The following is a 57,671-nucleotide window of genomic DNA, read 5'->3' as shown; positions in this document are numbered from 1 at the left end:
ATTAGATCAAATAAAAATAATTTTACAAAACCATTCATTTTTGAATGGTTTTTGCATTCACATCCAAAAGATATAATTATGAAAAACACCATTGCCATTCTGGCAGTTTCTTCCCTTCTCGCTTTTTCAGCCTGTAAAAAAGGAGAAAACACAACATTACCTGATAAAACAGAAGCTTCCCAACCGGAAAAGTTCATCGTAGATTCCGTGAAAGTGAGTGACTCCTCAAAGATTGCAGATTCATTAACCATAGCCTTCGCCTCTAAACTGCTCGTTTTTCCAACGCTGAAAGACAAACAATTGCTGGACAGTATCTATTTTCAAAATAAGGGAATCAGGGATTTCTCTAAAAAAGGATTGCAGGCTTTTCTGGATAATGAGAAAAACAAATATTTCAATTCTGTAAAAAGTGACAGTAAAGACTGGCTTTCAGATATTTCCTACGCCCAGAAATGGTATACAAATACCCATATGAACTTGGTTTCAACTGATAATGATTATATGCATATTGGATATGTATGGAGTTCCTATGAAGGGGGTGCTCATGATAATTACGGATTTTCAGAAAGGATTTTCGACCTTAAAAGCAATAAAAAACTGGAACTTAAAGATATTACTTCAATGCCGAAAGCCCAGCTTGAAGCTATATTGATGAAGAATATTAATAAAGTACATAGCGGGACAACAGACAATGAAGGAGAAGTGAAGAATTCTGACATGCTGCTGGTAGAAGTTATTCCTGCAACAGATAATTTCTACTTTGATCAGAAAAACCTTTATTTCCATTACAGTCCATATGAAATTACTGCGTTTGCAGCCGGAGATATCGTCATTCCTGTGTCCTGGGAAGAGCTGAAAGGAACACTGAATGCAGAATTCAAAGAAAGAATGAAAATAAAGTAAATTAATGCTTCCGGATCTGGAAGCATTTTCTATTTTTGCGGTAATGGAAAAAGTAGCTTTTATCATTAATCCCTTTTCGGCCAAAAAAAATTATCAGCCGTTTCTTGACGAACTTGAAAAGAAGGTAGAGAACCCTTTATATTACATCTCCGAATCTATTCCGGCGACAGATGATTTTATCAGGGCAAATTTTGATCATATTGATATTTTTGTAGCCATTGGAGGAGACGGAACAATCTCCACCGTGGCAAGAAATCTTATTAATACAGATAAGATTCTTGCAATTTTTCCAGCCGGATCTGGTAACGGCTTTTCCAATGAGACTAAATTCAGCAAAAATCTTGATGAGCTTTTAGAAAAAATTAAAACCAGAGCATCCAGAAAGATCGATACCTTTACCGTTAATGACAGACTGTCTATCAATGTTTCGGGAACCGGTTTTGACGGAAAAGTGGTGAAAGAATTCGAAAAAACCAATCGCGGATTCAAAAACTATATCAAAGTATCCCTGAAGACATTTTTCAATTATAGACCTATTAAGGTTAAATTCTTTGATGAAGCCTATCAGCAGTACAATGGGAAATACCTGATGCTGAATATAGCCAATACACGACAGTTTGGAAACAATGCTTATATTGCTCCCAAAGCAAGTAAAAGTGATGGATTGGTAGATATGGTGCTGGTGAAAAAATTCCCACTGACCTATTCTGCTCTTTTTGCCTTCAGGATGTTTACCAAAAGGCTGAAAGATGATGAGTATGTAACATATCTTCCTGTTTCGGAAATTTCATTTAAAGTAACCACCAAAAACTGGCACCTTGATGGTGAGTTTAATAAGATAAAATCACCTATTCACGTGAAAGTTTTACCAGCCAGCCTGAATATTTTGATTTAATTATTCAGTTATAGAGAAGAGCAAGTCTGTGAAATAACCTTAAAAGAATAAGAAGATTAATTACTTAAAATCAGACCTCCAGTTTTTTTTCAATTTCATTCGGATGATTCAGGCAATACTGCAGCTGGGTTTTATCTAGTTGCTTCTCCCAGTTTGCCACAACTACCGTAGCTACAGAATTTCCAACCACATTCGTTAAAGCCCTGCATTCACTCATGAATTTATCGATTCCCAGAATAAGAGTCATTCCTGCAATTGGTATTTCTGGAACTACAGCCAGTGTTGCTGCCAATGTCACAAATCCTGCCCCAGTAACACCTGCGGCACCTTTTGAACTTAACATCGCTACCAAAAGCAGTATCAGCTGTTTTTCCAACGGAAGATGAATATTCAGAGCCTGGGCTATAAATAGAGAAGCCAGGGTCATATAAATGTTTGTTCCGTCCAGATTGAAAGAATATCCTGTAGGCACTACAAGTCCTACGATCGCCCTTGAACAGCCTGCTTTTTCCAGTTTTTCCATAATTCCGGGAAGTGCTGATTCAGAAGAACTGGTTCCTAAAACCAACAGTAGTTCCTCTTTAAGGTAGAACATCAGCTTGAAAATACTGAATCCATTATACCTGGCCACTGCTCCCAAAATAATGACAACGAAAAGAATAGATGTAATATAAAAGGTTCCTACTAAAAATATTAGGTTCAGGACAGAATGAAGGCCATATTTTCCAATTGTAAATGCCATAGCACCGAAAGCACCGATTGGGGCCAGCTTCATCAGCATATGAACAATTTTAAAAACTGGAGTAGAAAGATCCTGTAGGAAATCAGTTACTTTCCGACTTTTTTCTTTAGTCAGAACCAAGGCGACACCCATTAGAATAGCTACCAGAAGAACCTGAAGTATATTTTCTCCTACCAACGGACTGAAAAGCGTTTCAGGAATGATATTCATGATGAAGCCTGTCAGGGTAGTGTCGTGAGCTTTCTGCTGATATTGCGAAACATCGCCTGATAGAGTAGCAGGATCGATATTTAAGCCATGTCCGGGCTGTAAAATATTTCCTACAATCAATCCGATAATCAGGGCTAAGGTTGAAAATGTAAAGAAATAAATCATTGCCTTTACCGCAATACGTCCGACTTTTTTGAGATCAGTCATATGAGCAATCCCTAAAGTAAGGGTAATGAAGATTACCGGAGCAATGATCATTTTTACCAGTTTGATAAATCCGTCACCGAGTGGTTTCATTTTTTCACCCAGCTCAGGATAGAATCTTCCCAGAAGTATACCTGCTGCTATCGCGATAATGACCTGAAAATAAAGCTGCTGATAGAATTTTTTAGCTTTCAAAGGATTTTTTTTAGATTTTGAACGCGGAAAATTAAGAATTTTTATCTTAAAACATGACGAAAGTCAGTAAATTAATAATTTTAAGAGAAGGGTAAATGAGAAGGAAAGACAAGATTGAGATTCTAAAACTTTTAAAGTCATTTTTTATAAAAATGCTTCGACTCTGCTCAGCATGACAACATTAATGCAAACTGTGTCATGCTGAGCGGAGTCGAAACATCTATAATATTATTACAAAATTATTCTACCGCAACAGAATCATCCCCGCGACCGTCTGCCACAGCATGGATGTTTCCATTATCGTCCATCAGAATCAGTTCTGTTTTTCCGATGTATTTTATTTTTTCAATCACGTAATTTTTACTTTTAAGCGCTGCAATCGTACTTTCAGGGAAATTATTTTCTACCGTAATTTTTTCAGGAAGCCACTGATGATGGAATTTCGGCGCATTTACGGAAATATTGGCATTCAGTTTAAAATCTACCACATTAACGATAGACTGATAAACTGAAGTAGGAATTGTTGTTCCGCCTGGTGTTCCCACCACCATATATGGTTTTCCATTTTTGAGCAGGATAGTAGGAGTCATAGAGGAAAGCATTCTTTTATTGGGCTGTATAGAATTAGCCTCTCCGCCTACGGCTCCGAACATATTTGGAACCCCTGGTTTAATAGAGAAATCATCCATTTCGTTATTTAAAAAGAAACCTGCACCTGAAACCACCACCTTACTTCCGTAATATCCGTTAAGTGTGGTCGTTACAGAAGCGGCGTTTCCGTCTTTATCTATAACAGAAATATGGGTAGTCTGGGTGGATTCTTTTGGCTGACTGATGATTTTTCCAACTTCTGAGCTTGGTGTAGCTTTACTGAAGCTGAAGCTTTTCCATCTGTTTTTTAAATATGTATCAGAAGTCAGATAAGGGGTTTTGTCCTCAATGAAATCCGGATCGCCCATATATTCTGCTCTGTCTGCAAAAGCTCTTCTTTCCGCTTCTGTCATGATCTGTACAGCTTCCGTTGAATTTTGTTGGTACTTTTCCAGATTTTCGTATCCGGCCATAGTCAGCATTTGGGCAAGCAATACACCACCGCTGGAAGGAAGTGGCATGGTAACCACGCGGGTTCCTTTATAATCGAATTCCAAAGGCTTTCTTTCTGCCGTTTTATAATTTTTGAGATCTTCCAAAGTAATAATTCCGTTGCCTTTTTTCATTTCGGAAACCATAAGCTCGGCTGTTTTACCTTCATAAAATCCTTTTTCACCTTGTTTCTGAATTAATTTCAGTGTTGCAGCCAGTTCTTTCTGAACTAAAATATCACCGGCTTTCCAGGGAGTATCTTTTACAAAAGCAATAGAGGATTTGTTATGTTTCTGGAAATTTTCTTTGTGAGTATTCAGCATATTGGCCTCCATTTCTGTAATGGCAAATCCTTTTTCCGCGAGATCAATAGCAGGCTGAATGATTTTATCCATAGGAAGCTTACAGTATTTTAAGGTCGCAAAAAATCCGGAGATACTTCCCGGTACCCCTACTGCCAGTCTTCCGTATTGGGAAAGATCTGTATCCGCCTTTCCGTTTTTATCAACGTACATGTCCTTAGACGCTTTTTTCGGAGCTGTTTCTCTATAATCCAGGGTAAATTTTTCACCATTATTTTTAACACCTACTAAAAATCCGCCACCACCGATGTTTCCGGCCTGAGGATAAACTACGGCAAGAGCGTATTGAGTAGCTACAACCGCATCGTAAGCATTTCCGCCCATCTTCATCACTTCAGCTCCTGCTTCGCTGGCAAGAGGGTGTGCAGAAACCACTACACCCTTATTCTTTACTTTTACCTCCTTTATAATATTGAAATCGGTAAACTGAGCAGATGAAAAATTAAATGCCATAAATAAGGCAGCAAGAAATATTCGCTTCATAAGATTATGTTTAAGACAAAAGTAGATAATTTTAAAGAAACTGACCTTTCTTTAATGGGTGTTTATCATTAGATCAGCCCAATAGGAAGTAAACTATTTTACGAATTGTATATTTGATATGTAAAAAATCAATTGTTTTGATTTAATTTATTTAAATATTGTTATTTTTTTAATTATTTTTTAAAGAAATCTTTATTTTGTTGTTTTTAATGTATTTTTATAAGATAAATTGCCACTTAAAAAATACATATGAATAAAAATTACCAAAAAATTGCTTTGCTTGGAGTATTATTTTTTATTTCAGCAAATGCCACTGCCCAAACTGATTCCATAAAGACCAATCAGGTGGATGAAGTAAAGATCACTATTGGCTCACGAAATAAGGCAAGGGTTGCTACCGATACTCCGGTGCCGGTAGATGTTATTAATATTGGTTCTCAGTCTGTTTTAAGTCCTCAGATGGATCTTAATCAGATTTTGAATTATGCAGCCCCTTCTTTTACATCTAATTCTACAACGGTAGCAGATGGGACGGATCATGTGGATCCTGCCCAGCTAAGAGGGCTTGGCCCGGATCAGGTATTGGTTCTGCTTAATGGAAAAAGGAGACATACCTCTTCTTTGGTGAATATCAACGGTTCGCCGGGAAGAGGTTCTGTAGGCACCGATCTTAATGCTATTCCTGCATTTGCTATTGAGAGGCTGGAAGTGCTAAGAGACGGAGCTTCTGCACAATACGGCTCTGATGCCATTGCAGGGGTGATTAATGTCATTATGAAGAAAAACACCAATGCTTTTACAGCCGCCATTACAGCAGGAGCTTTTAATTCTAAAGGATCTAATGACCATCATGGAGGATGGGACGGTGGAAAATACCAGATAGATCTTAATTACGGGACTAAAATCGGGACTAATGGATTTATCAATTTCACGGCAAGTTTATTAAGCAGAGATGATACCAGAAGGGCTATGGCGGCAACCGGTGATATTTTTAATGCCTATAATGCCATTGAACAAAGAGCGCTGGAGCAAGGAGTTAATATTTCTTCTCTGTTTGGAAACATTACCAATACCCCGAATAGCCAGCAGATTATAGATTATATTCATCAGTATGCCCCTTCGGTAGGTTACTTTACAGCACAGCAGCAGGCAGACATTCAGTCTGCGAACACGATCACACAATTGCAGAATTTGTTGAAGGTTAATGTTACTGAAAATGAATTGGCTTACAGGAAATTAACCAGAGATGATTTTAATATGCGGGTAGGACAGTCAAAATTGATGTCCGGTCAGTTTTTTATGAACTCTGAATTTGATCTTTCATCATCTGTGAAGGGATATGCTTTTGGAGGAATTTCTTACAGAGATGGTAATGCAGCGGGCTTTTTCAGGAGACCCAATCAAAACAGAACGTCTACGGCCTTATACCCGAACGGTTTCTTACCGGAAATAGCCTCTGATGTTATTGACCTTTCTTTTGCAGGCGGATTTAAAGGGAAATTAGGAAATGTCAACTATGACATCAGTAATACCTTTGGACAGAATACTTTCGATTACACTATTAAGAATACGGCCAATGCGTCCATGGCTTATCCCGGTAAAACAGAATTTGATGCAGGAGGATTGAGCTTTATGCAAAATACGATCAATGCAGATTTCGATACAAAATTTGACTGGCTGAAAGGTTTTAATGTAGCCTTCGGAGGTGAAGCAAGATTTGAACGGTATAAAATAGAAAACGGAGAAGAGGCGTCATGGGCGCTTTATGATATCAATGGAAGAATTCAGACTCCATCAACAGATCCTAAGTTAAAACCTACAGATTTTTTTGGAGTCTATACTCCGCAATCGTTACCAGGTGACCCCTTTGTGCCTGCAAGCATGACCAGTACCAGACCGGGCGGATCACAAGTTTTCCCCGGTTTTAGACCTGAAAATGCTTTAAATGAAGGAAGACGTTCCGTAGCGGCTTATGTGGATACCGAACTGGATGTTACGGATAAGTGGCTTTTGAGTGCTGCTTTGCGGTATGAAAACTATTCAGATTTCGGCTCTACTTTCAATTATAAAATAGCAACACGGTATAAACTGACCAATCAGATTAATATAAGAGCAGCCCATTCCACCGGATTCAGAGCTCCTTCTTTGCAGCAGATTTATTTCAATGCTACAGCAACCCAATTTGTAGGAGGGACAGCATTTGAAGTAGGGACATTTTCAAATGATTCAGAAGCTGCCAGGCTCCTGGGGATTCCACAATTGAAACAGGAAGAATCAACAAGTTATTCTGCAGGGTTTACCGCAAAAATTCCGCAAGCCAATCTTACCTTTACCGTTGATGGGTATTATATTAAAATTAAGAACAGGGTGGTTCTTACCGATCAGTTTTCAAGACCTTCAGGAATTCATTTGCCGGGAAGTGATCTCGGAATTGTGCAGGATGCTTTTGATAGAGCTAATGCTAATGCTGCTACGTTCTTTGCCAATGCTATAGATACCCAGACTAAAGGTATTGAAGGAGTAATTTCTCATAGAGCAAAGTTTTCGGAAGGAATTTCTTTGAACTCGGATTTGGCAGTTACAGTATCCAAAACCAACAGGATAGGAAATATTCATGGTTCTGATATTTTGATTAAAGCAGGGCAGGTCAACCGTTATTACTCGGAATCGAGTAGGATTTATCTTGAAGAGGCTGTGCCAAGATTTAAAGCTTCTCTTAATAATGCTTTGGAAATTAGCAGGTTTAATGTGCTTTTGAGAAATGTGTATTTTGGAGAGGTTACAGATCCGAATACGATGGATGCTGATGGAGATGGTATTGTAAGTGGAGAAATCATCAATGGGCAGGCTGTTGCTACAGAGCATCCTGTTTGGGGTGGGAAGGTAATTACAGATTTATCGGTAGGATACAAATTCAGTGACAGTTTCAGGCTGACCATTGGAGCCAATAACTTATTTGATATTTATCCGGATAAAAATTACGGGCCAACTGCGGTGAAAGTGCCTGCTCTGGATAGTTCCGGTAATTTGACTTACGTTAATGCTGCTCCTATAGATCTTACCAATCAGAATCAGTTCATTTACTCCAGAAATACATCCCAGTTCGGGATGAATGGAAGATTTCTTTTTGCAAGGGTTAATCTGAGCTTTTAGGAATTTCTGTTCAGTTATTATGAAAAAGGTATGTTTATGCATACCTTTTTTATTTTGGTTGCTATGATTTTTTTACTTTTGTAGAATTCTAAAAAATATGTAAAATGGAATCCTATACGGAAAGAATATTAATTACGGGTGCTCTGGGACAAATTGGCACCGAACTGACGAACAGACTTGTTGAAATTCACGGAGCTGATAATGTAGTAGCATCAGGACTGGACAGATGGCAAAAGGGAATTACTGCTGCCGGACACTATGAAAGAATGGATGTTACCAATACACAACTGGTAAGACAGGTCATTAAAGACTATGAGATTACAACAGTCTATCATTTAGCATCGCTTTTGTCAGGAACTTCAGAAAAGCAGCCAATTTTTGCATGGAAACTGAATCTTGAACCTCTTCTTCATTTTTGCGAAATGGCGAAAGAGGGCCTTCTTAAAAAGATCTTCTGGCCAAGCTCAATTGCTGTATTCGGAAAAGGAATCCCAAAACAAAATGTAGGGCAGGATGTGGTTTTGAACCCTACAACGGTTTATGGAATCTCTAAAATGGCAGGAGAAAAATGGTGCGAATACTATTTCGACAAGTATGGAGTAGATGTAAGAAGTATAAGGTATCCGGGGCTTATTTCGTGGAAGACTCCTGCAGGAGGCGGTACAACAGACTATGCCGTTGAGATCTTTTACGAAGCAATAGAAGAGGGGAAATATACAAGTTTCATTTCCGAAAATACAGGAATGCCAATGTTATATATGGATGATGCGATTAACGCAACATTGAAATTAATGGAAGCTCCGAAGGAAAGTCTTACCGTTCATTCGTCTTATAATTTAGGAGGAATGTCATTTACACCGAAAGAACTGTCGGAAGAAATCAAGAAAGAAATTCCTGGTTTTTCTATCGATTATCAACCGGATTTCAGACAGGCAATTGCAGATTCATGGCCGGCTTCAATTGATGATTCCATAGCAAAAAAAGACTGGGGATTAACCTATGATTTCGGAATTTCTGAAATGACGAAGGATATGATCAAGAATCTTAAAGTGAAATTGAATAAAAATTAATCACTTAAAGTTTATGTTTAAATAAATGTTATTTTAACATCTGATTATTAATTAATTATATATATTATCTAAAATTTAATTTAAATGGTTTTATTGACTTTCAACATCCTAAATATTGAAGCTGAGGCGAAAAACAGTTCAGAAATTTCTGATGTGGAAAGGCTGAAAATTACAGAAGACAATACAAAAGCTATTCTTCGGATTTTAGATATTCATGACATTAAAGCAAGTTTTTTTGTGGAGATTTCTATCGCTGAAAAACTTCAGAACTTAATAAAAGCAATTTCATCGAAAGGGCATGAAATTGCTTTTTATAATTTGAATTCCAATCTTCAGGAAATTGAGAATATTAAAAAAAGTATTCAGGATTTTCTTGAGAAGCAGGTTCGAGGAATCAGGCAGAAAGACTTCAAGCTTCCCCAGCATGATCTGAAATCTCTGGAGTTTAATTATGTTTCCAATATTGATAATGCAGATATCCTTTTTCCATTCAAAAGGCTGAAAAGAGATACGGAGATTACTGAAGAAGACGGACTGAGTATTGTTCCTGAAAGCATCTCGCCATACAGCCAGCTGCCCTATAATGATTTTGTGTTTCAAATTCTGCCGATGAGTTATTACCAGAGCATGGTTTTTGAAACCCTTAAGAATGATGATTTTGTACTGATCTATCTTAATTCCTGGCAGTTCACCGATTTTAAAAAGTACAGATTTGATATTCCGTTTTACAGAAGCCTGTTTTCGGGCAAAAAAATGGAGGACAAACTGGATGCCCTCCTTACCTGGATTAACGAAAAAGAACTTGCTACTTCCCGTATGAAAGATTATATTTTTTAGGTGGCAGGGGACAGGTAGCAGGTTGTAGAGATTGTGCTGAAGATTGAAAATTTGGTCTTTTGATTCGTAAGAGCCAAGAGCCAGACAATAACTCATTTACTCTAAAACCCTCAAACTCTCCGACTCCGCAACTCGGATCCCGCATCGCGTAACTAACTCAGTTCAAAAAGCGTAATCTCTGGTAAGACGCCAACTCTTCCTGGATAACCCAATACTCCAAAACCTCTGTTTACATACAGCATCTTGCCTTCACTTTCATACAGATCAGCCCATTTCGGGTAGCGGTACTGTACCGGAGACCATTTTACGTTTTTAAGATCCAAACCAAACTGCATCCCGTGGGTATGCCCTGAAAGGGTCAGATGGATGTTTCCAGGATGTTTTTTTACCACATAATCGAAATGCGTGGGGTCATGGCTCATCAGGATTTTTGGAGCGAATTCCGGGACTCCTTTTAAGGCGTCGTCAATTTTTCCGAATTGAGGAAATGGCTTCAGTCCCCAATTTTCAACACCGAGAATATATAATTTTTCTCCGTTTCTGTCAATTACCCTGTTTTCATTTCTCAGCATATCAAACCCGGCTTGCTTTTCATACTCAATAAGAGCGTCAAGATTCTTTTTTTTAGCATCCAGCGAGGCCCATGTCACATAGTCACCATAATCGTGGTTTCCCAGCACGGCAAGCTTGCCGTCTTTGGCTTTGATTTTGGAAAATAAAGGAATGAAAGGTTTAAATTCATCCGAAATATTATTCACCATATCGCCTGTAAAAAGAACAAGATCCGGATCCTGCTCATTGATCAGATCGATAGCATGCTGTAGCTTGGATGGATCGGAAAAACTACCGCTGTGAACATCAGAGATCTGAATCACTTTATAGCCTTTGAAGTTTTTTGAAAGGCCTGGAATCTTTACTTTTATTTTTCTTACCGTATGCCTGTACTTTCCGAACGTAATCCCGTCAATGAAAAGGGCGGAAAGAACACCTCCCATGCCTAATCCTACCATACTGAGGAATTTTCTTCTTTCAGGAAAAAAGTGTTCTTTCGGTTGCGTTAGCCCTATCAGGTAGCCTCCTGTTCTGAAGATATCATCAATCAATAAAAACAGGACCACAAAGATTTTAGGGAGTATAAAGATCAGGAATAATGAAATTGTGATCTGGACTCTCATCGAGCTTCTGTCTGATCTTTGGAAATGGGTAATTTCATAGGCGAAAATCCCATAAACGGCCAAGGATAAAACCCAGTACCCGAGCCTAACCCAGAAATTATCTGTTAATGTTCTTATAGCCTGATAGATATAGACTTCTAGAACCAGGAAGATAGCGGCGATGATCAAAAAATTTCTCTGCATGATAAATCTAAAAAAAGCACAAAGAAGATATTTCCCTGTGCTTTATATTTTTGTTAATTAAATATTTTTAAGGAAATCTGTAAACGATAGCATTGATGTTCATTCCGGCACCTACCGAAGTCATTACAATGTTACCTTTATCTTTAAACGTTTGACCCTCCATTTTTCCTTTAATTATTAAATCATACATGGTAGGAATGGTTGCTACAGACGTATTTCCAAGGTCCTGAATTGTCATAGGGGAGATCGAATGATCATAATCTTTCACGTTATAAAGCTTGTGAAGTCTTTCAATCATGGCATAATCCATTTTGGCATTAGCCTGGTGAATCAGGATCTTATCAATATCTTCAATGGAAAGGCCGGCATCTCCGATGGTTTCTTTTATAGCTGAAGGCACATTTTTAAGAGCATACTCATAAATTTTTCTTCCCTGCATTCTTACATAAAGACGTCTTTGGTCTACATTCTGGTTAATGGAGGGGGCATTTTCAAGATAGCACAGTTCCGGACCATTGTCGCAGATTGTGTTATGAGAAATAATCCCTACATTTTCCTGATCTGTAGCCTGTACCACCACTGCACCAGCTCCGTCGGCAAAGATCATTCTGTTTCTGTCATGAGGATCAGTAACACGGCTCAGCGTTTCTGCACCTACCACAAGAATGGTTCTGGCTGCCTTTGCCTTGATAAGATTGTCTGCAAGGATCATGGCTTCCACCCATCCCGGACATCCGAAGATCATATCATAAGTAATGCATTTTCTGTTCTTGATGCCCAGTTTGTTTTTTACTCTTGCTGCCATATTAGGCATAAAATTCACATATCCGTCTACAGTAACTTCTCCAAAGTTGCTCGCGTAAATGATGTAATCCAGTTCTTCTCCATCTACTTTGGCATCTTCAAGGGCAATTTTGGCAGCTTCAGAGCCGATCAGCGAGTTGGAAAGATCGTCTTCAATAAATCTTCTGTTTTCTATTTCTGTGATTTCTACAAACTTTGCGATGGTTTCTTCTGCAGGTTTCTCAATCTTAACTCCGTCTTCAGTGTAGAACTCAGAATCCATGAAATAATCTCTACCAATAACTCTGTTAGGAATATAGGATCCGGAACCAATAATGATCGTATTCGGCATTCGTTTATATGATTTTTTAAAGATGCAAAGTTAATAATTAATATTAATAACGGAGAATTAAAAATATTATTAAATTTGCAAAAATTGTACTTTACAATCGTATGAAAAACAACTCGTCCTTAAAAGGCTTACTTATTGCAGCTGTGGTGTTTATCGTTGCCTTTGGGGTCTACTTCTTTTTTTTAGCCAAGAAAAATTATTTTGTAGTAGACAATCCTACTCCTAATACGTATTATTTTAAGATCAATAACGGTTCCGAAGGAATTATTTCTGCGGGCCAGTACGTTCATGTGGATATTAAAAAGGGGAAAAATTCTATCAAGGTTTTCGACCAGAATAAGAAAATGCTGTATGATTCTGCATTTGAAGTAAATAAAATCCGGGGGCTGATTAATATCGCCCATCAGGATTATTATATTAATGATCAATATTATGGGTACAATCTTAAAAAAGATTCATTACTTTTGGCCCTGGACAAAATCACAATTGACGGAAAAGATTATTTCGGAGGAGCAAGACGCTTCAATAAGCTTTATACTGAAGATTTTTACTACAATGTAGATGAAGATTACGATAAGGTGATCAAAAACATCCAAAAGGTGGAATCAAGATCAAAGATCTTCAGAAAGCAGGATTTCCTAAATTATTACAAAGAATATTACAAGTTTTAAAGTTTTGACAAAAGATATTACCAAAGTTACTCCCTACAATTCCGAGGCTACCAAGAAAAGCCAGGTAGAGGATATGTTCGACAATATTGCACCGAAGTATGACCTTCTGAATCATGTTTTATCTATGAAAATTGATGTTTTGTGGAGAAATACATTGGTGAAAATGATGAAAAAAGACAATCCGCAGGAAGTATTGGATGTGGCTACAGGAACGGGAGATTTAGCAATAACGATTGAAAAAGGGACCCATGCGAAAGTAATTGGTTTGGATTTATCACAACAAATGCTGAATGTTGGCGTTATTAAAATAAAAAAACTTAAATTAGACGGCAAAATTTCCATGCAAAAAGGGGATGCGGAAAATTTACCTTTCGAGGACAATAGATTTGATGCTGTTTCCGTTGCATTTGGAGTGAGGAATTTTGAAAACCTTACCAAAGGTTTGGCAGAATTAAGAAGAGTAGTTAAAGATAACAAGAGTGTTTATATACTGGAGTTTTCAAAGGTTGAGGGGTTCTTAGGGCCATTTTATATGTTTTATTTCAAAAATATATTACCTGCCATCGGCAGACTGGTTTCCAAAGATAATAGGGCATATACATACCTTCCGGATTCTGTAAATGCTTTTCCTTTTGGGGAAAAGATGAAGCAAATTCTTTTAGATACAGGATTTAAGAAAGTAGAATATAAAAAGTTAAGTTTAGGTATAGCCACAATTTATAAAGCAACAAAGTAACCTATGAATAAATTTCTATTAAGAGCACTGGTTTTAGCCTCAGTCAATATTGCAGTTTTTGCAGATGCACAATTCAGAACCCGAAACAGAATGGATAAGTTGGAAGACTTTGACGAGCAGAAATTCAGTTGGGGTTTTTATTTGAATGGCAACAGGCTGGACTACCGTATCGTCCTACATCCAAGATATGGTTCGGAAGGTAATCAGAATCTTGTTAAATCCAAAGAAAGCTACAGTTTTGGTGCCGGTTTGATCGCCAAATGGAGACTGAATGACTATCTGGACTTAAGATTGGAGCCAGGCTTACAATTTGCTCAAAGGCAGTTGATTTTCAATACCCAGTCCAATGACCAGTATGCTGCCGGAACATTAACGAATCCTCCTTTTATTCCAATTCCTTTAACTGAGAAAGACAGAATAAGAGAGATAAAATCTACATTGGTGGATGTTCCTGTTTTGCTTGAGCTTCACGGCCAGAGATGGTATAATTCCAGACCCTATATTGCGGCAGGGGTAAACTATATAGTTAATCTTCAGTCCAATTCAGATTCTGAAGATGACAACATGCAGCAGGTTTTCAGATCTACAACGCATAACTTTGCGTGGTCTGCAGAAATGGGAATCCAGTTTTATTTCAACAAATTTAAACTTACTCCGGCTATCAGAGGAACATTTTTCATGAACAACGAGAAAGTGGCAGATAATGCAACAACACCTCCGTACTGGGCAACTGCAATGTCTACGCTTCAGACAAGAGCTGTAATGTTCGTTCTGAAATTTGAATAAGAAAATATACATTAAAAATATAAAAGGAGGTGCTTATGCATCTCCTTTTTTTAGTGCCAAATCAAAATATAGAGACTTTTATTTTTGTTACTGTTATTATTTTTTTACTTTTGCTATTAGTTAGAATATAGAAAACCTGAAATGCTTCAAGATTTAGAAAATAATTTTTCAGAATTAGAGAAAAAGATTTTGCTTTTACAAAAGAATTATAAAAATCTTACTGAAAGACTATCTGAATTAACTGTTGAGCATGAAGCGCTGAAAACGAAATATGATGAGGAAAGAAGAAGAAATCAGGTATTAGCAGAAGAACAAAAAAATATAAAACTTTATTCAGCAATATCAGGGAATCCTGAACACAACAGATTAATGAAAAACCATATCAACAGATTGGTCAAAGAAATTGATTTCTGTATTGCACAGCTTCAAAACAGTGGATTATAATGGATGTAAGAAGAATAACCATCAACATTGCAGGAAGGGTATATCCGCTGAACGTACCGGCCGCAGAGGAAGAAACTCTGCGTAAAGTAGGAAAGCAGATTGAAAGTATGATTAAAGATTTTGAACAGAACTTCGATGTAAGAGACAAACAGGATGCTTTGGCTATGTGTGCCCTGAAACTGGGAACCAATGCTGAAGTAGTTTCTCTTAACTACGAAAAAAATATAAATTCTACCAACGAAAGATTAGTACAGATTAATCAGTCGTTGAATGAAATTGGGAAATAGATTTTTTTCCCATCAGACTGCCTACAATAATTCTAACACATTTAAGGTAAACTCAACGCTAAACAATTACCGAGCAAATGTCCGCTGAATGGCGTGCCGGGTCTCCCGGATTACAGACAGAGGAAATCAGTTCAAATCGTGTTGATTAGGAGTTTACTCTCAATCCCTGAATTGTTGTAGGTTTTTTTTTATTTAGATAAGTGTAAGACAATTAAAACTCAATATATATTATGACAACAGCCATTATAGTCGGCGTTATTTGCTTAGTTGTAGGAGCAGTGCTAGGGATTCTTTTCTCTAAGAGCTCACTGAATACCAAAGCAAAATTTATTGTAGATGATGCAAAGAAAAATGCCGAAAACCTTATAGAAAAAGCAAATGTTCAAGCTGAATCCATAAAGAAAGAAAAGAATCTACAGGCCAAAGAAAAATTTTTGGAACTGAAATCCCAGCACGATGCAGACATACAGTCCCGTGAGAAAAAAATGCAGGAGATTGAAAAAAGAATTAAAGACAAAGAACATAAGCTTAATGATGAGCTTAGCAAGACCGGAAAACTTGAAAAAGACCTTGACAAGCAGATTGCAGATTATGCGAAGAAAAACGAGATCTTAGAAAGAAAACAGCAGGAGCTGGATGTGGCTACCACCAAGAAAGTAGAGATCCTTGAAAAAATCGCTAATTATACGGCAGAAGAAGCTAAAGCAGAATTGGTGGAAACCATGAAAGCAGAAGCTAAAACAAGAGCTCAGGCACACGTACAGGGCATCATGGAAGAAGCACAGCTGAATGCTAAGAACGAAGCAAGAAAGATTGTTATCCAGACCATCCAGAGAATCGGAACCGAGCAGGCGATCGAAAATTCAGTATCGGTTTTCAATATTGAATCTGATGAGGTAAAAGGAAGAATTATTGGTAGAGAAGGTAGAAATATCCGCGCTTTAGAAGCGGTGACAGGTGTTGAAATTATCGTAGATGATACCCCGGAAGCTATTCTTCTTTCATGCTTTGATCCGGTGAGAAGAGAAATTGCAAGATTGTCCCTTCACAGATTGGTAACGGATGGAAGAATTCACCCGGCAAGAATCGAGGAAGTAGTAGAAAAGACAAGAAAACAGATTGAAGAAGAAATTATCGAAGTAGGAAAAAGAACAATCATTGATCTTGGAATCCACGGATTGCACCCGGAACTGATCAAAATCGTAGGTAGAATGAAATACCGTTCTTCTTACGGACAAAACCTATTACAGCACTCAAGAGAAGTAGCGAATATTGCGGCAACAATGGCTGCAGAATTAGGGTTAAACGTAAAATTAGCCAAAAGAGCAGGTCTTTTACACGATATCGGTAAAGTACCTGAGCAGGAATCTGAGCTTCCTCACGCTTTACTAGGAATGCAGTGGGCTGAAAAATATGGTGAAAACGCAGAAGTTGTTAACGCAATCGGAGCTCACCACGACGAAATTGAAATGAAATCCCTGTTATCACCAATCATTCAGGTTGCCGATGCTATCTCCGGGGCAAGACCAGGAGCAAGAAGACAGGTTCTGGAATCTTACATCCAGAGACTGAAAGATCTTGAATCTGCAGCGTTAAGCTTCGACGGAGTTTCCAGTGCATACGCGATTCAGGCCGGTAGAGAACTGAGGGTAATGGTAGAAAGCGGAAAAGTAAGTGACGAAGTGGCGAACCAGCTGTCTTATGACATCTCTGAAAAAATCCAAAACGAGCTGACCTATCCGGGACAGGTAAAAGTAACGGTAATCAGAGAAACAAGAGCCGTGAATATTGCAAGATAATAACACGATCAAGATATTTTATAAAAACCTTTCAAGAGATTGAAAGGTTTTTTATTTTTATCAAAACTTAAAAATGCAAGAACTGTCTTTGTCTTCAAAACTGAAGTACATCTTTTCAATCCCCGTTATTATTTCTGCCCTGGGCTATTTTGTAGATATCTATGACCTGCTTTTATTCGGTATTGTAAGAATTCCTAGTTTAAAAGCTTTAGGCCTTAATCCTGATGCCGATGGAACCCTTATCCTGAACTGCCAGATGGTAGGTCTTCTTATAGGCGGGGTTTTCTGGGGTATTTTTGGAGATAAAAAAGGAAGACTGTCCGTACTTTTCGGGTCCATCTTAGTGTATTCCCTTGCCAACATAGCCTGTGGTTTTTTACCCTATTTCCCCAAAGAGCATCTCGTGTATCAATACGCGGGCTTAAGGTTTATTGCAGGGATAGGACTGGCCGGGGAGCTCGGAGCCGGAATTACCCTGGTTTCTGAAAGCCTGCCGAAGAGCCTGCGAGCCATAGGAACTTCCGTAGTAGCCGGTTTCGGATTAATGGGAGCAGTAGTGGCACAACTTACCGTAGAACTGGCCGGAGGATGGAATATTTCATACATCATCGGCGGAATTATGGGTGTTATGTTGTTAATACTCAGGGTAAGTGTTTCAGAATCGGGTATTTATAAAAATATAGAACATAAAAATGTCTCTAAAGGAAATTTTCTTTCTTTTTTTACTAACAAAGAACGTTTGACCAGATATCTCAAATGTATAGCAGTAGGCCTGCCTACATGGTACTGTATAGGTATTCTGGCGGTTTTAGCGAATCAATTTGCCCCTGAATTAGGGATAAAGGATCTGAATCCCGGAAAAGCCATTATGTGGGCTTATATAGGGATCTCTGTTGGCGATCTGATGAGTGGCTTTATTTCCCACGCTTTAAAATCCCGTAAAATGGCTATTTTTTATATGCTGCTCTTCACCATACTAGGGGTGGCTGTTATGCTGTTCGGAAATACCAATACAGAAACAAAATATTATATGTTCTGCGTTTGGCTGGGTCTGGGTACTGGCTATTGGGCTATGTTCGTAACGCTTGCGGCAGAGCAGTTCGGCACCAACATCAGAAATACAGCAACCACTACCGTTCCCAATATGGTAAGAGGTTTAGTACCTGTGATGATCCTGGCATTTGATCTTTTGAAAAATAATTTCACGGTCATTATGAGTGCAGCAATTGTAGGAATTGTTGTATTTGGATTAGCCTTTTATTCATCGCTGACCATTTCAGAAACGCACGATAAAGACCTGGAGTTTATTGAATAATGTACAGGTTTGGCAGGAAGCGATTTCTGTTTAAGTATAAGGAAATGGTTAAATTAACATTTTATTATGCCTTAAATAATCATTAATTGTTTAATTTTGAAAGTAAGGAGTTTAATTCTATTGTTTAATTAAAATCAAAACATCATGTCACAGGAAATTTTTAAAAAAGCAAAAAAGTTAAAAAAGGATGACCTTAAAAACATTATAGGCGGAGTTGGGGGAGCCATCACTCCGGATCTTTCACAATGTGGCTGTAGCTGTACCGGTGCGGTGACAGGTCCGTCTTATTGTATAAAGTATAAAAAATGTCTGCAGGTAATAACCTGTTAATGAAAATATCCAGTAAAACCTTTCGAGCAATTGAAAGGTTTTTTATTATTAATGCTTAAGAATTTCAAACAAAAAAATTCTATTGTTATTCTCCTGAACGGTTATTTGAAGGAGTTAAAAAGGATCGGATAATAAACTGTTTAATAAATGGTAAGCGGTATTAATCCATTGATAAGACAATAAAAGTAATGAAATCAACGTATTATTAAAATTTTAATTAAATTATGTTGCGAATAATTAATATTTGTTTAACTTTGAAAGGTAACTAAACTATATTGTTTAATCTCAAATCAAATCATTTAACACTATGAAAAATGCTAAGAAATTAAAAAAAGCAGATCTAAAGAACATTATTGGAGGAATCAGCGGAACACCTGATTTATCACTTTGCGGATGCAGCTGCTCAGGTTCTGTAACCGGACCTTGGTATTGTGTGCAGCATATTGCTTGTACACAAGGGTATAACTGTGGTTCAGAAATTTAAGAACGATTTCAGTAAGAAATAAACATTTCCACATTTAATACGCAAAAGCCTTTTGGACCTTCCAGAAGGTTTTTGTTTTAAATTAATGTTGTAAAAAAGGGAAAATTCATTTGTACTGACTTTTTAAGTTTATTATAACCAATGATAAATTTATTCCTTCTTTATACAATTGATTAATTAACTGATAATATAAATAAGGCTTCCAATACTAATAACAATCCATAAAATAACGGCTGCAGTCAATGGCTTAATTCCTATTGTTTTTAAAGTCTGGATCGATAGAGTAGAACCGATAAAGAATAAAGTGAGATTCAGCCCTGATTTAGCTACAGCAGTTACAAAACCACTGAAAAGGTCGAAGACCGGAAAATAGGTATTCAATATTATGGCAAGGATAAACCAGCCTATAAACCACGGTATTTTTATCTTTGATTCTTTGCTTTTAAAGATAAACATTGTAACGGCTGAAACCGGGATGATCCATAAAGCACGTGCCAGTTTTACAGTTGTTGCGATTTTTAAAGCCTCATTTCCATACTTTCCGGCTGCGCCTACCACAGAACTTGTGTCATGGATTCCAACGGCACACCAAAGCCCGAACTGTTCCTGCGAAAGCTGCAACATATGCCCAATTGCCGGATAAATAAATAAAGCCACAGAATTCAATGTAAAAATAATAGCAAGCCCCAAAGAGATTTCTTTTGTGTTGGGTTTTATGATAGGAGAAATGGCTGCAATGGCACTTCCACCACAGATAGCTGTTCCTGCGGAGATCAGGTAGGAAAGTTTTTTCTCAAGCTTGAATGCTTTTCCCAAGACATATCCAAGGATCATCACCGTCAGAATGCTCACAACAGTCAAAAGGAATCCTGTTTTTCCTGCCCGAAGTGCTTCATCCAGTTTAAGCCCGAACCCCAATCCTACAATGGAAATCTGAAGAAGAAGATGAATGTATTTGTGCAGTTGCTGCTCAAACGGATTTCCTATAAAAATAGCAAGGCTAAAACCTAGCGCCAAAGCTAAGGGAGAAGATGTTAAGGAAGTAAGGCATATAGCAGCAAGTATGATAAATACAGCTTTTCGTATTCTTTCGTTTTGGAGGAATCTTTTCATAAAATTTCAAATCAGACTCCAAAATTCCGAAATATAGTATTACAAAGTAAATTGTATTTTATTATAAAGGATAACTTTTGGTTATGGGTTTTATGAGAGGTTTTGAAAAATGGGTTGAGAAAGTGTTGTCTAGTTGCTGACTGATATCAGGCATCTTGATTCTTTTCTAAAAACTTAAAATTCACCATTCACTTGCGAAGCAAAACTCACCATGACCTAAATATTCTGTCTAAAATCTAAATAAATGACTGTAGCTTAAACTGCGACCAATCCTAATCCCTAAAACCTGCAACTGCTTCCTAACTCCTCACAAATCTCAGAAAAAGCTTTATCATTTCGGACTGATCACCTTTTGGAAGGATGAAGTGGAAATTTCTTTCAATACTGAAGTTTTTAATATCGACAATAGTAAGGCTATTGTTCTTCAGTTCGTTCAAAATGGTACTGATGGACAGGAATGCCATACAATCTGAGTGTAAAAGGTAATTCTTAATACTTTCACTACTCCCAAGGTGCATGACGGTATTCAGCTCTTCAATGTCGATTCCCTTCTCCTTTAAGCGGTTCTGGATGAATTCCTGAGTACCGGATCCCTGTTCCCGGAAGATCAGATTCAGATCATAAAGATCTTTTAAACTTAAAGTTTTATGAGCCAACGGATGTTCTGTCTTTGCAGTAAGGACAATTTCATCAGCTTTGAAAATTTTGTAATCAAAAAAGGATGACTGGGATTCCCCTTCGATAATTCCAAGGTCGATCTTTCCGTCCTTCAACAGCTCGGAAATAATCTCAGTATTATGGGCAATCAGTTCAATCTTAATATCCTTATAATAAGAGTTGAATTTGGCCAGTATTTCAGGTAAAACATACTGTGCAACGCTGGTGCTGGCTCCAATTATAAGTTTTCCCTTATGTTGTTCCTTAATTTGACTAATTTCAAATTCCAGATCGCGGTAAATACTCCGGATCTTTTCTGCATATTCATACAAAATTTTTCCACTTTGGGTAAGCTGTACGGAAGTTCCTTTCCTGTCAAACAGTTTTGTGCCCAGCTGGCTTTCAATTTCTTTGATGTGTTTGGTCACGGCCGGCTGTGAAATATGAAGTTCTTCGGAAGCCTTTGTAAAACTCAGCCTTGAAGCAGTTGTATGAAAAACTTTTAATCTGTAGTCAAACATTTTTATGGTGAACTTATAATAACAAACTTAGTGAAATTATACGGGGTTTTTAAGTTTGAAGTCTTGTAATTTTGAGCGTTATAATGGTAGTTTTTTTTGAAAAAGGGAAATTTTTGAACCTTAAACCCAATCTCAAACCCTTTACAAATCCGAAATAGATTTATCCCGGTCAATGCTATATCTTCTGTTCTTTGCTTCTCCGATTTTCTGCTTTGCGTAAATGCTGTGGTGCCCGGAAAACAGATAAGATACTACACATGCAATAGCTATATAAACACCGCTTTCTGCGCCGAATAGCTCGATTCCCATCAGCATACAGGCTAATGGAGTGTTAGTTGCTCCGGCAAATACAGCGACAAATCCCATTCCTGCCAGCAGGCCAAACGGTAAAGGGATGAACAGGGATAGAGCACTTCCGAGAGTGGCGCCGATAAAAAATAAAGGAGTTACTTCACCGCCTTTAAAGCCTGCAGAAAGAGTAACAATGGTAAAGATCATTTTTAAAGCAAAATCATAGAGCGGAAGCTGTTTCTCGAAAGATTCCACAATTACAGGAATTCCCAATCCGATATATCTTGTCGTTCCCATGGCAAAAACAGCCAGAGCAATAATAATTCCCCCGATTACAGGACGGAATGGAGGATATTTAATCTTAGATTTAAAAACTGAACCTGCCCAATGAATGGTTCTGCTAAAGCCAGCAGAGCAGATTCCGAAAGCAATTCCTGCAAGTATACTGTATAAAACAGGTAAGAATTCCAGTTCTGGGATGAGGTCTATATGATAATGGGTATGTTTCACATTCCAAAGACTGGTAACCAGATCTGCAAGAATTGCTGATGCAAAAGCCGGGAAAATAGCATTATACCGTATTTTTCCGATTAAGAAAACTTCAAGCCCGAAAACGGCACCTGCCAGAGGAGTCCCGAAAATAGACCCGAAGCCTGCTGCAATTGCGGCAATGAGAAGGATTTTTCTATCATGTCTGTTAAGCTTAAAAGGCCGGCTGAGCTGGTCTGCTATAGCTCCCGCCATCTGAAGGGCAGTTCCTTCCCGGCCGGCAGAACCACCGAAGAAATGGGTAACAATAGTTCCCAGATATACAAAAGGAGCCATTTTAAACGGAATAATCCCTTTCGGATCGTGAATATTGTCTATCAGTAAATTGTTTCCTGCTTCCACATCCTTTCCGTAGTAATAATAGAGGAGGCCAATAAGAAATCCGGCAACAGGAAGCAGGGCAATCAACCAGATATGACTTTCCCTGAAGTTTGTAGCCCATTCCAGAGACTTCAGGAACCCAGCAGAAGCTGTTCCCACTAAAGCACCGATGATCATACTGATACAAAGCCATTTTGAAATATAGGGCAGGGCAGGATATTTTCTGAAAAAGTATTGAGTATGAAAAGTTGATTTTCTGTATAGTGTTCGTTGTTTTTTTGACATAATAATCCTGATAAGTTATTGGTTAATAATCTCTTAATCAGGCGTCATCAGCTTCTGTAAAGCGGTTGGGTAAGGAAGAGCACCATTTCCTTTATCCTGCAAATATAAGTATTATTTCAAAAGAAACTGTTTTCAAGGATGTACTTTTTGCTTATCCGGATGCTTTCAAAAATATCTTTGTCGCTGGAGTCCTGTTCAAGGAACCAGTATTGCAGGCCTGCCTTTTCCTTCGCACTGAAAATTTTTTTGAAATTAATAGTTCCGTTTCCGATTTCTGTAAAATCTTTTGTACCGGCTTTCATATCTTTTACGTGCCATAGAGGGAAACGGCCAGGATATTTTTCAAAATAAATCATCGGATCAAGGCCGGCTTTTGAAATCCAGTATAAATCCAGTTCCATTTTAACCAGTTCTGAAGATGTATTTTCTAAAATAAAATCATAAACACTTTTATCATCTTCCATTTTTTCAAATTCAAAATCGTGGTTATGATAAGCAAACTGAATTCCTGCTTTTTGGGTTGCTTCACCACATTTTTCAAATAATTCAGGAAGCTTTTTATAGTTTTCAACAGTTCTTTCTTCAGGAAAAATATAAGAGCATACCATATATTTAGAGCCAATAAAATGCAGGTCTTCTACAGCTTTTTCCCAGCCGTACAACAAAGTTCCTTCATCTTTATGAATAGTTCCTGTAGTATGATGCGAGCTAATGACTTTTAAACCGGTTTGTTTAAGAATAGTCTGAAATTCAGTTCTGCTTTTTCCAAAAAATGTTCCATTATATCCATAGATTTCAAGCTCTGTAAAGCCCAAAGCAGCCAGTTTTTCCAGGGCTTCCTCAAGGTTATCCGAAACAGCGTCGCGGATGGTATAAAGTTGAATGGCCATCGGTTTTTTACGGCTAAGTTGGGAAATTCCGCAGGAGCATAAGCCCAGAAATCCGAATGATGAAAGTGTAATGAAATCTTTTCTTTGCATAGGTTATAAAAAAGGTTTCATTTCATCTTCAATCTGTGTTCTCAGGTTCATCAGGCGTTTTGCGTATTCTTCCTGCTGTTTTTCCTCTGCGGTTTCTGGAACCCATGTTGGGACAGGGAGCTTTTTACCGTTTTCATCTACTGCCACAAAAACAATAATGCAGTGGGTCTTCTTATCAAAGGTAGGCTGTTTTAAATTTCTTGAAAACACATTGATGGAAATATGCATGCTCGATTTTCCGGTATAAATGACCTGGGCGTCAACTTTGACCACTTCCCCGATCTTGATAGGCTCGTAAAAACGGATCCCGCCCACATAAACAGTTACGGAGTAATTTCCGCTCCATGTAGTGGCGCAGGCATAACCTGCCTGATCAATCCATTTCATAACGCTTCCTCCATGTACATTTCCTCCATAATTCACATCCGAAGGTTCTGAAATAAACTGAAAAGTAATAGGTTTGTTCTGCATCTTTATAAAATTTGAATAAAGTTATTTAATAATTTCCAGAATTTTAGATTAAATCCTACTTTTGAAAGGTAAAACTTCAATGAAGAAGGAAATTTAACCCATAACAGATTTAAAAGTAACAATGAAGAAAGTATTTTATCTCAATACATGTGATACATGCAGAAAGATCCTGGCACAGTTTGACCTGAAAGACTGGGAACTCCGTGAAATCAAAAAAGAACCGGTTACCAAGGAAGAGCTGGCTGCTATGTATAAAAAAACAAAATCTTACGAAGCCTTGTTCAGTAAAAAATCCACACAGATTAAGCTAAGAGGCCTGGATACAAAATCTCTTGAAGAAAAAGACTTCAAAGACTTACTGCTTGACCATTATACATTTTTGAAGCGGCCTGTTTTTCTTACCGACAATGAAATTTTTGTTGGGAATGACAAGAAAAATGTTGAAGCTTTAAAGGGATTCTTTGAAATTGAATAGTGTAAGTTATTGATTCATAATTAATTGTTTTAATATATTTGTTTACCAAATAGCAGTCCTATGCAGATCAGGGGGCATTTCCACTAAGTCAGGAATTGGTGATGCCCTTTATTTTAAATATTTTGTGTCAGTTATCTAATTTGTTATGGAGCAGATTCGAACCTATTTTGAGAAATCAGTTACAATGTCTGATCAGGATTGGCAAATGTTTTCATCAAAACTTGAAAAACAGAAGTTTTCCAGGAAAGATCATCTGATCACCGCAGGAGTAAAAGAAAACTACCTTTCTTTTATAGAAAAAGGCAGTGTAAGATTTTATATTCCCGGTGAAGACGATTTTACTTTCTCATTCTCATTTGCTGGCGAATTTGTAAGTGCTTATGATTCTTTCCTTACACAAAAAAACTGCAGTTATCATATTCAGGCACTTGAAGAAACTGTTCTTTGGCGTATTTCCTATCAGGATCTCAATATAATTTATGATAAAACGGAAGTAGGAGACAGGATTGGAAGACTTGCCGGTGAGGGTCTTTATCTTGATATTTTTAAAAGAGAAATATCCCTGTTAACAGAAACTGCTGAAGAAAGATATCTGGCTTTATTTTCCGAGCGCCCTCATATTCTAAAATATATACCGTTGAAATATATCGCGTCTTATATCGGAATTACACCTCAGGCACTCAGCAGAATCAGACGTAAGATTTCTTAACCTAGGTTCATTGTTTTGTAAAAGCAGATGGTGGAACTTTGTATAAAAAAGAAATGCCTGAAGCTATTTTACCTATTGTCCTGATCATATCTATGATCATTTTTAAACTGATCCGTAAAGAGTATGAATATGCTCTTTCAGCACGGATTGCTATGGCGCTTATGCTTGTTGCCACCGGAATTGCTCATTTTGTATACAGTAAAGGAATGACTTTAATGATTCCTGAATTCATACCCTGCAGAGAGGAACTGGTTTGGATAACCGGTATTTTTGAAATTGTAGTGGCTGTTGCAATACTGATCCCCGGGTTTCAAAAAACGGCAGGATGGATGCTGATCTTATTTTTTGTTTTGATCCTTCCAGCTAATGTATATGCTGCCTTTGAGCATGTTAATATGAAAACTGCTGATTTTACAGGAAACGGAGCCAACTATCTATGGTACAGGATTCCTTTACAGCTGTTTTTTATTGCCTGGGTATATTTTTCATGCATCCGGATTCCGGACAAAATAAAGCCAGCCCTTGATTTGTAGAACTCATTAGAACAGACTATACAAAAGGAGCTTTCACTAATTTTGTATAGTCTGTTCTTATTTCTTACCTGAATAAAGATCTCAGAACCCAGTTTGAAATGAGGTAGCAACATAAGCCAGACCTAAACCGATCTTTTTATTGGAGACTGTGTATTGGATGTTACCTTTCCGATCACGTTTCCTTTATATCTACTTATCTGATAAATAGATTTTTTTTATCAATATTTTGTGATTTATTTTTAATAAATTCATTATTAAATACTTATATTTATAATAACCAAAAAATAGTATCATGAAAAACTTTTTACGAACAAAGAATCTTAATAGATCAACATTAAAAAAAATTAATGGAGGAATTAGACCTGTTGTCAACTGTTATACATTGTGTGGACCGGCAGGAGGCGTTATCTCTAATACACCGGGAGTAGGTGATGCCTGTACTCCGGACAGAATACTCTGCTGTATCTGCTATTAAGTATAAAAAAGCGGCTGTAATTCAATTACAGCCGCTTTTTATGTTTTTTTGAACGATTATACGAAAGGAGCTTTCACTACTTTTGCAGGAATATTCTTATTTCTACCTGAATAAAGATCTCAGAACCCGGTTTGAATTGAGGTTTAGCAACATAAACCAGACCTAAACCAATCTTTTTATTGGAGACTGTATATTGGATGTTATCTTTCCTTTATATCTATTTATCTGATAAATAGATTTTTTATCAATATTTTGTGATTTATTTTTAATTAATTCATAATTAAATACTTATATTTATAATCATTAAAAAATAATATCATGAAAAAAGACTTTTTAAAAACAAAAAATCTTAACAGATCGGCACTGAAACATATTAATGGTGGGATAAAGACTGTTGTAAATTGCACTACATTATGTGGCGTTGCTGGCGGAATAGAATCAGGCTATCCTGGAGTTGGTCTATGTACAACAGATGGATACCTTTGCTGTATCTGCTATTAAAAACAAAAAATAGGCTGTAAAACAAATTACAGCCTATTTTTATATGTTTTTTTGAACGATTATACGAAAGGAGCTTTCACTACTTTTGCAGGAATATTCTTATTTCTTACCTGAATAAAGATTTCAGAACCCAGTTTAAAATGAGGTTTGTCTACATAAGCAAGACCCAAACCGATCTTTTTCATTGGCGACTGTGTCCCTGAAGTTACTTTTCCGATTACATTTCCTTCAGCATCAACTACAGGGTAATCATGCCTTGGAACGCCTTTATCCTGAAGCTCAAAACCTACTAATTTTCTTGTAACACCTTCTTCTTTTTGTTTTGCAAATGTATCTTTAGAAACAAAATCCTTATCGAATTTTGTGATCCATCCTAATCCTGCTTCAATAGGAGAAGTTGTATCATCAATATCATTTCCGTAAAGACAGAAGCCTTTTTCCAGTCTTAAAGTATCTCTGGCAGCAAGCCCGGCAGGAATAATTCCTTCTGCCTCACCTGCATTAATGATTGCATCCCAAAGCTGTTCAGCGTTTTCATTATTGAAATAAATCTCAAAACCACCGCTTCCTGTATATCCTGTATTCGAAATGATCACATTGTTTACTCCGGCAACGCTTCCTACTGTAAAGCTGTAATAAGGAATCTCAGAAAGATTGGTTTCTGTAAGTTTCTGTAAGATCTCCGTAGCTTTAGGACCCTGAACAGCTAATAATGACATGTCATCAGATGCATTAGTCATTTTTGCCCCGAACGTGTTGTATTTTGAGATATGATCCCAGTCCTTCTCGATATTTGATGCGTTTACCACTACAAAATATTTGTCGTCTCCCATTTTGTAAACAATAAGATCGTCCACGATTCCCCCGTTTTCATTAGGAAGGCAAGAATATTGAGCTTTTCCGTTTTCCAGGGCATCTACATTGTTGGTTGTAACAAACTGTAAAAGATCTTTAGACCCCGGTCCTTCAATAAAAAACTGTCCCATGTGCGAAACATCGAACAATCCTGCTTTCTCTCTCACTGCAAAATGTTCTTCCGTTACACCAGAATACTGTACAGGCATTTCAAAACCTGCAAAAGGTACGATTTTAGCGCCCAAAGAAACGTGTTTATCGTATAAGGCTGTTTTCTTCATATTTAATTTTTATTTCTTTATTTTAAAGCTGTTGAAAGTTTCGTTAAAAAGGTTCATATAATTTCCGTTCCAGAACTTCTGGCCACAGTTGATGGAAATCAAGTACAGATCCTTATCCTTCTGAAAAGCCCTGGTAATCCAGAAAAGCTTGTCTTTTTCATCAAAATACTCGTAAGAATATTCTGTGTAACCTTTTCTGCTTTTGCTTTCCTTTATTTTGCTCTCTGGATCTTCAGATTTGTAAAGGGCCAGGATGAATTTTTTCATTTCTGCTTTCGGAAGATTCAGATCGTGGTATTCTGAAATGGTAATGGCGCCTATTTCATTGGCGGGAAAAATATTGACAATATCGCTGTCATTGGTAGATTTCCAGCCTTCAGGAATATTAATAGTGTAGCCGGGACTGTCATAAACTTTTGCTTTTTGGGCAAAAAACAGACTTGCCGATAAAAAAGCGGATACGAGTATTATTCTTTTCATCAGTTAAAAATGGTGTTTATATTCTTCAAGGATGATTTTGAACCACTCTGTAAAATTTTCAGGAGCTTCCTTCATTTCTTTATCAAGATCTTCCATGGAAATGAATCTTACTTCTTCCACTTCATTCTGATTTAAATTGAAATCAGCTTCATAACTTCCTACAAATACATGGTCGAGTTCATGCTCCCAAAGTCCGCCTCCTACATCTGCTTTATAGATAAAACTGAATTTTTCAGAAAGCTCCGTTTCGATTCCGAGTTCTTCTCTTAGTCTGCGTTTGGCCGCTTCAAGATAGGTTTCATTTTCTCTTGGATGAGAGCATACCGCATTGGTCCATTGTTTGGGGGAATGGTATTTTTCCGGTGCTCTTTTTTGAAGGAGCATCTCGCCCTTGCTATTGAACAAAAACACAGAAAATGCACGGTGCAGAAGACCGTTGATGTGAGCCTGCTGCTTTTCCATAAGGCCCAGAACTTCATCTTCGGGATTTACTAAAACTACAAATTCTTCCATTTCTACAAATGTAAGCCTAATAAATGTATTTTGAAAATTTTTGGAGAAACATCATATTTTTGGAGATTAAAAGGGAATAGAGATTTATTATAGATTATAGTTAAACTCCGGCTGAACATTCCCCTCCTCCGGAGGGGTGGATTTCAAAATGAAATTTTGAAAGACGGGGTGGTTAACAAAAAGAAGCATTCTTACTCAACGCTCCGGATCAGCCTGAAAGACAAGTTTAAATGATGGATCATCAACCATTAATTAAAATCTTACCAGCGAAGTTCAAAATATGATAAGCATTATTGGAAAACAACTAAATAAGAAAATTTTTAATCATAATGGGGAAAATAGCTAATAAAATATTTATATAATTCATTAAATATGACTTTTTATAGTATTATTTTAACTTGAACTCAATTTAATACTGTCTTTACTGATAAAAGCCGTAACTTTGCATTTCAAATTTTAATGATGGAGTTAGAATATATTGAACACATAAGTCCTATTCTTAAGGATGGGGTAAAAAATTACTTAATAGACATAGACGGTACCATTACAGATGATGTTCCGAATGAAGAGCCTGAAAGAATGGTGACCTGCGAACCTTATCCTGATGCACTTGAAACCATCAACAAATGGTATGACGAAGGACATCAGATCTGTTTCTTCACCTCAAGAACAGAAAATCTGAAACAGATTACCATCGACTGGCTGGATAAGAATGGCTTCAAATACCACAGCGTACTCTGCGGAAAACCAAGAGGAGGAAACTATCACTGGATAGATAACCACCTGGTAAGAGCTACAAGATACAAAGGCAGATTCACAGATCTTGTAGAAAAACAGGTTACCATTGAAGTTTTCAAAGAAGATTAAGAAAACATATACAGAGATTTAAAAATTGAATGATAAAAAGTGTACACACTGAAATTCTTTAATTTTTAAATCTCTTCACTTTTTAATATCAATTGTATTTATGAAAGTTTTAGCAAACGACGGTCTGGATCAATCTGGAATTGATGCTCTGGCTGAGAAAGGTTTTGAAGTGATCACTGCAAAAGTCCCGCAGGAGTTTTTAGTGGATTACATTAATGAGCATAAGATCCGTGCCCTATTGGTGAGGAGTGCTACACAGGTAAGAAAAGATATTATTGACGGATGCCCATCTATCGAGATTATCGGAAGAGGCGGTGTAGGAATGGATAATATTGATGTAGATTATGCAAGAGAAAAAGGAATTCATGTTATCAATACTCCTTCTGCTTCTTCAGAATCGGTTGCTGAGCTTGTTTTTGCCCATTTATTTTCCGGAGCGAGATTCCTTCAGGATTCAAACAGAAAAATGCCTTTAGTAGGAGATACAGAATTTGCAAGCCTTAAAAAAGCATATACGGCAGGTATCGAATTAAGAGGGAAAACCATAGGTATCGTTGGTATGGGAAGAATAGGACAGGAGGTTGCCAGAATTGCCCTGGGATTAGGCATGAGAGTGATTGCCGCGGATAATAACGTAGGAAAAGCAAGTATTAAAGTGAAATTCTACAACAACCAGTTCATTAATGTAGATATAGAAACTGAACCACTTCAGGATGTCCTGAAGCATTCAGATTTCATTACCCTGCATGTGCCGGCTCAGAAAGACGGATATATGATTGGAAAAAGTGAGTTTGATATCATGAAAGATGGGGTTGCCATTGTAAACTGCTCAAGAGGAGGCGTTATTGACGAATCAGCTTTAATTGCTGCATTAGATTCAGGAAAAGTGAAATTTGCAGGACTGGATGTTTTCATCAATGAACCTACACCTTCTAAAGAAATATTGAACCATTCAAAGATATCCCTGACTCCACATACCGGTGCTTCTACTTTGGAGGCTCAGGACAGGATCGGACTTTCCCTGGCAGAACAGATCTCAAGCATCTTACAGATTCAGTAACTGCGGAACTGGATAAAAATAAAAGAAGACCGTCTCTTAGCCGAGATGGTCTTTTTTCATTAAACTAAATGTAGCGTTGTATGGATGACCTGAGAAACTTGAGCGTTCATAGATTTCGTTTTAGCGGAAGTTCCCAGGTTCTTGAATTTTCGGTTCATTTTACTCAAAGACAAAAGAATAAACCAAAAACTAGTAATTACAAAAAAGACTGCCGTTTGAGACAGTCTTTTTGTTTTATATATTATTTTTGTTTTTAAGAAGATCTCTGATCTCTGTCAACAACTGTTGGTCAGTAGTAGGCCCTGCAGGAGCAGCCTCTTCTCTTTTAACGATCTTGTTAGCACCCTTAATGATCCAGAACAAGACCAGAGCAATACAAAGAAAGCTGATCACAGCAGAAATAAAATTACCGTAAGTAACTCCGTTCCATGAAAGTTTTGAAATGTTTTCAGCGCCTGCAGCTTTCAATGCCGGATTCAGTAAAAGCGGAGTAATGACATCTTCTACCAAAGAGGAAACAATTTTCCCGAACGCCCCACCGATGATCACACCGACAGCCAGATCAAGTACATTGCCCTTAAAAGCAAAATCTCTAAATTCTTTAACAAATCCCATAATTTATATTTTTTTAATTAGTATACACACAAAAATAGAATTAAAAAATGTAAAAACATTACTTTTTAGAGTTTTTTGAGCCAAGATTATTGAATTACGGATTGAAATTAATTGACTTTTTTAGTGATTTTTTTATTTTGATTAATATTTTATTTTAATAGGAATTACTGTAAACTGTAAAAGAAAACTTTTGTAATTTGGTTGAAATTTTAGACCATCTTATGAAAATTTTTACAGCAGAACAAATACGTCAATGGGACCGGTTTACGATTTCGAATGAACCTGTTTCATCCATACAGCTTATGGAAAGAGCTTCAGAAGCATTGGCCAGCTGGATTTCTGAAAACTGTAAAAATCACAGAAAGTTTGCTGTTTTCTGTGGGAATGGTAATAATGGAGGGGATGGCCTTGCGGTTGCAAGAATACTTTATTTAAAAGGGTTTGATGTAGATGTCTTCGTACAAAATCCTAAAGGTAAATTTTCTGATGATGCTTCAGTAAATTTTAAAAGACTGAGGGACTTTTCCGGAATATCGGTAAAGGAATTCAAAGATATAGACCAGAATAATTTTGATTCTAAAACAATCATCATTGATGCCCTCTTCGGAACCGGATTGTCAAGGAATATAGAAGGAGAATATAAGGAGATCATCCGTAAATTAAATGAAAGAAACAATGTTAAAATTTCGGTTGATATTCCCTCCGGCCTTTTTGCTGACAGAATTTCAGAAAAGGATTCCATTATTTTTAAAGCAGATTATACCTTGAGTTTTCAGTCCTGGAAAAAAGCTTTTTTACATCCTGAAACAGGCCCGTATGCAGGGAAAGTGATTATTCTGGATATTGATTTAAGTAAAGAGTATATTTCCAATACTGAAACCGATGATTTTGTTATTGATGACATTCTCATTGAAAATATTTTTAGACCAAGATCAGAGTTTTCCCATAAAGGAACCTATGGAAAAGCAACCATTGCGGGGGGAAGCTATGGGAAAATAGGAGCTGCAGTACTTTCCACTAGATCTGCTCTGAAAACCGGGGCGGGCCTGACTTTTACGCTTGCTCCCCAATGCGGATATGAAATTCTTCAAACCTCCTGCCCGGAAGCCATGTTTATCGAAGGAGGAGAAAAGTATATAGACAATTTTGATATAGAAAAAGATTCTGTTGCCGGAATAGGTCCGGGATTGGGAACAGATCCTAGAACAAAGAAAGCATTTTTAAGCTTTTTAAAGAACTATTCAAAACCTTTGATTCTGGATGCTGATGCATTAAATATAATTTCTGAGAACAAAGGAAATTTAAAATTAATTCCGGAAAGATCAATCATAACTCCGCACCCTAAAGAATTTGAACGGCTTTTTGGAACATCTGAAAATTCTTTTGCAAGACTTGAATTGACAAGAAATAAGGCAAAAGCATTTCAAATCTATATCGTTTTAAAGGATCATCATACCCAGGTTGTTACTCCTGAAGGAAAAATATTTTATAACATTACCGGAAATTCCGGCCTGGCAAAAGGCGGAAGCGGTGATATTCTTACCGGTATCATCACATCACTTGCTGCCCAGCAATATTCTGAAGAGCATGCAGCCGTTTTAGGAATCTGGCTTCACGGGAAAGCTGCTGATCTTGCCGCCGGAAAACACTCAAAGGAATCGATGCTTCCAACAGATGTTATTAATGAGCTGGGACATGTATTTAAGCTTTTTGAAAAGTAAGAATCAGGTTTTACTGGGCTTATAATCTTAAAACATTCAGGTTAATTACAAAAAAAGCTTTTCAGATTTTAATTCTGAAAAGCTTTTATTTTTTTATGATTAGTTTGATTACTCAGGTTTTTCGTTTTCTGCCTGAGTGATCTTGAATTTTTTAGAAATAATCATGATAACAACTCCCGCAATCATAAACGGAATGGAAAGTACCTGCCCCGTATTCAGCCCTCCAATTTGGATAAATTCGTCTCCCTGGGGCTCTTTCAGGAATTCTACAAAGAATCTTACAGCCCAAAGGATAATAAAGAACAGCCCGAATAGCCATCCCTGCTGATACTTTTTGTTTGTTTTTCTGTATAATATCCATAATAATAAGAACAATAGAAAATATCCGGCTGCTTCAAGAAGCTGACCAGGATAGCGGGGAACTGTAGGACCATATTCACTGCTCTGCTGTGGGAAAAGAATAGCAAGAGGGGAATTGGGATCAACTGCTTTTCCTACGATCTCCGAGTTGAAAAAATTTCCTATTCTTACAAATGCGCCTCCCAAAGCAACAACAATCCCAATTCTGTCATATACCCAGAACGGATTCTTTTTGATTATCTTAAATGAATAATATAAAGTAGTGAAGATCAGAGCTATCGTTGCTCCATGACTTGCCAGTCCGGAGAATCCTGTAAACTTAAACCCGTTTTTAGTGCTTATTGGTAAAAATACACTCCAGAAATCTTCTTTGAAAAGTTCCGGCTGATAGAAAATAACATGGCCTAATCTTGCTCCCAAAATAGTTCCGATCAGAGTCCATGTGAAAAGCGGTTCCAGGTATTTTTGGTTAACATTGTCGATCTTGAAAATTCTTAACATTAAAATATAACCAAAGCCAAAGGCAAAAACAAACATTAAGCTGTAGAAATGAAGGGTAACAGGTCCCAGTTGGATACCCTTTGAAGGATCCCATATTTTGAAAGATGTTTCCAAAGCTATACTGTCAGTTCCGTTAATCGGTTTAGCTGTCTTTACAGCATATTTGAATTTGGTGATATTGTCCTGTGTGGCAGGGCTCTCAATCAGTTTAAAATCTTTATCGAAAAGCTGGTAGTGCAAACTTTTATACTTCTCTAAAGTTGTAGCGCTGTAATTAAAGTATGCAGGTTCAAAATTTGACTCGTTCAAAATGACCAGAATATTGCTGTCTGTAGCTTTTTCCGGGAAAGCATTAAGATCACCTACTTCCGTAGTGGAATAGATCTTTACCGGAACACTGCCTCCGTTTACTTTCAGGGTCCCGTCAGATAATCCTCCTGGATATTGCTGTGCAAATGCAGATTGTGTAATGAATGCAAATACGATGAGGTAAATTCTGAAAAATAGATTACTCATTTCTATTAATTTAATAGTTTGTTATTGATTTAATTTTTTCGGGGGAACAGGGTCGTAACCGCTGCCTCCCCAGGGATGACATTTTGAAATTCTTTTAATCCCCAGCCAAAGCCCTTTGAAAATGCCATGCACCTGAAGGGCTTCTACCATATAATGAGAACAGGTAGGCTCGTAACGGCAGTTTTTGGGAAGTAGGGGCGAAATAAACCATTGGTAAAATTTTATCAAAATTACCAAAGGAAAACTGATGATTTTATTGAATGTAAGTTTCAAAACAATGCAAAAATAGGGTAAAAAAATTAAAATTAGTTTAATTTTGTTATAAGTTTCAGGGACTAAAAAACCTGAAACCGTTTATCCTAAAAATAAATTATCTTGAGTCAAAATATTCCATTAGCCGAAAAGTTAAGACCTAAAACTCTGGACGAAGTTCTGGGGCAGGAGCATCTTACCGGTGAAAAAGGTACGATCAGAAAAATGATCGAAAATAATGCACTGAATTCCCTGATTCTCTGGGGGCCTCCGGGTACCGGAAAAACAACCCTGGCCGAAATTATTTCCGAAAAATCAGGCAGGAAGTTCTATAAACTTTCTGCAGTCTCATCAGGAGTAAAAGATGTACGGGATGTAATTGAGGATGCTAAAAAACAAAACCTGTTTTCAGGGAAATCTCCCATTTTATTCATAGATGAGATTCATAGGTTTAATAAATCGCAGCAGGATTCATTATTGCATGCTGTTGAGAAAGGTTGGATCGTTCTGATTGGTGCCACCACAGAGAATCCAAGTTTTGAGGTAGTATCCGCACTTTTATCAAGAAGCCAGGTTTATATTCTAAAAGCGTTGAGTTATGAAAAGCTTGAAGAATTAGTCGATACTGCTACTCAGCGGTTCAATAAGGATGAAGGAACCTCTTTTAAGATTGCTGAAAAAGGGGCATTTATTCAGTATTCAGGAGGGGATGCCAGAAAACTGATCAATTCTGTTGAACTTGTTCTTAATCAATATGTGAATTCAGATAAAAAAGAAATCAATAACTCAGATGTCCTGGAAATTCTTCAGGAAACGATGGCGCTCTATGATAAAAACGGGGAACAGCATTATGATATCATCTCTGCTTTTATAAAATCTATGCGGGGAGGTGACCCGAATGGTGCTGTCTATTGGCTGGCAAGAATGATTGCAGGAGGTGAGGATATCAAGTTTATTGCCCGCAGAATGCTTATTCTTGCAGCTGAAGATATAGGGCTGGCAAATCCCAATGCTTTGGTGATTGCCAATAACTGCTTTCAGGCCATTAATGTTATAGGAAATCCGGAATCAAGGATCATTTTGAGCGAAACGGCAGTTTATTTGGCGGTTTCTCCTAAAAGCAATTCGACATACATGGCAATTAATGATGCATTAGCTCTTGTAAAACAGACTGGAAATCTGCCAGTGCCTTTACATCTGAGAAATGCACCAACCAAGCTGATGAAAGATCTTGATTATGGTAAAGAATATAAATATGCCCATTCATACGAGGGAAATTTTGTAGAACAGGATTTTTTGCCTGAAGAAATTAAAGATGTGAAACTTTATCAGCCGGGAAACAATGCTACGGAAAAAAAGATCTATGAAGAACTTAAGAAAAAATGGAATAACAGATATTAAAAAAGGATACTTTCAAAGTATCCTTTTTATATAGTTTTATTTTACGTGTCATTTATTTTAGAGCGCTTGTGCTTAGGAACACGGTTTTCCTTCCATTGTGATCCCTAACTTCTACATTGCCCATTATATCGCCATAAATCTTCGTATTACTGTCAGAAAACTCATAACCCTCAATAAAAACCGGTGTGTTTTCAGGCACTCCATACTGTGAATTCAGTTGGGCCAAAGATATCCTGTCCAAACCTTCATAACCGTTTTTGATTTTAAATTCCGTGAGGCCTTTTTCTGCAATAAAGCTGTATTTTTTTAGATCCTGAGGCAACCCTGCAGGGCTCTTATAGACATTTGAGCTCTGAACAATGGCTTTCTTTGCAGTAAACATGCCAACTGTTCCGACAATATCATTGGCAACAGCAAACTTTACAGAAGGGTTTTTCTGAGCAGATAGTGCAGCAGACGATAATATTAAAAAAGAATAGAGTATTTTTTTCATAACCAGAATATGTAACTGTTAAAAACTGGATAAATATAATTAATTTTTACAAAATGTGAATGAATTTTTATGATATTTTAAATATTGTTTAGGAATAAAAACTTTTGTTAGGATTTCTGATTTAGAATAAGCTGTTTCTAAATAAACAATAACTCCGCCCCTCACTGTTTTTCCTCTTTTTCTTCCTTTTTTGTATCCACCATGTTTTTTATGATATTCTTCAGCCTTTGGAAGGTGAAAGAACTTAATAATAAAATAACACCCAATATAATGAATGCGGTAATTCTGGAAATATTATCCATCTGCCAGACATCATAGCTGTAAAGTTTAAGGACCATAATTCCTATAAGTGCAAAGCCAACCCTGCTGTATTCGGGGATATTCCTTTTCAGGCTGGTATAAATAAAAATACTTGCAAGAACAGCCCATATAATCGGAAGGTAAAGAATGTTAAAGTGTTCTTTTGTTTTGTATATAAGCTCAATATCATTGACTGAGCTTAGAATGTAGGTGTGGTAGAAGCCACAGCTTATAGCAATAACAAGCGTTATGGAAATCATCCAGTAAGAGATTTTTGTTTTATAGAAATCTGATGTGGAAGCTGTATTCCATAGTATATATATAAAAGGAATCCAATGAAAAAGATGAATTGCATAAAAACCGAATGTAAGTTTTTTCTGTAAGACTGCCGTAACAACTGCTGATGCCACAAATGAAGCGTTTAAAACAATAAGGATAAACAGCAGATAAATAAGTCCAGTCTGGATAATACTTTCAATACCCAGCTTTTTCCTGAATATCATAAGTGCAAAAATATAATAAATGCTGAACAGCAGACCAATACTTATGACCGCCGGCCAGTGCATATCCGAAATATGATAGCTAATTTCCAACAGCAGGGCAATATATATAACGCTATAACTTATAATGGCAAAAACATTTTCAAAAAAGCCGTCCTCATGCTTCTGTGTCTCGTTGATCTTTTTCAGTAAAAAGAGATTCACAATCGTTGTGGTAACGGTCACCAGGCTCGTTAAAAATACCGGATTGAATACAATAGCCATGTTATCTTTGTTCAGATATTCAGACCAGGTCATGATCTGCGCAATGATGACAAGCGGGAAAAGTACATAAAAGCATGTTTTGAAAATGCTGAGTCCGTTTTTTTTCCAGATATAAAGAAGAAGTGTTGCTTCTACAGCCCAAACACTGGTAATAAGATGGCTTTTGAACTGAAGGGCGACAGCTATCGTGATAAGGCTGATTGTAAGCGCAGCAAAAATAGAGTAGCTGAAGCCAAAACTCCTTTTTCCATATTCTCTTAAAAGCAACAGTGCATTGACTCCGGCAAAAAGTAGGGGAAAAATAATTACAGGCTCATAGCCTAACGTGTGGAAGATATAAATTAGACCAATGATACTGGAAAAATTAATTAAGACCAGCATTAAAGTGTCCCAAGGTGAAAATATATTTTTTTTGATATGATCCTGAAGCGCAAAAATGTAGAAAATAATATAATTGGTGATATAAAAAACAATACTGAGCAGCTCTGGTTGTTTTACAGTCCAGAAGAAGAGATAAATATTAGTGAAAATATATGAAGTCCATCCCACGCTTTTCCAGTTTTTTAGAAATGCAGTGGTGAGCATACCAATGTTCAGAAGGGTAAGGTAAGTGAAGAGGAAAGGATAATTACTCTGTCCCGTACTGATCATCAAAGGAGCTGAAAATCCTCCCAGCATTGCAAAAATAATCAAGACCTCACTTTTATAATAATAGGCCAGGGTAATAGAAATAATGGTGACAAGAGTAGTGATGATAAAAGCTGTATTTTGGGTAAACAGGTGATATTCACGGAAAGCAATGGTAGTGGTAAAATAAAGTACTGCAATTCCGCCTCCGGTGATGATAGACGCAAAAACAGCATAATTCTTTCTCAGAAAATGCCCTGCCAGTATAATTCCGGCTCCAATTGCCAGGCCTATTCCAGCTCTTGCCGTTTCTCCGATCCAGTTTTTGTCTATAGCATATTTCACAAAGTAGCCAATCCCAAGAACAAGCGTGAAAATACCGATGATGGTCAGAATATTTTGTTTTAAAAACTCAAAAACAGGTTCCAGCCAGTCCCTTTGAGGTTCTGCGGGATGTTCATCAGATGTATTTGCTGCAGGTGCTATGACCTCCTGTATTTGATGAGAAACCGCAGTTTTTTCATTGGCCGGCTGCTGTTGGAAGATATCTGTATTTTGTTGAGACTGATTGATTTTCGAATGTAGATCAGAAACCTCTTTCTCAAGCTTTCCGATCTTACGATTAAGATTGTTGAAGATGAAAAAGATGATAACAATGATCAGTATGATTGCAAGAAATCCACTCATTCTTTAGTTTTTATCAAATATAAATAAATGTAACAGGATAAAAAATTAATCCATCACATATTCTGTGATGGATTAACCGTGCAGAGTGATTAAATTTATCTGTTAATTAGATACTTTGTAGATATAGAAAGATCCAATACTAGTTCCTAAAATTCCTGCTTCCAATAAAGAAGATCCGGTAAGCCCGAATGAAATTTTATCTCCCGCCTGGAACGAATACAGTGAATTGAGAGTACTTTCAGAAATAGTTAAGCTTAAAAGAAGTGGAACTGTTATGCCGCTGAATACACGGCTGTCAATAAGAGTACCAACTCCGGCTCTGTTTCTGAAAATTCCAATACCCGGCGTATTCGTAAGTATGGCAGCCTGAAGACCTGAACCGTAACGGAACGAAAATCCTACCTGATAGATACCATTAGACGGTATTGTAAACGTATTGTCTGTATCAGAGAATAGTGCTGCGGATCCCACTGTTCTTTCAGAAGCTAAAAAGTTGACCGCTCTGAATCCGCTAGGAAAGAGACCCAGACTAACCAGATCGATTCCGGTAGTTTTCTTCGCTGCATATACGGAAGAATTAACAGTTGAGTCATAAAGTAATTGTGGATTGGCTTTAGATACCTGTGTACTTCCGGTATTAAGCACTAAAATTTCATAACCTGGTAAGGCTGGAGTAGCAGGTACATCACGCACCTTCATGGTGCCGTTTACATCTAATGCGGCACTTGGAGTAGCCGTGTTGATTCCCACTTGAGAAAATACGGGAACAGCAGATAAGGCTAAGAGCAAATTGTAGATTTTAGTTTTCATGTGTAGCTTTTTTAATTAGTTTTCGGAATGATAAATACAAAAATCATGCCTTGTATTGTGATTTGTTTAACGATTTATTTATTATTGTGTTGATGTTTTAAAGCATGTAACCTGTTTGTGATATATCTTGCTTCGTAATGTGGTTATGTGTCAATATTTTTTAAAATTTTATCCGTAGTGAAAATAGATATTTATATTAACATATCTCTACATTATGAATTACAATTTTATATTTTTCTCTTAATTGTCACATTTTGTGACAGTTTAAATTACAATTGTGTCAGTATTTTTGAAGAATCATGTTGAAAAAGGGCATATAATAAACAAAAAACACTGCCATAAAAGCAGTGTTAGTTGATGATATCTGTATATTTTTAGCTTTCTAGGAGGAATTCTTTATAATTACCCAGAAAATCTACCTCCGCATGAATTGACTGAAGTTCTAAAAGAGCATTTCCGTGAAGCACTTCTTCCCACTTTCCCACTACATTAACAAAGAAAAAATAGTTACCAAGACCTGTTTTCAGTGTTCGTGACTCAATCTTGCTGAGGTTCATCTTTCGCCATGCAAAAACTGACAGTACCTGATGAAGCCCACCAGCATGATCTTCAGGAAGATTAATCAGCATGCCGGATTTTTCTCCCAGTACTTCAAGGCTGGTATTATGATAGGTAGGCTGTTGTTTGGTAATGACAATAAAACGGGTATGGTTCTGTTCAAAATCCTGGATATTCCGGTGAACGATTTTCAATCCGTACAGATTAGCGGCAAATTGGTTGGCTACGGCAGCTATTTTCAAATCTTTATTTTCGGAAACATATTTAGCTGCTGCTGCTGTAGAAGAGAAATCCTGTCTCGTTATTTCTTTATGATGGGTATCCAGAAAATGGAAGCTTTGAGCCAGAGCTTGCGGATGCGAATATATTTTTTCTATATCCTCCAGGCTGTTCTCAGGATGGATCATCAGATGGTGGGCAATGGGCATTACCCCTTCCGCTTCAATTTTAATAGAAGGCGTTTTGTATAAATAATCCAATGTCATGGAAACCGTTCCTTCAATAGAGTTTTCCAAAGGAACAACAGCTTTGTCAGCTTCTCCATCATTAACAGCATTAAAGCAGTCCAGAATATTTGCCTGCGGTAAAAGTTCTTCCCCCGGGAAAAGCTGTGTGGCTGCAAGTTGTGTGAAACTTGCGTGGGGTCCCAAAAATGCAATCGTCATACGTTTATATAAATGTATATTATATTAAAAATTCTAATTGAAGTACAAATATGCAAATTAGTTTAAAAACATCGTACTTCTATTTAAGATTTGCTATCTATTCCAATTCTCTTCAATAAGTTTCATCAGAAAATCCGGACATCTTATAATTTTGTTGGCTTTTCCATCCAGAAAGAACAGGGTAGTGGATGCCTCTGTGATCTTTACCCCTTCCTCATTGAAAATTTCATATTCAAATTCAATTCTTACCCCTGGAATTTTTTTTACGTAAGTATGAATTTCTAATTTTTGGTCGTATAGTGCAGGGCGGATGTATTTAATTTTATAATCTGAAACAGGAAGCCAAATTCCTTGGTTTTCAATTTCATCGTATGATATTCCTATGCTTCGGAAAAGTTCCACTCTGCCAATTTCCAGATACTCCGCATAGTTGCCATAATATACATATTTCATAGGGTCTGTTTCTCCGTAACGTACTCGTATTGAGTGGGTTGTGTGTATCATTTTTAGTCCTTATTTATACATACAAATATATTTTTAAATAATCAATACCTGCAATATTTTTTTTTGAAAAGAAAAAATTGGACCTTTGTCTTCCTTCTACAAAAAGTACTAACAAAGAATTAATCGGGGCATAAATATGGATGAAAATTTAATGATGATATGGCAGAAGTGCATTCAGTTCATGCGTGATAATTTGAACGCAGCTGAGGACAATTCTGATCTTAAAAAGCTTGAAAAATCCTTCGACATGCTATTCGATAAGGTACAGCCGCTTTCATTGGTTGCCAATAACCTTACGCTTATAGTGCCGAGCGATTTTTACAAGGAATATATTGAGGATAATTACCTATCCCTGCTTTCTGCTGCCCTGAAGAAAAATCTTGGAAAAGGAGTGAAATTATGGTACTCTGTCATGGAAAACAGGCCTACCGGAGAGGAAAAGCCAGTGACTATGAATATGAAGGGAAAAAGCGTTCCTACCCCAAAAATGCAAGAAACGATGCCGCAGGGATTCTCTGCAAATATTGTGAACCCTTTTGTACTTCCGGGAATAAGAAAAGTAAATATAGATTCGAACCTGAAGTCTGACTATTCTTTTGATAATTATATAGAAGGAGAGAGTAATAAATTTGCGGCTACAGTAGCAAGATCTATTGCTAAAAGACCGGGAGCAACTGCTTTCAATCCATTATTTCTTCACGGAGGATATGGAGTGGGAAAAACACACCTGGGACAGGCTGTAGGTCTTGAGGTGAAAAATCAGTTTCCGGATAAAGTAGTGCTTTATCTGTCTTCAGAAAAATTTATCCAGCAGTTTATTTCTGCTGCGAAAGCCCATAAGCAGACTGAGTTTGCGAACTTCTACCAGATGGTTGATGTTTTGATCATTGATGATATTCAGTTCCTGTCCGGTAAATCTGCCACACAGGATAGTTTCTTCCATATTTTTGATCATCTTCACCAGAACGGAAAACAGATCATCCTTACATCAGATAAGGCACCTGCGGATATCATGGATATTCAGGAAAGGATTGTTTCCCGTTTCAAATGGGGACTTTCTGCCGAAATCAAATCACCGGATCTTTCTACAAGAAGACAGATCATAGTAGATAAACTGAGCAGAGATGGGATTGTTCTTCCAGGTGATATGCTGGATTTCCTTGCTGCTGAAGCTAAGACCAATGTAAGAGAGCTTATCGGAGTCATTAACTCTGTAATCGCTTATTCTACTGTTTATAAAACAGACTTAAGCCTTGAGTTACTGAAAGATACGATCAATAAGATTGCTGCCAATCAGAAGAAAGTAATTAATATTCCTTACATTCAGGAAGTGGTATGTGATTATTTCGGAATCAAAAAAGAACAGCTTCTTTCTAAAACAAGAAAAAGAGAAATTGCACTTCCGAGACAATTGGCGATGTATTTTTCAAAAGAGCTAACCAATGCTACCTTTACAAAGATAGGCGAAGAGATGGGCGGAAAAGACCATTCAACGGTCATGTACGCCTGTGATACCATTAAAGATGTGTCAAAAATTGATAAAGAAGTAAAAAAATACGTTAAAGATCTTGCTGAAAGAATCAAAAAATAGAAATAATTTAATCTGAATAAATTGAAATGGAGAATAGTTTTATTCTTCATTTTTTATTTAGTTTTGCTGCGGGAAGTTATGTTTTTACGTTCTCAATTGTCTTATGTATAAATCATTTAATCTTTCAATTAATAAAATGATATGAAAATATTGATGGTCTGCCTCGGGAATATCTGCAGAAGTCCTTTAGCAGAAGGTATTATGAAGACAAAGGTCCCGGGAAGCTTTTTTGTAGATTCAGCCGGAACAATCTCTCTGCACGAAGGAGAAACTCCGGATAAAAGAGCGGTGAAAACAGCTGCAAACCATAATATTGATATTTCACAACAAAGGTCCAGGCCTATGACTAAGACTGATTTTGAAACTTTTGACAAGATCTACTGTATGGATATTGATGTATACGAAGATGTGATCTCAAAAGCACAGAATGAAGAACAGCGCCAGAAAATATCCCTGTTTATGTCTGCATTGGGAGATCATAAAAATGCTGAGGTTCCAGATCCATACTGGGGAGATATGAAGGATTTTGAAGATGTTTTCCAATTGCTGGACAAAGGCTGTGACGCTATTAAAAACCAAATTCTATCGTAATATGAAAACATTGATTCTCGCATTTCTCTTAAGCTTTAATTTTTCTTTTGCCCAAACCCAGGATGAAACTGAAATCCGGAAATTAATGGACGAATTTATGCAGTGTATCAAAACCAGGGATGAAGCCAAGTTTGCATCTTTATTTCAGGATCCTGTACTTTGGACCGGAATTTATAAGGACAGAACCCAGGCCAAACGCCTGGAGAAAAATCCGAAAGCAGAATACTATTTTACGGATGATTATAAAGCCTTTATCAGAGGATTCAAAGATGATAAATCTGAGGAAAAATTCGACAATATCAAAATCATAGAAGACGGAGCTGTAGCCTCTGCCAATTTTGACTACAGTTTCTGGTATGATGGGAAAATGGAAAATTGGGGTAAAGAAATCTGGACCCTGATGAAGATCCACGGAAAATGGAAAATTACTTCAGTTACCTTTTCTATGGATCTTACAGAATATTTCCCTCAGCCTTCACTAAAAGAAAGAACTAAAAAACAATAAAATGCTTTTTTTACTCCCAGCTTATTTATCAGAAAATACTTCTATCACTCATTTTTCACCCGTTCTGAAAGATTATATTATGCAGACGGACTATTTTTTTGTTGAAAATGAAAAAACAGCCAGAAAGGTTATTAAATTTTTTGCTCCCGAAAAGAAGCAGTCTGATTTGAAGCTGTTTCTGCTTGACAAATACACGGAAAATGCTGATATCAAAGAAGCCCAGAACCTGATGCTGCAGGGGCAGGATTTCGGACTGCTTTCCGAAGCGGGGCTTCCATGTATTGCAGATCCGGGAAACCTGATTGTGAAATGGTGTCACGAAAAAAACATCAGGGTAATTCCTGTTTCAGGACCTTCATCTATCATTTTAGCGTTAATTTCCAGTGGATTTAATGGCCAGGAATTTACATTTCACGGTTACCTTCCGATAGATAAAGGAGAAAAGAAAAAGCAGATTCAGCGTCTGGAAAGTTTGGTGCAGCAGACCGGATATTCCCAGATTTTTATGGAAACTCCCTACAGAAATAATCCGCTCTTTGAAGATCTTACCAAGTTCTTATCGCCGAACACAAAACTCTGTATTGCGGCGAATATCAACGATCCCGAGCATGAATTCATCCAGACAAAAACGATCAGCGACTGGAAAAAAATAAAGCCGGAGCTCCACAAAATTCCTGCTGTTTTTGTTCTGGGAAAATAGTTCTCATATCGTCATTGTGAACCGAAGGTGAAGCAATCTTTACAGTTAGTTTGTCTATTATTTTCTCTCGCAGATTTAGCGGATTGAGCAGATCTTTATGAATATTATAAATCTGCTCAATCCGCTAAATCTGCGAGAGATTAAAGATTATTAACCACTCTTTTTATTCCATCCAATATATTCGTTGTATTAAAATTAATCAGTAATCCCAACCTCTTATTTGAAAGCTTCAGATAAGTAGTGAGTTGCTTAAAATGAATATCATCTAGGTTTTTAACAGATTTAAGTTCCAGAATTACTTTATCCTCGACCAGAATATCAATTCTAAAGCTGAAATCAAATTCTTTACCGTCATATATGATCGGGATTGCTACTTCAGACTTTACATCAAGTCCATTCTCTAGTAGTTCATAAATAAGAATTTTTTGGTAAACAATTTCCAGAAGACCTGGTCCCAACTTGTTGTATACATTAAATATGCATTTTCTTACGATATAAGAAATTTCGTTTTCATTCATTGTTTGTGTTTTTATCTTCCGATAAATCTAATACTTTAAATAATCCAATTTAAAAGTTTATTTTATTATTTTTAGATATTAAAAAATCTGCTCAATCCGCTACATCTGCGAGAGATGTAAAACAGTAAGTATTTTCAATTTACCATTCTACAATAAAAACATTTAACAGCCCTTAACATCTCCTTTGCACCATTCTTGATCTGTACAGCTTATAACACCAAAAAAATAAATTATGTCAGACAAGAAATTAGCAGGGCTTTGGATGGATACGGAAAAAGCAATTGTTGTAAAGAATCATGATGCCCAGAATGCATTCAAATTTTTCCTTTGCAGTCCTGTAAAAGCAGAAATACAGCATGGTAACTCCAGTGAAAACGCAGGAAATAATGCAGAACGTACAAATAGGGTAAAATTCTTTAAAGAAATAGAACATCTTCTCACGAATTCCCAGGAAGTTTATATTACGGGTCCGGGAAACATTCAGGAAGAGCTTAAAAAATATCTCCATGATACAGCCCAATTTAAGAACCTTAAGATAACATTAGATACAGCCCAAAAAATGTCGGACGAACAGGTGCTGGAAACGGTTAAAGATTTTTACAATGTTTAATCATTGAAATACAGTAAATCCGGATGTCAGCAATGATATCCGGATTTTTTAGTATATAAAAAACGTTGTTCTGTTATTTTGCTCTTCCTGATTTCCATTTTCTCCATAAAAAGATTATAATTGGGATAAGAAGGAGAAATGGCCATAAAGAAATGATTCCCAAAAGAAAACTCATAAAGCTGTTCCATCCTTCAGTGACAGAATCTGCAAAACGGCTTCCAAAACCAATCTTTGACGTTGCAGAGCTTCTCACTTTTTCTTTATATAAACTCAGGTTGAGTGTGCTGTAATTCACCCGGTCATCAATAAACCGGAGTCTGCCTTCGGCAACATCAATTTCATCTTCAAGCTCCCGGATGGTTTCCTGAATTTCGATCATATCTTTCGTTGTAGAAGCACTTCTGAGCATATCACGGTATTTCTCGAGATAGATCTTTTTATTGGCTAATTTGATGGAAACATCAGTGTATTCCTCAGTAACATCATCAGATGAAATATTTTTGGACAAAACAGAACCCACACCGTCAGAAAAGGAATTCACCAGTGCGTCGAAATTTTTATGCGGTACGCGGATGACAAGATCCAGATTGTCGTCTATATCGGTATTTTGGAACTGTTCAGTTTGGATGTAGGCATTATTTTTCTTTAAAATATCTCCCACCTGATTCTGTGCTTTTTTAATATCTCCCACCTGGATTTTCATATTGCCGTTTTTAATGATCTTTTTAGCAATGGTGTCGATCTTTTTAGGAGTTATGGGAGGCTGAGCAGATTGATTAACATCCGGAAGCAATTTTTGGGAAATTTCTTTTGGTGGTGTGGGAGCTCCCACCTCATATGCAGCAACTTCAACTGCTTTATCAGCAGATACAGTGGGGGAGGAATTGACAGCTTCCAGTTCGGATTTTTTACAACCGCTCATCAGGAAGAGTATACATAAAGGTAAAAATAATTTTATCATGGGTATTTTTTACTGAACTTTATCAAAAAGTATGCTTAAGTCTTTATTTTATTTAAAATTCATATTGTTTTTTGAAAATAGGTAGGACTTATTTATTTTACTGAAGTTTAAAATGAGTTGGAGTCTAAATTATTTTTCTATTTTTATTGAATGAAAAAAAGTCTTTTAGCATTCGCGTTTTTTCCTTTTTTAATCTATGCCCAGGAAATTCCGAAACTTACCGATGAAGTGGCAGCTAAATTATTGGAAAAACCACTTCACTGCATCAGTCAGGAATATCCAAATAAAACGGCACATATCATCAATAATGCCGGCGAGGTTGCTTTAACACCTAAAGATCTCCACCCAAGTTTTTATGGCTGCTTCGACTGGCACAGTTCTGTTCACGGACACTGGATGCTTGTGAGATTGCTGAAGACAAAACCCAATCTGGCCAATGCAAAAGATATTGAAAAAATCCTTGACAATTCATTAGGTAAAGAAAACCTGCAGGCTGAAGCCGATTATTTCACAAAATATCAACTGACCACCACGTTTGAAAGGACCTATGGCTGGGCGTGGCTGCTGAAGCTTGATGAAGAGCTGACCACCTGGAATCATCCAAAAGCTAAAATATGGCATGAAAATCTGAAACCTCTTACCGGTCAGATTCTAAAATCATGGAAGGCTTATCTTCCCAAACAAACCTATCCGAACAGAACAGGAGTTCACCCGAATACAGCTTTTGGTCTGGCTTTCGCAATCGATTGGGCTAAAGCAAACAAGGATCAGGAATTTGAAAATCAGCTAAAAGAAAAAGCGAAATATTTTTACGCTAAAGATCAGAAAACACCTGCCTATCTGGAGCCTGACGGATCAGATTTCTTTTCGCCAAGTCTCGAAATTGCAGATCTGATGAGGAGGGTACTGCCTCAGAAAGAATTTGTCCTGTGGCTGAATAATTTTTACGAAAAAAGGAGCTTAGAGAATATTGAAAAAATCCCGGTCGTAAGTGACCTGAGCGATTATCAGACCGTGCATCTTGTTGGCCTTTCTTTTTCCAAAGCCTGGTGTATGAAAGGAATAGCAAAAGCCCTTCCTGACGGACATCCATTGAAAAAAGGCTTTAAGAAAACGGCGGATGTGTTTTTAGCGAACGGACTTCCTTTATTATTCCAGGGAAATTATGGTGGAGACCACTGGCTGGCAAGCTTTGCAGTGTATTCCCTAGAAGACTAAGTATTGTAAACCCAGAATATATTGGTTACATTTGTGTTATGTCAGCCTTAGAAAAATTTGGTGTTGAAATTTTTACCCAGCACAATATTTTCGAGAGAATTTCTGCGGATAAGCCTTTCCGTCCGGAAAATCCTGCTTTTATTTTTATTAAATCAGGTACTATAAAGCTCCGTCAGCATTTCAGTGATCTGGAGCTTTCTGCCAATATGTTTATGGTGACCGATCCGCAGACGATCTATGAAATGGTTTCAGTAAGTGGCGATTTCCAGTCGAGGATGGTTTCTTATAAAAGAGATTTTATTTCTGCCCTTTCACTGAAATTCAATAGATTGATCACATATCGTTATTTTCGTCAACAGATGAATAAAGGGGTGCCTTTTCCTCAAAACGAAATGGAAGTGGTCTGGAAAAGTGTCAATTTTCTGAAATTTATTCTGGATTCAGATGCAGATATGCTCTACAAAAAAGAAATGGTGGAACATCTTTTCTCTGTTTTCTGCTACCAGATGGCCGGAATTATTTCTAAAGAAGATAATAATTCTATGAATCAGATGTCCAGGCAGGAAGAAATCGTTTTTGTATTTTTGACGGACCTTGCAGAACATCATCTGACAGAAAGAAGTGTTGAGTTCTATGCTGAACGGCAGTCGATTACAACCAGACATCTTTCCTCAGTAGTGAAATCTATTACCGGAAAATCTGCCAGCCAGATTATAGCTTTAATTGTGATGAATGAAGCAAAAGTGCTTTTGAACTCTTCCAATAAACCTGTTTCGGAGGTTTCATCAATCCTTGGTTTCAGTGACCAATATGCATTTTCTCACTTTTTCAAAAAACATCTTGAAGTAAGTCCAAGACAGTACAGGCATCAGTTTGAAAATTGAAATCTTACTTTTGAACATCTTTTTCCAAAATTCAAACATTTGATTGACTTTGTTGCTGCCGTAACTTTGCCTTCGTAAAACAAGGTAAAATGACAAAGAATATAAAAACAGTACTATCACTGGTGGTAGCTTTATTTCCTGCGCTGTTTTTTTCTCAACAGATCAAACAGATGACCGCAGGTGAGGTGGCCGATATGGCTGTTAAGAATCATCAGCAACTAAAAGTGGCTGCGCAGAATATTGACATTGCAAAACAAAATACAAATGTTGCCAAACTACAAAAGCTCCCTAATATTACAGCTTCTACAAGCCAGTTTTATTTAGGTGATGCCGTAGCGATCGATAAAGATTTTTCAAATTCAACTAATATTCCTATGCCTCACTACGGAAGCTCATATGCCGTACAAGCTACCCAATTGATTTTTAAAGGAGGTTTGGTGAATAAATCCATTGAAATGGCCGGTCTTCGGGAACAGCTTTCTGAACTGGACCTTGAAAAAAATAAGCTTGATGTAAAATTTCTGGTGATCTCCAATTATCTGGACGTCTATAAAATGATGAATCAGGAAACTGTTTTTCAGAATAATAAAAAGCTGGCTCAAGAACGCTTGAAAAATATCCAGAAATTCTATCAGCAGGGGATGGTAACCCGAAATGAAGTGATTCGTGGAGAACTGGCGATCAAAAATCTGGATCAGGGAATTCTGACACTGATGAATAATAAAAAGATTCTTAATTACAATTTAAATATCGCATTAGGACTTCCTTCCGATACAGAGATTGTTCCCGTTGAAAGTTTAACGGATAAGGAATCTGGGATTGGTATGGATTATTATATGGATCTTGCCCACGACAGTAATCCTCAGCTAAAATCTGCAAAGAAAAATATAGATGTAGCCGATAAAAATATTGAGATCATTAAAACAGATCAGCTGCCGACACTTTCCGGATTCGGGGGCTATACTTTACAACGTCCTATTACCACAAGAAATCCTGTTTTGGATATGTACTCAGGAGGATGGCAGGCTGGTGTTTCTCTGAGCTACAATATTGATAATTTATACAAAACTAAAGAGAGAGTAAAACTTGGTGAACTGCAGAAAACACAGGCAGGAGATGCAGTGGCCCTGGTTCAGCAGAATGTAGATATGGCAGTGAATGCGGCTTACGTAAAATACCAGGAATCCATCCAGCAAGCTGACATCCTGAATGACGCAAAAAGATTGGCTGAAGAAAACTACAAGATCACGGAAGCCAAATATTTAAACCAATTGGCCGTACAGGCTGAAATGATTGATGCACAGAACCAGAAACTACAGTCGGAACTGGATTACGCCAATGCAGAAATCAATGTACTGTATCAATATTATAACCTGCTGAAAGCCGCAGGAACGCTTTAATTTTAAAACTGAAAATCAAGATAATGGAAAACAAGGAACAAACCACTCAAAATACTCAGGCCGCTCCGGCACAGTCGGGAGCAGCAGTTAAAAAGAAACAGAATAAAAAAAATAAAATAAGAGCGATCATTTCCAATATGGTTGTATTTCTGGTGATCGGATTCGGACTTTTCTGGCTGGTCCGCGAATATTTCCACATTGGAGACAAAACATATACGGAAGCAGCTCAGGTAGAAGAATTCATTAACCCAATCAATACAAGGGTTTCGGCTTATATTAAAGACATAAAATTCATAGAGCATCAAAAGGTTAAAAAAGGGGATACCCTGGTTATTCTTGATAAAAATGAATTATTAACCCAGCTGGGTCAGGCGGAAGCTGCGTATCAGAATGCGATGGCACAGAGATCGGCAACCAGTTCATCTGTTAATACCGTTTCTAACAATGTAAGTGTCATGGAATCCAATATTGCCGGGGCCAAAGCAAGATTATGGAATGCCGAGCAGAATTTAAACCGGTATAAGAACCTTCTTGCCGCAGAAGCAGTGACCAGACAGCAATACGACCAAATTAAAACGGAGTATGATGCCCAGAAAGCAGCGTATGAGACATTGGTGAATCAGAAACAATCCGCCAATCTTTCAACAACTGAAGTTAGAAGCAAATTAGGAATTAATGATGCAGAGATTAAAAGAACCAAGTCTGCTCTGGATATGGCAAAGATCAACCTTTCCTATACAGTGATCACAGCGCCAAACGATGGAATCATGGGTCGCAGAACAATATCTGAAGGACAATTGATACAACCTGGCCAGCAGGTAGCCACTATCGTTCTGAATGGTCAGAAATGGGTGACAGCTAATTTCCTGGAAAGCCAGATGCCAAATATCAGGATCGGGGAGAAGATGACCATGACCGCAGATGCTTTAGGAGGAAAGAAATTTGAAGGGATTGTAACTGCTATTTCAGCGGCAACAGGTTCAAGATACTCAAGCATTCCTACAGACAATTCCACAGGTAATTTTATCAAAGTGCAGCAGAGAATTCCAGTAAGAATAGAATTCAGTACTTCCAATAAAAAAGAAGACCTGGAAAAACTGAGTGCAGGGATGAATATGAATGTGAATATTAACCAAGACTAAAAGAAATCAGATTCCAGATTTCAGACATTGCAGGCTGAATAAAGATTTGAAAACGAAATAGTAAATCTGTCATCTGAGATCTGAAATCTAGTATCTAAAAGAAATGTACAACAAAGGATTATATAACGACTGGGTGCCAAAACCTGTACAGCTGCTGCTCATTGTACTGCTATTGGCAGTAGTGATGCCGCTTGGCGGGGTGTACACCGGAAACATCAGTTATCTTGTGAGCGGTACCGGAGCGATGACAGAATATTTTATGTGGGCCAATTATGCCACCACAATAGGAATGGGCGCCTGTATGCCGATCGTTCTCAGAATGAAGATGCGATTCAAGGTAAGAGACAAAATGACGGTGCTGCTCGTACTTTTAGGACTGTTGAGTTATATCAACGGAACTACGATGCAGCCAATGGTATTCGTATTTACGGCTCTGTTTATAGGATTTTTAAAGATGATGGTGACGATAGAGCTATTTCTTCCGTTAATGATGATGATCGGCAACAGAGGAATGTTCTATGGATTATTTTACACCTTTGTTCTGGTGATGAACCAGGTGGCGGCTTATTACGCGGTGGTAGTTTCCATTCATTACAACTGGCAGCATTTCTACATCCTTACAGCGGTATTGTGTTTTATCCTTGCCTTGATTCACTGGATCTTTATGCATGATAAATACTTTGCGCTAAAGGTTCCGTTACATTATATCGACTGGATGAGCATCATGTTGTTTGTTTCAACATTTATGTTTTCTGCCTATGTATTTTCCTTCGGGAAACAACAGGACTGGTGGAACTCAAAAAATATTATGAATGCAAGCATAGCTGCTTTTGTAAGCTTTGCATTGTTGGTGGTTCGTCAGTTTACCTTAAAAAGACCTTATTTATCATTCAAGATATTCAAAAAAAATAATGTGCAGCATGGTCTGTTTATGTTGTTGTTCCTAGGAATGTTTTTGGGAACGACATCTCTTCAGAATACTTTTGCAGTAGGGGTATTGGGATATGATCAACTTACGAATGCCGGGCTGAGTATGCTTATGATTCCTGGAATTATCCTGGCAGGCTTGATTGCTGTATTCTGGTTTAAAAAAGAAATACCATTGAAAATGTACATATTCTCGGGTTTTTCAGCGATGATGGGATATGTATTGATCATGTACTTTTCGATGGTTTTAGAATTCAATTATGAGAATTGGTACCTGCCGATGTTCTTAAAAGGATACGGAATGTGTTCATTGTTTATTTCAGTATGGTTTTATACCTTGGATAAACTTGAAATGGAGGACATGCTGGCGGCAATTGGGCTGGTTTTAGTATGGAGAACATTTCTTGCAGTAGGACTTTTTTCAGCATTATATTCATGGTTCCAGTACCGTTTTCAGATTACAGCAGTAGGCGATCTTGCAGTATATATCGACGGAATGACGGTTTCTCCCCAGACTCTGGCTGCCAATATGAAAACACTTCAGCTCAATGCGGTCATTGTATCCGGAAAAAAGATCCTCGGATATATTATTTTGGTGGGTTTTGGAGTATTACTGTATGTTATGATGTATCATTTCGGAAGAGAAAGATTCCAGTATCTAAGATTCATCAGAGTTCTTGGCGGTAAATCTGTCATTGCGAGAAGAAGGCTCCGTGAACGGAAGCAATTGTTAGAAGAAATAAAAGATGCAGCCGGGCCTGCGGTTTAAAGATACCTTGTTTTTCACGAGTAAGATCCTTGGCTTTACGAAGTCCGGGATCTTACGTTTTTAAGGTGAAAATAAAACACATTTTTTTGGAGAAATATGAAAAATTTCATATTCTGTTGTTTTTATTTAGAAGCAATAAAAATTATATTTGACGGATTATAAAATCTGAATAGAAAGAATGAAAAAGCAGTATGTATTCATAGGTCTGTTGGTGTCGGGAATCGTATTTTCTCAGACAACAAACGATTCTATAGCCTCTAAAGGTATTGATGATGTAGTGATCGTGGCATCCAGAAAACCGACAAAGATTTCCGATATTCCAGGAACGGTCTGGGTGGTTCAGAAAGAAAAAATACAGGAGCAGGCAAAAAGCGGAGTTCCTATCAAAGAAATGCTTTCTATACTAATCCCGAGTATGGATATTGGTCCGCAAGGGAGAACCAATTACGGACAGAATATGAGAGGACGTTCAGCATTGGTCATGATAGACGGAGTTTCGCTGAACAGTATCCGTGCCATCAGCCGCCAGCTGGACGCTATTGATCCCTTTAATATCGAAAGAATTGAAGTCCTTTCCGGAGCCAGTTCTATTTACGGAGGAAATGCAACCGGCGGAATCATTAATATCATCACTAAGACACCTTCCAAAAGCGGGATTAGTGGAGAAACTGAGCTTGGAGTAAGAACCGGATTCATGGGAAAAGATGACCACGATTTCCGGGCAGCTCAGGCTATTGCAGCAAAAGGAGAGAAATTCTTCGGAAAGTTGGGGGTTGCCTACCAGCAGAATGGCGGAGTTTATGGTGCCGATGAAAACCAGGTATTAACAGATATTACTCAAACTGACCTTCAGTACAACCAGTCTATCGATGTACTTGCAACAGGAGGATATAAATTTAATAATAAGCATAAGATCACCGCATCCCTTCAGTATTACAATTCCAGGTTTAACGGGGACAGAAGTCTTTACCTGGGACAGAATTTAAGTGCATTTACGACAAAAAATGCCGGACTTCTGGAAATGCGTGACGGTTTCTCATCCGATAAAAATATTGGGACCGAGCGCTTCATGGGAACGGTTGCCTATAATGGAAACAACATTTTAGGTGGCCAGGATCTGTATGTACAGCTGGCAGCCAGAGGAGAGAAGTTAGGATTCTATCCTTTTCCCGGGAATGTTACTTTGCAGGGCGTAAGCACGGCTTATATGTCTTCTTCCCAGCAGGATACGTATTATTCCGGGGTGAAGGCGTTATTGTCAAAGTCATGGAGAAGCCTGAATGTTACTTATGGAGTGGATATTGATCTTGAAAAATTTGAAGGAACGCAGTCGGTATATGATATTGCAAAGACAATGTCAAGCGGCGGTTTGGTGAACGAAACCAAATACAGTCTGGGAAGATATCCTACCAATCACTCTCAAAGTTATGCAGGATATGTTCAGGCTAAATATGACATCCTGCCTAAACTCCAGATCAATGGAGGAATCCGTTATCAGAATATCAATGTAAAAGTGGATGATTTCGTAGGTTCAGTGCAGCAGACCCAGGTTTCGATGGGGTACGGAAGTTCTGCTTCTGCAATTCCGGGCGGAGAAAGCTCATATAATGTGACACTGGCAAATGCAGGTTTATTGTATAAATTTAATGAACAGCATCAGGCATGGGGTACTTTTTCCCAAGGCGTAAGCCTGGCTGATCCATCGAAATATTATGGAATCGGTGTGTATAAGCTGAACGGAACCAACTGGGATGTAACTTCAAGCATTAACGTTAAAGAACAGCCATTACAAGCCATCAAAACCAACCAGTTTGAAGTGGGGTACCGTATCAATAAAGGAGGATTAAGAGGTCAGATTGCTGGTTTCTTAAGCAACTCTGATAAAACAGTTACGGTTGATAAAAAGACCTTCCAGATCCTTGTAAATGATCTTAAGCTAAGAAATATAGGAATTGAAGCTGAAGTTTCCTATTCAATGAGCAATGGCGTTTATTTTGGAGCAAGCGGACTTTTAATTAAATCTGAAGTTGATAACAACGGCGAATGGCAGAAGCAGGAGATTTACAATGCTTCCCCTTCAAAATTGGTAACCTACATTGGATATAACGTTAAAAGCTGGTCTTTCAGATTCCAGTCACTACAGAATTTCAAGCTGACAGATGATCTTAAAAATGAGATTGATGGATACAATACTTCCGATTTAATGGTCGGGTACCGTTTCAACTGGGGTAAATTCAATCTGGGGATTCAGAATATTTTCAACACAGATTATCAGACTATATGGAGCAAACGTTCCCAGGTCTTATATTCTACCTATGGACTTCCTGAACTGTTCAGCTACAAGGGAAGAGGAAGAACATTTAATCTGTCTTATACATTTGATTTTTAGAAATTTAAATCGAGCAGTTTAGCTGTGATTTGATTTTCAATATTATAATAACAGGTCCGGCTTCTCATCATGACGGAAGCCGGATTTTAACTTTAAAATTTTCAGCTATGTCTAAAATTCCAACAGGCCGCATTGTTGCTGAACTGGCAAGAAAAGAATATATCACAGATCATTACATCAGAGTGTATCTGTATTCTCCTGAAGCCCATTTGTTTAAAAATACCACCATCGGGGATAATAATAAAATCGCTGTACCTCCGGCGGGCTTAGACGAAATCCATTTTCCAACCCTGGATGAAAACCGCCAGTGGGTTTATCCGCCAAAAGAAGTGGCACCTGCCGTAAGAACCTATACCCACAGAGGTATTGATCTTGAAAAAAGCGAGCTGATTATTGATTTTGTAGACCATGGCGACGGCGGCCCTGCATCAAAATGGGCCCGCGAAGCTCAACCCGGTTCCAAACTGGGCATTATGATGAGAACTGAAGCAAAAGAAATGTATCCGGATGCTGAATGGTATCTGTTCATAGGTGATTCTACCGCCATTCCGGTTCTGAGTGCTATGCTGGAAAAACTGCCCGAAACAGCAAAAGGAGTCTGCATCATTGAAGTTCCGGGAAAAGAAGATGAACAGACCCTTGATACCAAGGCTGATATTGAATTTAAATGGCTCCATAATCCTAAACCACATATCAGTAGTGAAATAGCGGATACTGTAAAAAAAATCACTATTCCGGAAACTTCTAAATTTGGATATGTTGCGGCAGAATTTTCAAGTGTTAAAGAAATCCGCACCTATCTGAGAAAAGAAAAAAACTGGACCTCACAAGAACTCAATGCCTATTCTTATTGGAAAGCAGGTGTAGCGGAAAATGAATCGGAGAAGGACAGACATAGGGAGAAAGATTCGATGGGGTAGATTTTGACAGGGATATTAGGTCAATGGTGAATTTTGCTTTGCAAGTGAATGGTGAATGGTGAATGGTGAATGGTGAATGGCAGGTTTAAGAACCAAGAACCCAAACACCCATACCAGACGATGATAACCTGTTGTCTTAATAATTATGAACCAGTGCAACTAACAAACCAGCAGCTAAAATCACTTTTAAATTCATTTACTTTCAAACTCTCAAACTCTCAACCCTCTCACCTCAGACAAACTTGCAATCCGAAACCGAAACCCTTATCTTTGCATCTTTAAAGACAGCAATGAAAGATTTAATGGGCAAGGCAGTATGGGATTATTTTCACAATGAAAATCCTGAGGATCTG

The 57,671-nt window shown here is 37.5% G+C and carries 58 protein-coding genes, 1 pseudogene and 1 riboswitch (1 of these 60 cut by a window edge); of the genes and pseudogenes, 36 read left to right on the top strand and 23 right to left on the bottom strand.

The genetic code is table 11. The features are described from left to right. Nucleotides 1-78: 78 nt before the first annotated feature. Together J2T03_RS06485 and J2T03_RS06480 are read left to right on the top strand one after the other, a co-directional pair. The gene (locus tag J2T03_RS06485; protein ID WP_307210135.1) at nucleotides 79-903 is read left to right on the top strand and encodes an RsiV family protein; all 825 of its coding nucleotides are present in this window, start codon (nucleotides 79-81) and stop codon (nucleotides 901-903) included. Between the two features lie 43 nt (nucleotides 904-946). Then, complete coding sequence (locus tag J2T03_RS06480) at nucleotides 947-1,798, top strand: diacylglycerol/lipid kinase family protein (protein WP_306845909.1); 852 nt, start codon at nucleotides 947-949, stop codon at nucleotides 1,796-1,798. Nucleotides 1,799-1,868: 70 nt separating this feature from the next. Here J2T03_RS06480 and J2T03_RS06475 read toward each other — a convergent pair whose 3' ends face one another. After that, entirely contained in the window at nucleotides 1,869-3,149 is a 1,281-nt protein-coding gene (locus J2T03_RS06475; protein WP_306845644.1) for a dicarboxylate/amino acid:cation symporter, read from the bottom strand. Nucleotides 3,150-3,388: 239 nt separating this feature from the next. Continuing rightward, nucleotides 3,389-5,077: a gamma-glutamyltransferase gene (gene ggt / locus J2T03_RS06470; RefSeq protein ID WP_306845646.1), complete on the bottom strand. Its 1,689-nt coding sequence runs from the start codon at nucleotides 5,075-5,077 to the stop codon at nucleotides 3,389-3,391. A gap of 249 nt (nucleotides 5,078-5,326) precedes the next feature. Here ggt and J2T03_RS06465 point away from each other — a divergent pair, with 249 nt between their 5' ends. From J2T03_RS06465 to J2T03_RS06455, 3 genes are all read left to right on the top strand, one after another. Beyond that, nucleotides 5,327-8,230, top strand: coding sequence for a TonB-dependent receptor plug domain-containing protein (locus tag J2T03_RS06465; protein ID WP_307210133.1), 2,904 nt, complete (start codon nucleotides 5,327-5,329; stop codon nucleotides 8,228-8,230). A gap of 104 nt (nucleotides 8,231-8,334) precedes the next feature. Further along, on the top strand, nucleotides 8,335-9,300 hold the full coding sequence (locus tag J2T03_RS06460; protein WP_307210132.1) for an NAD-dependent epimerase/dehydratase family protein: 966 nt from the start codon (nucleotides 8,335-8,337) through the stop codon (nucleotides 9,298-9,300). Between the two features lie 84 nt (nucleotides 9,301-9,384). Further along, complete coding sequence (locus J2T03_RS06455) at nucleotides 9,385-10,137, top strand: polysaccharide deacetylase family protein (RefSeq protein WP_307210131.1); 753 nt, start codon at nucleotides 9,385-9,387, stop codon at nucleotides 10,135-10,137. 152 nt (nucleotides 10,138-10,289) lie between these two features. Here J2T03_RS06455 and J2T03_RS06450 read toward each other — a convergent pair whose 3' ends face one another. Further along, on the bottom strand, nucleotides 10,290-11,495 hold the full coding sequence (locus J2T03_RS06450; protein ID WP_307210130.1) for a metallophosphoesterase: 1,206 nt from the start codon (nucleotides 11,493-11,495) through the stop codon (nucleotides 10,290-10,292). Nucleotides 11,496-11,562: 67 nt separating this feature from the next. Continuing rightward, nucleotides 11,563-12,630, bottom strand: a complete 1,068-nt coding sequence (locus tag J2T03_RS06445; RefSeq protein ID WP_306845657.1) for a 3-oxoacyl-ACP synthase III family protein — start codon at nucleotides 12,628-12,630, stop codon at nucleotides 11,563-11,565. A 101-nt stretch (nucleotides 12,631-12,731) separates the two neighbouring features. Here J2T03_RS06445 and J2T03_RS06440 point away from each other — a divergent pair, with 101 nt between their 5' ends. The 9 genes from J2T03_RS06440 (at nucleotide 12,732) to J2T03_RS06400 (ending at nucleotide 19,482) form a co-directional block, all read left to right on the top strand. Continuing rightward, entirely contained in the window at nucleotides 12,732-13,301 is a 570-nt protein-coding gene (locus J2T03_RS06440; RefSeq protein ID WP_306845659.1) for a hypothetical protein, read from the top strand. Between the two features lie 4 nt (nucleotides 13,302-13,305). Further along, a complete protein-coding gene (gene ubiE / locus J2T03_RS06435) occupies nucleotides 13,306-14,037 on the top strand; it encodes a bifunctional demethylmenaquinone methyltransferase/2-methoxy-6-polyprenyl-1,4-benzoquinol methylase UbiE (RefSeq protein ID WP_306845661.1) in 732 nt (243 codons plus the stop codon). A gap of 3 nt (nucleotides 14,038-14,040) precedes the next feature. After that, a complete protein-coding gene (gene porT / locus J2T03_RS06430; RefSeq protein WP_307210128.1) occupies nucleotides 14,041-14,823 on the top strand; it encodes a type IX secretion/gliding motility protein PorT/SprT in 783 nt (260 codons plus the stop codon). Between the two features lie 141 nt (nucleotides 14,824-14,964). Then, entirely contained in the window at nucleotides 14,965-15,267 is a 303-nt protein-coding gene (locus J2T03_RS06425) for a hypothetical protein (RefSeq protein WP_306845664.1), read from the top strand. Further along, the gene (locus J2T03_RS06420; RefSeq protein WP_111957769.1) at nucleotides 15,267-15,554 is read left to right on the top strand and encodes a cell division protein ZapA; all 288 of its coding nucleotides are present in this window, start codon (nucleotides 15,267-15,269) and stop codon (nucleotides 15,552-15,554) included. Before J2T03_RS06425 ends, J2T03_RS06420 begins: the two co-directional genes overlap by 1 nt. 230 nt (nucleotides 15,555-15,784) lie before the next feature. Continuing rightward, a complete protein-coding gene (rny, locus tag J2T03_RS06415; RefSeq protein WP_306845667.1) occupies nucleotides 15,785-17,353 on the top strand; it encodes a ribonuclease Y in 1,569 nt (522 codons plus the stop codon). Nucleotides 17,354-17,426: 73 nt separating this feature from the next. Then, entirely contained in the window at nucleotides 17,427-18,668 is a 1,242-nt protein-coding gene (locus tag J2T03_RS06410) for an MFS transporter (protein ID WP_307210127.1), read from the top strand. A gap of 144 nt (nucleotides 18,669-18,812) precedes the next feature. Beyond that, nucleotides 18,813-18,998 carry a hypothetical protein gene (locus J2T03_RS06405; protein WP_306845670.1) on the top strand — a complete coding sequence of 62 codons (186 nt, stop codon included), beginning with the start codon at nucleotides 18,813-18,815 and terminating at the stop codon, nucleotides 18,996-18,998. A gap of 307 nt (nucleotides 18,999-19,305) precedes the next feature. Then, complete coding sequence (locus J2T03_RS06400; protein WP_167443716.1) at nucleotides 19,306-19,482, top strand: hypothetical protein; 177 nt, start codon at nucleotides 19,306-19,308, stop codon at nucleotides 19,480-19,482. Nucleotides 19,483-19,659: 177 nt separating this feature from the next. Here J2T03_RS06400 and J2T03_RS06395 read toward each other — a convergent pair whose 3' ends face one another. The 5 genes from J2T03_RS06395 to J2T03_RS06375 all read right to left on the bottom strand — a co-directional run bounded on the left by J2T03_RS06395 (nucleotide 19,660) and on the right by J2T03_RS06375 (nucleotide 24,670). Next, on the bottom strand, nucleotides 19,660-20,595 hold the full coding sequence (locus J2T03_RS06395) for a YeiH family protein (protein ID WP_307210125.1): 936 nt from the start codon (nucleotides 20,593-20,595) through the stop codon (nucleotides 19,660-19,662). Between the two features lie 299 nt (nucleotides 20,596-20,894). Next, on the bottom strand, nucleotides 20,895-21,773 hold the full coding sequence (locus tag J2T03_RS06390) for a LysR family transcriptional regulator (protein ID WP_307210123.1): 879 nt from the start codon (nucleotides 21,771-21,773) through the stop codon (nucleotides 20,895-20,897). Nucleotides 21,774-21,914: 141 nt separating this feature from the next. Then, on the bottom strand, nucleotides 21,915-23,219 hold the full coding sequence (locus J2T03_RS06385; protein ID WP_307210121.1) for a voltage-gated chloride channel family protein: 1,305 nt from the start codon (nucleotides 23,217-23,219) through the stop codon (nucleotides 21,915-21,917). Nucleotides 23,220-23,250: 31 nt separating this feature from the next. Then, a riboswitch (Fluoride riboswitch) is annotated at nucleotides 23,251-23,318 on the bottom strand. A gap of 17 nt (nucleotides 23,319-23,335) precedes the next feature. Next, a complete protein-coding gene (locus tag J2T03_RS06380; RefSeq protein ID WP_307210119.1) occupies nucleotides 23,336-24,199 on the bottom strand; it encodes a sugar phosphate isomerase/epimerase family protein in 864 nt (287 codons plus the stop codon). Between the two features lie 3 nt (nucleotides 24,200-24,202). After that, entirely contained in the window at nucleotides 24,203-24,670 is a 468-nt protein-coding gene (locus J2T03_RS06375) for an acyl-CoA thioesterase (protein WP_306845682.1), read from the bottom strand. Between the two features lie 121 nt (nucleotides 24,671-24,791). Here J2T03_RS06375 and J2T03_RS06370 point away from each other — a divergent pair, with 121 nt between their 5' ends. From J2T03_RS06370 to J2T03_RS06355, 4 genes are all read left to right on the top strand, one after another. Next, the gene (locus tag J2T03_RS06370; RefSeq protein WP_307210117.1) at nucleotides 24,792-25,145 is read left to right on the top strand and encodes an arsenate reductase family protein; all 354 of its coding nucleotides are present in this window, start codon (nucleotides 24,792-24,794) and stop codon (nucleotides 25,143-25,145) included. Nucleotides 25,146-25,290: 145 nt separating this feature from the next. Then, a complete protein-coding gene (locus J2T03_RS06365; RefSeq protein WP_307210115.1) occupies nucleotides 25,291-25,854 on the top strand; it encodes a Crp/Fnr family transcriptional regulator in 564 nt (187 codons plus the stop codon). A 38-nt stretch (nucleotides 25,855-25,892) separates the two neighbouring features. Next, nucleotides 25,893-26,387 carry a DoxX family protein gene (locus J2T03_RS06360; protein ID WP_307210112.1) on the top strand — a complete coding sequence of 165 codons (495 nt, stop codon included), beginning with the start codon at nucleotides 25,893-25,895 and terminating at the stop codon, nucleotides 26,385-26,387. A gap of 292 nt (nucleotides 26,388-26,679) precedes the next feature. Then, on the top strand, nucleotides 26,680-26,862 hold the full coding sequence (locus J2T03_RS06355) for a hypothetical protein (RefSeq protein ID WP_307210110.1): 183 nt from the start codon (nucleotides 26,680-26,682) through the stop codon (nucleotides 26,860-26,862). Between the two features lie 56 nt (nucleotides 26,863-26,918). Here J2T03_RS06355 and J2T03_RS20545 read toward each other — a convergent pair. After that, nucleotides 26,919-27,072: pseudogene (locus tag J2T03_RS20545) on the bottom strand (glycine cleavage T C-terminal barrel domain-containing protein); the annotation flags it as partial. Nucleotides 27,073-27,180: 108 nt separating this feature from the next. On the opposite strand from J2T03_RS20545, the gene J2T03_RS06345 reads away from it, so the two are divergent. Beyond that, the gene (locus tag J2T03_RS06345) at nucleotides 27,181-27,363 is read left to right on the top strand and encodes a hypothetical protein (protein ID WP_306845690.1); all 183 of its coding nucleotides are present in this window, start codon (nucleotides 27,181-27,183) and stop codon (nucleotides 27,361-27,363) included. 59 nt (nucleotides 27,364-27,422) lie between these two features. Here J2T03_RS06345 and gcvT read toward each other — a convergent pair whose 3' ends face one another. The 3 genes from gcvT to idi are packed head-to-tail and all read right to left on the bottom strand — an operon-like array spanning nucleotide 27,423 to nucleotide 29,492. Next, nucleotides 27,423-28,499 carry a glycine cleavage system aminomethyltransferase GcvT gene (gene gcvT, locus J2T03_RS06340; protein ID WP_306845692.1) on the bottom strand — a complete coding sequence of 359 codons (1,077 nt, stop codon included), beginning with the start codon at nucleotides 28,497-28,499 and terminating at the stop codon, nucleotides 27,423-27,425. A 9-nt stretch (nucleotides 28,500-28,508) separates the two neighbouring features. After that, nucleotides 28,509-28,979, bottom strand: a complete 471-nt coding sequence (locus tag J2T03_RS06335; RefSeq protein WP_307210109.1) for a hypothetical protein — start codon at nucleotides 28,977-28,979, stop codon at nucleotides 28,509-28,511. A 3-nt stretch (nucleotides 28,980-28,982) separates the two neighbouring features. Continuing rightward, on the bottom strand, nucleotides 28,983-29,492 hold the full coding sequence (gene idi / locus J2T03_RS06330; protein WP_306845695.1) for an isopentenyl-diphosphate Delta-isomerase: 510 nt from the start codon (nucleotides 29,490-29,492) through the stop codon (nucleotides 28,983-28,985). A gap of 462 nt (nucleotides 29,493-29,954) precedes the next feature. On the opposite strand from idi, the gene J2T03_RS06325 reads away from it, so the two are divergent. Beyond that, nucleotides 29,955-30,359: an LNS2 domain-containing protein gene (locus tag J2T03_RS06325; RefSeq protein WP_306845911.1), complete on the top strand. Its 405-nt coding sequence runs from the start codon at nucleotides 29,955-29,957 to the stop codon at nucleotides 30,357-30,359. A gap of 100 nt (nucleotides 30,360-30,459) precedes the next feature. After that, the gene (locus J2T03_RS06320; protein ID WP_306845697.1) at nucleotides 30,460-31,419 is read left to right on the top strand and encodes a D-2-hydroxyacid dehydrogenase; all 960 of its coding nucleotides are present in this window, start codon (nucleotides 30,460-30,462) and stop codon (nucleotides 31,417-31,419) included. A gap of 234 nt (nucleotides 31,420-31,653) precedes the next feature. Here J2T03_RS06320 and mscL read toward each other — a convergent pair whose 3' ends face one another. Further along, a complete protein-coding gene (gene mscL, locus J2T03_RS06315; protein WP_306845698.1) occupies nucleotides 31,654-32,034 on the bottom strand; it encodes a large conductance mechanosensitive channel protein MscL in 381 nt (126 codons plus the stop codon). Nucleotides 32,035-32,255: 221 nt separating this feature from the next. Here mscL and J2T03_RS06310 point away from each other — a divergent pair, with 221 nt between their 5' ends. Continuing rightward, entirely contained in the window at nucleotides 32,256-33,755 is a 1,500-nt protein-coding gene (locus J2T03_RS06310) for an NAD(P)H-hydrate dehydratase (RefSeq protein ID WP_307210107.1), read from the top strand. A 108-nt stretch (nucleotides 33,756-33,863) separates the two neighbouring features. Here the strand turns inward: J2T03_RS06310 and lgt are convergent, their stop codons facing one another. Both lgt and yidD read right to left on the bottom strand, forming a co-directional pair. Beyond that, nucleotides 33,864-34,730, bottom strand: coding sequence for a prolipoprotein diacylglyceryl transferase (lgt, locus tag J2T03_RS06305; RefSeq protein ID WP_373426900.1), 867 nt, complete (start codon nucleotides 34,728-34,730; stop codon nucleotides 33,864-33,866). A gap of 423 nt (nucleotides 34,731-35,153) precedes the next feature. Then, entirely contained in the window at nucleotides 35,154-35,405 is a 252-nt protein-coding gene (gene yidD, locus J2T03_RS06300; protein ID WP_185144578.1) for a membrane protein insertion efficiency factor YidD, read from the bottom strand. Between the two features lie 102 nt (nucleotides 35,406-35,507). On the opposite strand from yidD, the gene J2T03_RS06295 reads away from it, so the two are divergent. Continuing rightward, complete coding sequence (locus J2T03_RS06295) at nucleotides 35,508-36,785, top strand: replication-associated recombination protein A (protein ID WP_307210105.1); 1,278 nt, start codon at nucleotides 35,508-35,510, stop codon at nucleotides 36,783-36,785. A gap of 52 nt (nucleotides 36,786-36,837) precedes the next feature. Here J2T03_RS06295 and J2T03_RS06290 read toward each other — a convergent pair whose 3' ends face one another. From J2T03_RS06290 to J2T03_RS06270, 5 genes are all read right to left on the bottom strand, one after another. After that, on the bottom strand, nucleotides 36,838-37,278 hold the full coding sequence (locus J2T03_RS06290; protein ID WP_306845705.1) for a hypothetical protein: 441 nt from the start codon (nucleotides 37,276-37,278) through the stop codon (nucleotides 36,838-36,840). Nucleotides 37,279-37,439: 161 nt separating this feature from the next. Next, nucleotides 37,440-39,656 carry a DUF2339 domain-containing protein gene (locus J2T03_RS06285; RefSeq protein WP_307210103.1) on the bottom strand — a complete coding sequence of 739 codons (2,217 nt, stop codon included), beginning with the start codon at nucleotides 39,654-39,656 and terminating at the stop codon, nucleotides 37,440-37,442. Nucleotides 39,657-39,758: 102 nt separating this feature from the next. After that, nucleotides 39,759-40,466, bottom strand: a complete 708-nt coding sequence (locus J2T03_RS06280; RefSeq protein ID WP_307210101.1) for a hypothetical protein — start codon at nucleotides 40,464-40,466, stop codon at nucleotides 39,759-39,761. Between the two features lie 374 nt (nucleotides 40,467-40,840). Further along, nucleotides 40,841-41,689 carry a prephenate dehydratase gene (gene pheA / locus J2T03_RS06275; RefSeq protein WP_307210100.1) on the bottom strand — a complete coding sequence of 283 codons (849 nt, stop codon included), beginning with the start codon at nucleotides 41,687-41,689 and terminating at the stop codon, nucleotides 40,841-40,843. A 93-nt stretch (nucleotides 41,690-41,782) separates the two neighbouring features. Beyond that, entirely contained in the window at nucleotides 41,783-42,193 is a 411-nt protein-coding gene (locus J2T03_RS06270) for an acyl-CoA thioesterase (RefSeq protein ID WP_306845711.1), read from the bottom strand. Nucleotides 42,194-42,329: 136 nt separating this feature from the next. Between J2T03_RS06270 and dnaA the strand changes: the two genes are divergently transcribed. From dnaA to J2T03_RS06250, 4 genes are all read left to right on the top strand, one after another. Next, on the top strand, nucleotides 42,330-43,784 hold the full coding sequence (gene dnaA / locus J2T03_RS06265; RefSeq protein WP_306845713.1) for a chromosomal replication initiator protein DnaA: 1,455 nt from the start codon (nucleotides 42,330-42,332) through the stop codon (nucleotides 43,782-43,784). A 141-nt stretch (nucleotides 43,785-43,925) separates the two neighbouring features. Continuing rightward, nucleotides 43,926-44,375 (top strand): low molecular weight protein-tyrosine-phosphatase, encoded by a 450-nt coding sequence (locus J2T03_RS06260; RefSeq protein WP_306845715.1) that lies wholly within the window; start codon nucleotides 43,926-43,928, stop codon nucleotides 44,373-44,375. Nucleotide 44,376: 1 nt separating this feature from the next. Next, nucleotides 44,377-44,880: a DUF4440 domain-containing protein gene (locus J2T03_RS06255; protein WP_307210099.1), complete on the top strand. Its 504-nt coding sequence runs from the start codon at nucleotides 44,377-44,379 to the stop codon at nucleotides 44,878-44,880. A gap of 1 nt (nucleotide 44,881) precedes the next feature. After that, entirely contained in the window at nucleotides 44,882-45,580 is a 699-nt protein-coding gene (locus J2T03_RS06250; RefSeq protein WP_306845719.1) for an SAM-dependent methyltransferase, read from the top strand. 140 nt (nucleotides 45,581-45,720) lie between these two features. Here J2T03_RS06250 and J2T03_RS06245 read toward each other — a convergent pair whose 3' ends face one another. Beyond that, nucleotides 45,721-46,098: a GxxExxY protein gene (locus J2T03_RS06245; RefSeq protein ID WP_307210097.1), complete on the bottom strand. Its 378-nt coding sequence runs from the start codon at nucleotides 46,096-46,098 to the stop codon at nucleotides 45,721-45,723. Nucleotides 46,099-46,330: 232 nt separating this feature from the next. Between J2T03_RS06245 and J2T03_RS06240 the strand changes: the two genes are divergently transcribed. Further along, nucleotides 46,331-46,708 carry a hypothetical protein gene (locus J2T03_RS06240; protein WP_307210095.1) on the top strand — a complete coding sequence of 126 codons (378 nt, stop codon included), beginning with the start codon at nucleotides 46,331-46,333 and terminating at the stop codon, nucleotides 46,706-46,708. Nucleotides 46,709-46,781: 73 nt separating this feature from the next. Here the strand turns inward: J2T03_RS06240 and J2T03_RS06235 are convergent, their stop codons facing one another. Further along, a complete protein-coding gene (locus J2T03_RS06235; protein ID WP_307210093.1) occupies nucleotides 46,782-47,669 on the bottom strand; it encodes a DUF4349 domain-containing protein in 888 nt (295 codons plus the stop codon). 150 nt (nucleotides 47,670-47,819) lie between these two features. Between J2T03_RS06235 and J2T03_RS06230 the strand changes: the two genes are divergently transcribed. The 8 genes from J2T03_RS06230 to J2T03_RS06195 form a co-directional block, all read left to right on the top strand. Then, nucleotides 47,820-48,887, top strand: coding sequence for a DUF2891 domain-containing protein (locus J2T03_RS06230; protein ID WP_307210091.1), 1,068 nt, complete (start codon nucleotides 47,820-47,822; stop codon nucleotides 48,885-48,887). A gap of 38 nt (nucleotides 48,888-48,925) precedes the next feature. Further along, complete coding sequence (locus J2T03_RS06225) at nucleotides 48,926-49,771, top strand: helix-turn-helix domain-containing protein (protein ID WP_307210090.1); 846 nt, start codon at nucleotides 48,926-48,928, stop codon at nucleotides 49,769-49,771. A gap of 89 nt (nucleotides 49,772-49,860) precedes the next feature. Continuing rightward, nucleotides 49,861-51,171 carry a TolC family protein gene (locus J2T03_RS06220; protein WP_306845729.1) on the top strand — a complete coding sequence of 437 codons (1,311 nt, stop codon included), beginning with the start codon at nucleotides 49,861-49,863 and terminating at the stop codon, nucleotides 51,169-51,171. A 23-nt stretch (nucleotides 51,172-51,194) separates the two neighbouring features. Then, complete coding sequence (locus J2T03_RS06215) at nucleotides 51,195-52,313, top strand: HlyD family secretion protein (protein ID WP_307210088.1); 1,119 nt, start codon at nucleotides 51,195-51,197, stop codon at nucleotides 52,311-52,313. 103 nt (nucleotides 52,314-52,416) lie between these two features. After that, a complete protein-coding gene (locus J2T03_RS06210) occupies nucleotides 52,417-54,009 on the top strand; it encodes an MFS transporter (RefSeq protein WP_307210086.1) in 1,593 nt (530 codons plus the stop codon). A 178-nt stretch (nucleotides 54,010-54,187) separates the two neighbouring features. Next, nucleotides 54,188-56,398 (top strand): TonB-dependent receptor, encoded by a 2,211-nt coding sequence (locus J2T03_RS06205; RefSeq protein ID WP_307210085.1) that lies wholly within the window; start codon nucleotides 54,188-54,190, stop codon nucleotides 56,396-56,398. A gap of 107 nt (nucleotides 56,399-56,505) precedes the next feature. Next, nucleotides 56,506-57,318 (top strand): siderophore-interacting protein, encoded by an 813-nt coding sequence (locus tag J2T03_RS06200; RefSeq protein WP_307210084.1) that lies wholly within the window; start codon nucleotides 56,506-56,508, stop codon nucleotides 57,316-57,318. Nucleotides 57,319-57,608: 290 nt separating this feature from the next. Beyond that, nucleotides 57,609-57,671 carry the start of a class I SAM-dependent methyltransferase gene (locus J2T03_RS06195; RefSeq protein WP_307210082.1) on the top strand. It continues 642 nt past the right edge of the window, so the window shows 63 of its 705 coding nt (coding positions 1-63); it begins with the start codon at nucleotides 57,609-57,611; its stop codon lies beyond the right edge, outside the window.

The sequence above is a fragment of the Chryseobacterium lathyri genome, from assembly GCF_030812195.1.
GTDB lineage: Bacteria > Bacteroidota > Bacteroidia > Flavobacteriales > Weeksellaceae > Chryseobacterium > Chryseobacterium lathyri_A.
Note: the sequence above shows the minus strand (reverse complement) of the source record. Positions and strands in the feature narration are given on the sequence as shown.

Coding starts and splice junctions, on each gene's coding strand:
- J2T03_RS06280 (WP_307210101.1), bottom strand. CDS start 40,466: ATGAAAACTAAAATCTACAATTTGCTCTTAGCCTTATCTGCTGTTCCC.
- J2T03_RS06250 (WP_306845719.1), top strand. CDS start 44,882: ATGCTTTTTTTACTCCCAGCTTATTTATCAGAAAATACTTCTATCACT.
- gcvT (WP_306845692.1), bottom strand. CDS start 28,499: ATGAAGAAAACAGCCTTATACGATAAACACGTTTCTTTGGGCGCTAAA.
- J2T03_RS06445 (WP_306845657.1), bottom strand. CDS start 12,630: ATGCCGAATACGATCATTATTGGTTCCGGATCCTATATTCCTAACAGA.
- J2T03_RS06260 (WP_306845715.1), top strand. CDS start 43,926: ATGAAAATATTGATGGTCTGCCTCGGGAATATCTGCAGAAGTCCTTTA.
- J2T03_RS06225 (WP_307210090.1), top strand. CDS start 48,926: ATGTCAGCCTTAGAAAAATTTGGTGTTGAAATTTTTACCCAGCACAAT.
- ggt (WP_306845646.1), bottom strand. CDS start 5,077: ATGAAGCGAATATTTCTTGCTGCCTTATTTATGGCATTTAATTTTTCA.
- J2T03_RS06290 (WP_306845705.1), bottom strand. CDS start 37,278: ATGAAAAAAATACTCTATTCTTTTTTAATATTATCGTCTGCTGCACTA.
- J2T03_RS06385 (WP_307210121.1), bottom strand. CDS start 23,219: ATGTCAAAAAAACAACGAACACTATACAGAAAATCAACTTTTCATACT.
- J2T03_RS06335 (WP_307210109.1), bottom strand. CDS start 28,979: ATGAAAAGAATAATACTCGTATCCGCTTTTTTATCGGCAAGTCTGTTT.
- J2T03_RS06320 (WP_306845697.1), top strand. CDS start 30,460: ATGAAAGTTTTAGCAAACGACGGTCTGGATCAATCTGGAATTGATGCT.
- porT (WP_307210128.1), top strand. CDS start 14,041: ATGAATAAATTTCTATTAAGAGCACTGGTTTTAGCCTCAGTCAATATT.
- J2T03_RS06310 (WP_307210107.1), top strand. CDS start 32,256: ATGAAAATTTTTACAGCAGAACAAATACGTCAATGGGACCGGTTTACG.
- J2T03_RS06405 (WP_306845670.1), top strand. CDS start 18,813: ATGTCACAGGAAATTTTTAAAAAAGCAAAAAAGTTAAAAAAGGATGAC.
- J2T03_RS06375 (WP_306845682.1), bottom strand. CDS start 24,670: ATGCAGAACAAACCTATTACTTTTCAGTTTATTTCAGAACCTTCGGAT.
- J2T03_RS06450 (WP_307210130.1), bottom strand. CDS start 11,495: ATGCAGAGAAATTTTTTGATCATCGCCGCTATCTTCCTGGTTCTAGAA.
- mscL (WP_306845698.1), bottom strand. CDS start 32,034: ATGGGATTTGTTAAAGAATTTAGAGATTTTGCTTTTAAGGGCAATGTA.
- J2T03_RS06325 (WP_306845911.1), top strand. CDS start 29,955: ATGGAGTTAGAATATATTGAACACATAAGTCCTATTCTTAAGGATGGG.
- rny (WP_306845667.1), top strand. CDS start 15,785: ATGACAACAGCCATTATAGTCGGCGTTATTTGCTTAGTTGTAGGAGCA.
- J2T03_RS06285 (WP_307210103.1), bottom strand. CDS start 39,656: ATGAGTGGATTTCTTGCAATCATACTGATCATTGTTATCATCTTTTTC.
- J2T03_RS06355 (WP_307210110.1), top strand. CDS start 26,680: ATGAAAAACTTTTTACGAACAAAGAATCTTAATAGATCAACATTAAAA.
- J2T03_RS06235 (WP_307210093.1), bottom strand. CDS start 47,669: ATGATAAAATTATTTTTACCTTTATGTATACTCTTCCTGATGAGCGGT.
- J2T03_RS06395 (WP_307210125.1), bottom strand. CDS start 20,595: ATGAAAAGATTCCTCCAAAACGAAAGAATACGAAAAGCTGTATTTATC.
- J2T03_RS06410 (WP_307210127.1), top strand. CDS start 17,427: ATGCAAGAACTGTCTTTGTCTTCAAAACTGAAGTACATCTTTTCAATC.
- J2T03_RS06245 (WP_307210097.1), bottom strand. CDS start 46,098: ATGAATGAAAACGAAATTTCTTATATCGTAAGAAAATGCATATTTAAT.
- J2T03_RS06230 (WP_307210091.1), top strand. CDS start 47,820: ATGAAAAAAAGTCTTTTAGCATTCGCGTTTTTTCCTTTTTTAATCTAT.
- J2T03_RS06370 (WP_307210117.1), top strand. CDS start 24,792: ATGAAGAAAGTATTTTATCTCAATACATGTGATACATGCAGAAAGATC.
- J2T03_RS06460 (WP_307210132.1), top strand. CDS start 8,335: ATGGAATCCTATACGGAAAGAATATTAATTACGGGTGCTCTGGGACAA.
- J2T03_RS06270 (WP_306845711.1), bottom strand. CDS start 42,193: ATGATACACACAACCCACTCAATACGAGTACGTTACGGAGAAACAGAC.
- J2T03_RS06465 (WP_307210133.1), top strand. CDS start 5,327: ATGAATAAAAATTACCAAAAAATTGCTTTGCTTGGAGTATTATTTTTT.
- J2T03_RS06455 (WP_307210131.1), top strand. CDS start 9,385: ATGGTTTTATTGACTTTCAACATCCTAAATATTGAAGCTGAGGCGAAA.
- pheA (WP_307210100.1), bottom strand. CDS start 41,689: ATGACGATTGCATTTTTGGGACCCCACGCAAGTTTCACACAACTTGCA.
- idi (WP_306845695.1), bottom strand. CDS start 29,492: ATGGAAGAATTTGTAGTTTTAGTAAATCCCGAAGATGAAGTTCTGGGC.
- J2T03_RS06200 (WP_307210084.1), top strand. CDS start 56,506: ATGTCTAAAATTCCAACAGGCCGCATTGTTGCTGAACTGGCAAGAAAA.
- J2T03_RS06240 (WP_307210095.1), top strand. CDS start 46,331: ATGTCAGACAAGAAATTAGCAGGGCTTTGGATGGATACGGAAAAAGCA.
- J2T03_RS06480 (WP_306845909.1), top strand. CDS start 947: ATGGAAAAAGTAGCTTTTATCATTAATCCCTTTTCGGCCAAAAAAAAT.
- J2T03_RS06425 (WP_306845664.1), top strand. CDS start 14,965: ATGCTTCAAGATTTAGAAAATAATTTTTCAGAATTAGAGAAAAAGATT.
- J2T03_RS06255 (WP_307210099.1), top strand. CDS start 44,377: ATGAAAACATTGATTCTCGCATTTCTCTTAAGCTTTAATTTTTCTTTT.
- J2T03_RS06420 (WP_111957769.1), top strand. CDS start 15,267: ATGGATGTAAGAAGAATAACCATCAACATTGCAGGAAGGGTATATCCG.
- J2T03_RS06220 (WP_306845729.1), top strand. CDS start 49,861: ATGACAAAGAATATAAAAACAGTACTATCACTGGTGGTAGCTTTATTT.
- J2T03_RS06400 (WP_167443716.1), top strand. CDS start 19,306: ATGAAAAATGCTAAGAAATTAAAAAAAGCAGATCTAAAGAACATTATT.
- dnaA (WP_306845713.1), top strand. CDS start 42,330: ATGGATGAAAATTTAATGATGATATGGCAGAAGTGCATTCAGTTCATG.
- J2T03_RS06205 (WP_307210085.1), top strand. CDS start 54,188: ATGAAAAAGCAGTATGTATTCATAGGTCTGTTGGTGTCGGGAATCGTA.
- J2T03_RS06210 (WP_307210086.1), top strand. CDS start 52,417: ATGTACAACAAAGGATTATATAACGACTGGGTGCCAAAACCTGTACAG.
- J2T03_RS06485 (WP_307210135.1), top strand. CDS start 79: ATGAAAAACACCATTGCCATTCTGGCAGTTTCTTCCCTTCTCGCTTTT.
- J2T03_RS06390 (WP_307210123.1), bottom strand. CDS start 21,773: ATGTTTGACTACAGATTAAAAGTTTTTCATACAACTGCTTCAAGGCTG.
- J2T03_RS06440 (WP_306845659.1), top strand. CDS start 12,732: ATGAAAAACAACTCGTCCTTAAAAGGCTTACTTATTGCAGCTGTGGTG.
- J2T03_RS06380 (WP_307210119.1), bottom strand. CDS start 24,199: ATGCAAAGAAAAGATTTCATTACACTTTCATCATTCGGATTTCTGGGC.
- J2T03_RS06345 (WP_306845690.1), top strand. CDS start 27,181: ATGAAAAAAGACTTTTTAAAAACAAAAAATCTTAACAGATCGGCACTG.
- J2T03_RS06365 (WP_307210115.1), top strand. CDS start 25,291: ATGGAGCAGATTCGAACCTATTTTGAGAAATCAGTTACAATGTCTGAT.
- J2T03_RS06215 (WP_307210088.1), top strand. CDS start 51,195: ATGGAAAACAAGGAACAAACCACTCAAAATACTCAGGCCGCTCCGGCA.